At 72.0% G+C, this 54,818-nt stretch carries 58 protein-coding genes and 1 pseudogene (1 of these 59 running past the window's edge); 35 read left to right on the top strand and 24 right to left on the bottom strand.

Going from position 1 to position 54,818, the window contains the following annotated elements; all coding sequences use genetic code 11:
- The 5 genes and pseudogenes from ACF08B_RS32920 to ACF08B_RS32900 form a co-directional block, all read left to right on the top strand.
- Positions 1 to 192 carry the 3' end of a phosphatase PAP2 family protein gene (locus ACF08B_RS32920; RefSeq protein ID WP_392320725.1) on the top strand. 261 nt of this gene lie to the left of the window's left edge, so 192 of the gene's 453 nt are visible here — the last part of the coding sequence; the start codon falls outside the window, past its left edge; the stop codon is at positions 190 to 192.
- A 246-nt stretch (positions 193 to 438) separates the two neighbouring features.
- The gene (locus tag ACF08B_RS32915; protein WP_392320794.1) at positions 439 to 810 is read left to right on the top strand and encodes a phage holin family protein; all 372 of its coding nucleotides are present in this window, start codon (positions 439 to 441) and stop codon (positions 808 to 810) included.
- Positions 807 to 1,286 (top strand): DUF3618 domain-containing protein, encoded by a 480-nt coding sequence (locus ACF08B_RS32910; RefSeq protein ID WP_392320724.1) that lies wholly within the window; start codon positions 807 to 809, stop codon positions 1,284 to 1,286. Before ACF08B_RS32915 ends, ACF08B_RS32910 begins: the two co-directional genes overlap by 4 nt.
- A 233-nt stretch (positions 1,287 to 1,519) precedes the next feature.
- Positions 1,520 to 1,792, top strand: a complete 273-nt coding sequence (locus ACF08B_RS32905) for a hypothetical protein (protein WP_392320723.1) — start codon at positions 1,520 to 1,522, stop codon at positions 1,790 to 1,792.
- A 50-nt stretch (positions 1,793 to 1,842) separates the two neighbouring features.
- Positions 1,843 to 2,157 (top strand): annotated as a pseudogene (locus ACF08B_RS32900) (ornithine decarboxylase); the annotation flags it as partial.
- A 70-nt stretch (positions 2,158 to 2,227) separates the two neighbouring features.
- Here ACF08B_RS32900 and ACF08B_RS32895 read toward each other — a convergent pair.
- Entirely contained in the window at positions 2,228 to 2,977 is a 750-nt protein-coding gene (locus tag ACF08B_RS32895) for an anti-sigma factor domain-containing protein (RefSeq protein ID WP_392320722.1), read from the bottom strand.
- Complete coding sequence (locus ACF08B_RS32890) at positions 2,974 to 3,558, bottom strand: sigma-70 family RNA polymerase sigma factor (RefSeq protein WP_093480109.1); 585 nt, start codon at positions 3,556 to 3,558, stop codon at positions 2,974 to 2,976. The genes ACF08B_RS32895 and ACF08B_RS32890 overlap by 4 nt, the downstream gene beginning before the upstream one ends.
- 264 nt (positions 3,559 to 3,822) lie before the next feature.
- Between ACF08B_RS32890 and ACF08B_RS32885 the strand changes: the two genes are divergently transcribed.
- Positions 3,823 to 3,993 (top strand): DUF5670 family protein, encoded by a 171-nt coding sequence (locus ACF08B_RS32885; RefSeq protein ID WP_073895967.1) that lies wholly within the window; start codon positions 3,823 to 3,825, stop codon positions 3,991 to 3,993.
- Positions 3,994 to 4,339: 346 nt separating this feature from the next.
- Here the strand turns inward: ACF08B_RS32885 and ACF08B_RS32880 are convergent, their stop codons facing one another.
- The 3 genes from ACF08B_RS32880 to ACF08B_RS32870 form a co-directional block, all read right to left on the bottom strand.
- Positions 4,340 to 5,329, bottom strand: a complete 990-nt coding sequence (locus tag ACF08B_RS32880) for a glycosyltransferase (protein ID WP_392320721.1) — start codon at positions 5,327 to 5,329, stop codon at positions 4,340 to 4,342.
- Positions 5,330 to 5,467: 138 nt separating this feature from the next.
- Complete coding sequence (locus tag ACF08B_RS32875) at positions 5,468 to 6,406, bottom strand: M56 family metallopeptidase (protein ID WP_392320720.1); 939 nt, start codon at positions 6,404 to 6,406, stop codon at positions 5,468 to 5,470.
- A gap of 15 nt (positions 6,407 to 6,421) precedes the next feature.
- Entirely contained in the window at positions 6,422 to 6,811 is a 390-nt protein-coding gene (locus ACF08B_RS32870) for a BlaI/MecI/CopY family transcriptional regulator (protein WP_392320719.1), read from the bottom strand.
- A 129-nt stretch (positions 6,812 to 6,940) separates the two neighbouring features.
- Between ACF08B_RS32870 and ACF08B_RS32865 the strand changes: the two genes are divergently transcribed.
- The 7 genes from ACF08B_RS32865 (at position 6,941) to ACF08B_RS32835 (ending at position 13,608) form a co-directional block, all read left to right on the top strand.
- A complete protein-coding gene (locus tag ACF08B_RS32865) occupies positions 6,941 to 7,597 on the top strand; it encodes a DedA family protein (protein ID WP_392320718.1) in 657 nt (218 codons plus the stop codon).
- Positions 7,594 to 8,811 (top strand): glycosyltransferase family 4 protein, encoded by a 1,218-nt coding sequence (locus ACF08B_RS32860; protein WP_392320717.1) that lies wholly within the window; start codon positions 7,594 to 7,596, stop codon positions 8,809 to 8,811. Before ACF08B_RS32865 ends, ACF08B_RS32860 begins: the two co-directional genes overlap by 4 nt.
- A gap of 102 nt (positions 8,812 to 8,913) precedes the next feature.
- Positions 8,914 to 9,750, top strand: coding sequence for an undecaprenyl-diphosphate phosphatase (locus ACF08B_RS32855; protein WP_392320716.1), 837 nt, complete (start codon positions 8,914 to 8,916; stop codon positions 9,748 to 9,750).
- The gene (locus ACF08B_RS32850) at positions 9,747 to 11,216 is read left to right on the top strand and encodes a glycosyltransferase family 39 protein (protein WP_392320715.1); all 1,470 of its coding nucleotides are present in this window, start codon (positions 9,747 to 9,749) and stop codon (positions 11,214 to 11,216) included. Before ACF08B_RS32855 ends, ACF08B_RS32850 begins: the two co-directional genes overlap by 4 nt.
- Position 11,217: 1 nt before the next feature.
- Positions 11,218 to 11,430 (top strand): Chromate resistance protein ChrB, encoded by a 213-nt coding sequence (locus tag ACF08B_RS32845; RefSeq protein ID WP_392320793.1) that lies wholly within the window; start codon positions 11,218 to 11,220, stop codon positions 11,428 to 11,430.
- 44 nt (positions 11,431 to 11,474) lie between these two features.
- Positions 11,475 to 12,629 carry an MFS transporter gene (locus ACF08B_RS32840; RefSeq protein ID WP_392320792.1) on the top strand — a complete coding sequence of 385 codons (1,155 nt, stop codon included), beginning with the start codon at positions 11,475 to 11,477 and terminating at the stop codon, positions 12,627 to 12,629.
- Between the two features lie 118 nt (positions 12,630 to 12,747).
- Complete coding sequence (locus ACF08B_RS32835) at positions 12,748 to 13,608, top strand: oxygenase MpaB family protein (protein WP_392320714.1); 861 nt, start codon at positions 12,748 to 12,750, stop codon at positions 13,606 to 13,608.
- Positions 13,609 to 13,680: 72 nt separating this feature from the next.
- Here the strand turns inward: ACF08B_RS32835 and ACF08B_RS32830 are convergent, their stop codons facing one another.
- On the bottom strand, positions 13,681 to 14,193 hold the full coding sequence (locus ACF08B_RS32830) for a GNAT family N-acetyltransferase (RefSeq protein ID WP_392320713.1): 513 nt from the start codon (positions 14,191 to 14,193) through the stop codon (positions 13,681 to 13,683).
- Between the two features lie 383 nt (positions 14,194 to 14,576).
- Between ACF08B_RS32830 and ACF08B_RS32825 the strand changes: the two genes are divergently transcribed.
- Together ACF08B_RS32825 and ACF08B_RS32820 are read left to right on the top strand one after the other, a co-directional pair.
- Positions 14,577 to 16,049 carry an FG-GAP-like repeat-containing protein gene (locus ACF08B_RS32825; RefSeq protein WP_392320712.1) on the top strand — a complete coding sequence of 491 codons (1,473 nt, stop codon included), beginning with the start codon at positions 14,577 to 14,579 and terminating at the stop codon, positions 16,047 to 16,049.
- A 166-nt stretch (positions 16,050 to 16,215) separates the two neighbouring features.
- Positions 16,216 to 17,583, top strand: coding sequence for an alkaline phosphatase PhoX (locus ACF08B_RS32820; RefSeq protein ID WP_392320711.1), 1,368 nt, complete (start codon positions 16,216 to 16,218; stop codon positions 17,581 to 17,583).
- Positions 17,584 to 17,667: 84 nt separating this feature from the next.
- Here the strand turns inward: ACF08B_RS32820 and ACF08B_RS32815 are convergent, their stop codons facing one another.
- The 3 genes from ACF08B_RS32815 to ACF08B_RS32805 all read right to left on the bottom strand — a co-directional run bounded on the left by ACF08B_RS32815 (position 17,668) and on the right by ACF08B_RS32805 (position 19,536).
- Positions 17,668 to 18,135 carry an SHOCT domain-containing protein gene (locus ACF08B_RS32815; RefSeq protein ID WP_392320710.1) on the bottom strand — a complete coding sequence of 156 codons (468 nt, stop codon included), beginning with the start codon at positions 18,133 to 18,135 and terminating at the stop codon, positions 17,668 to 17,670.
- A 164-nt stretch (positions 18,136 to 18,299) separates the two neighbouring features.
- Entirely contained in the window at positions 18,300 to 18,971 is a 672-nt protein-coding gene (gene phoU, locus ACF08B_RS32810; protein WP_392320709.1) for a phosphate signaling complex protein PhoU, read from the bottom strand.
- A gap of 103 nt (positions 18,972 to 19,074) precedes the next feature.
- Positions 19,075 to 19,536: a MarR family winged helix-turn-helix transcriptional regulator gene (locus ACF08B_RS32805; RefSeq protein WP_392320708.1), complete on the bottom strand. Its 462-nt coding sequence runs from the start codon at positions 19,534 to 19,536 to the stop codon at positions 19,075 to 19,077.
- Between the two features lie 62 nt (positions 19,537 to 19,598).
- Here ACF08B_RS32805 and ACF08B_RS32800 point away from each other — a divergent pair, with 62 nt between their 5' ends.
- The gene (locus tag ACF08B_RS32800) at positions 19,599 to 19,754 is read left to right on the top strand and encodes a hypothetical protein (RefSeq protein ID WP_392320707.1); all 156 of its coding nucleotides are present in this window, start codon (positions 19,599 to 19,601) and stop codon (positions 19,752 to 19,754) included.
- A gap of 25 nt (positions 19,755 to 19,779) precedes the next feature.
- Here the strand turns inward: ACF08B_RS32800 and ACF08B_RS32795 are convergent, their stop codons facing one another.
- On the bottom strand, positions 19,780 to 20,286 hold the full coding sequence (locus tag ACF08B_RS32795) for a TspO/MBR family protein (RefSeq protein ID WP_392320706.1): 507 nt from the start codon (positions 20,284 to 20,286) through the stop codon (positions 19,780 to 19,782).
- A 303-nt stretch (positions 20,287 to 20,589) separates the two neighbouring features.
- Between ACF08B_RS32795 and ACF08B_RS32790 the strand changes: the two genes are divergently transcribed.
- The 3 genes from ACF08B_RS32790 (at position 20,590) to ACF08B_RS32780 (ending at position 22,783) form a co-directional block, all read left to right on the top strand.
- Positions 20,590 to 20,973: a peptidoglycan-binding protein gene (locus tag ACF08B_RS32790; protein WP_392320705.1), complete on the top strand. Its 384-nt coding sequence runs from the start codon at positions 20,590 to 20,592 to the stop codon at positions 20,971 to 20,973.
- A gap of 261 nt (positions 20,974 to 21,234) precedes the next feature.
- Positions 21,235 to 21,948 carry a FadR/GntR family transcriptional regulator gene (locus tag ACF08B_RS32785; protein ID WP_392320704.1) on the top strand — a complete coding sequence of 238 codons (714 nt, stop codon included), beginning with the start codon at positions 21,235 to 21,237 and terminating at the stop codon, positions 21,946 to 21,948.
- 1 nt (position 21,949) lies between these two features.
- Entirely contained in the window at positions 21,950 to 22,783 is an 834-nt protein-coding gene (locus tag ACF08B_RS32780; RefSeq protein WP_392320703.1) for a sterol desaturase family protein, read from the top strand.
- Here the strand turns inward: ACF08B_RS32780 and ACF08B_RS32775 are convergent.
- The 3 genes from ACF08B_RS32775 to ACF08B_RS32765 all read right to left on the bottom strand — a co-directional run bounded on the left by ACF08B_RS32775 (position 22,738) and on the right by ACF08B_RS32765 (position 25,496).
- The gene (locus ACF08B_RS32775) at positions 22,738 to 23,691 is read right to left on the bottom strand and encodes a hypothetical protein (RefSeq protein ID WP_392320702.1); all 954 of its coding nucleotides are present in this window, start codon (positions 23,689 to 23,691) and stop codon (positions 22,738 to 22,740) included. The two genes, ACF08B_RS32780 and ACF08B_RS32775, sit on opposite strands and share 46 nt — an antisense overlap.
- Positions 23,692 to 23,778: 87 nt before the next feature.
- Positions 23,779 to 24,174 (bottom strand): hypothetical protein, encoded by a 396-nt coding sequence (locus ACF08B_RS32770; RefSeq protein WP_392320701.1) that lies wholly within the window; start codon positions 24,172 to 24,174, stop codon positions 23,779 to 23,781.
- A gap of 101 nt (positions 24,175 to 24,275) precedes the next feature.
- Entirely contained in the window at positions 24,276 to 25,496 is a 1,221-nt protein-coding gene (locus ACF08B_RS32765; protein ID WP_392320700.1) for an Ig-like domain-containing protein, read from the bottom strand.
- Between the two features lie 410 nt (positions 25,497 to 25,906).
- Between ACF08B_RS32765 and ACF08B_RS32760 the strand changes: the two genes are divergently transcribed.
- The 5 genes from ACF08B_RS32760 (at position 25,907) to ACF08B_RS32740 (ending at position 31,558) form a co-directional block, all read left to right on the top strand.
- Positions 25,907 to 27,091, top strand: coding sequence for a lipid II:glycine glycyltransferase FemX (locus tag ACF08B_RS32760; protein WP_392320699.1), 1,185 nt, complete (start codon positions 25,907 to 25,909; stop codon positions 27,089 to 27,091).
- Between the two features lie 8 nt (positions 27,092 to 27,099).
- Entirely contained in the window at positions 27,100 to 28,788 is a 1,689-nt protein-coding gene (murJ, locus tag ACF08B_RS32755) for a murein biosynthesis integral membrane protein MurJ (RefSeq protein ID WP_392320698.1), read from the top strand.
- 75 nt (positions 28,789 to 28,863) lie between these two features.
- Entirely contained in the window at positions 28,864 to 29,544 is a 681-nt protein-coding gene (locus ACF08B_RS32750) for a response regulator (RefSeq protein WP_392320697.1), read from the top strand.
- Positions 29,541 to 31,040, top strand: a complete 1,500-nt coding sequence (locus ACF08B_RS32745) for an ATP-binding protein (protein WP_392320696.1) — start codon at positions 29,541 to 29,543, stop codon at positions 31,038 to 31,040. Before ACF08B_RS32750 ends, ACF08B_RS32745 begins: the two co-directional genes overlap by 4 nt.
- Positions 31,037 to 31,558, top strand: coding sequence for a hypothetical protein (locus ACF08B_RS32740; protein ID WP_392320695.1), 522 nt, complete (start codon positions 31,037 to 31,039; stop codon positions 31,556 to 31,558). The genes ACF08B_RS32745 and ACF08B_RS32740 overlap by 4 nt, the downstream gene beginning before the upstream one ends.
- Positions 31,559 to 31,769: 211 nt before the next feature.
- On the opposite strand, the gene ACF08B_RS32735 is transcribed toward ACF08B_RS32740, so the two are convergent.
- The 6 genes from ACF08B_RS32735 to ACF08B_RS32710 all read right to left on the bottom strand — a co-directional run bounded on the left by ACF08B_RS32735 (position 31,770) and on the right by ACF08B_RS32710 (position 37,851).
- Positions 31,770 to 31,979 (bottom strand): DUF6207 family protein, encoded by a 210-nt coding sequence (locus ACF08B_RS32735; protein WP_392320694.1) that lies wholly within the window; start codon positions 31,977 to 31,979, stop codon positions 31,770 to 31,772.
- A 91-nt stretch (positions 31,980 to 32,070) separates the two neighbouring features.
- Positions 32,071 to 33,075, bottom strand: coding sequence for an ABC transporter permease (locus ACF08B_RS32730; protein WP_392320791.1), 1,005 nt, complete (start codon positions 33,073 to 33,075; stop codon positions 32,071 to 32,073).
- A gap of 23 nt (positions 33,076 to 33,098) precedes the next feature.
- Entirely contained in the window at positions 33,099 to 34,061 is a 963-nt protein-coding gene (locus ACF08B_RS32725) for an ABC transporter permease (RefSeq protein WP_392320693.1), read from the bottom strand.
- Positions 34,054 to 35,571 carry a sugar ABC transporter ATP-binding protein gene (locus ACF08B_RS32720; protein ID WP_392320692.1) on the bottom strand — a complete coding sequence of 506 codons (1,518 nt, stop codon included), beginning with the start codon at positions 35,569 to 35,571 and terminating at the stop codon, positions 34,054 to 34,056. The genes ACF08B_RS32725 and ACF08B_RS32720 overlap by 8 nt, the downstream gene beginning before the upstream one ends.
- Before the next feature lies 1 nt (position 35,572).
- Positions 35,573 to 36,670: an ABC transporter substrate-binding protein gene (locus ACF08B_RS32715; protein WP_392320691.1), complete on the bottom strand. Its 1,098-nt coding sequence runs from the start codon at positions 36,668 to 36,670 to the stop codon at positions 35,573 to 35,575.
- Between the two features lie 167 nt (positions 36,671 to 36,837).
- Positions 36,838 to 37,851 (bottom strand): LacI family DNA-binding transcriptional regulator, encoded by a 1,014-nt coding sequence (locus tag ACF08B_RS32710; RefSeq protein ID WP_093480133.1) that lies wholly within the window; start codon positions 37,849 to 37,851, stop codon positions 36,838 to 36,840.
- Between the two features lie 160 nt (positions 37,852 to 38,011).
- Here ACF08B_RS32710 and ACF08B_RS32705 point away from each other — a divergent pair, with 160 nt between their 5' ends.
- The gene (locus tag ACF08B_RS32705; protein ID WP_392320690.1) at positions 38,012 to 40,612 is read left to right on the top strand and encodes a PA14 domain-containing protein; all 2,601 of its coding nucleotides are present in this window, start codon (positions 38,012 to 38,014) and stop codon (positions 40,610 to 40,612) included.
- Positions 40,613 to 40,699: 87 nt separating this feature from the next.
- Here ACF08B_RS32705 and ACF08B_RS32700 read toward each other — a convergent pair whose 3' ends face one another.
- Entirely contained in the window at positions 40,700 to 40,921 is a 222-nt protein-coding gene (locus ACF08B_RS32700) for a hypothetical protein (protein ID WP_392320689.1), read from the bottom strand.
- A 114-nt stretch (positions 40,922 to 41,035) separates the two neighbouring features.
- On the bottom strand, positions 41,036 to 41,161 hold the full coding sequence (locus ACF08B_RS32695; protein WP_392320688.1) for a hypothetical protein: 126 nt from the start codon (positions 41,159 to 41,161) through the stop codon (positions 41,036 to 41,038).
- 85 nt (positions 41,162 to 41,246) lie between these two features.
- Between ACF08B_RS32695 and ACF08B_RS32690 the strand changes: the two genes are divergently transcribed.
- The 5 genes from ACF08B_RS32690 to ACF08B_RS32670 all read left to right on the top strand — a co-directional run bounded on the left by ACF08B_RS32690 (position 41,247) and on the right by ACF08B_RS32670 (position 46,672).
- Entirely contained in the window at positions 41,247 to 42,443 is a 1,197-nt protein-coding gene (locus ACF08B_RS32690) for an exo-beta-N-acetylmuramidase NamZ domain-containing protein (protein WP_392320687.1), read from the top strand.
- An 80-nt stretch (positions 42,444 to 42,523) separates the two neighbouring features.
- The gene (locus ACF08B_RS32685) at positions 42,524 to 43,513 is read left to right on the top strand and encodes a GNAT family N-acetyltransferase (protein ID WP_392320686.1); all 990 of its coding nucleotides are present in this window, start codon (positions 42,524 to 42,526) and stop codon (positions 43,511 to 43,513) included.
- Positions 43,510 to 44,850 (top strand): ABC transporter substrate-binding protein, encoded by a 1,341-nt coding sequence (locus ACF08B_RS32680; protein WP_392320685.1) that lies wholly within the window; start codon positions 43,510 to 43,512, stop codon positions 44,848 to 44,850. The genes ACF08B_RS32685 and ACF08B_RS32680 overlap by 4 nt, the downstream gene beginning before the upstream one ends.
- A complete protein-coding gene (locus ACF08B_RS32675; protein ID WP_392320684.1) occupies positions 44,844 to 45,806 on the top strand; it encodes a carbohydrate ABC transporter permease in 963 nt (320 codons plus the stop codon). Before ACF08B_RS32680 ends, ACF08B_RS32675 begins: the two co-directional genes overlap by 7 nt.
- Positions 45,803 to 46,672, top strand: a complete 870-nt coding sequence (locus tag ACF08B_RS32670; RefSeq protein ID WP_392320683.1) for a carbohydrate ABC transporter permease — start codon at positions 45,803 to 45,805, stop codon at positions 46,670 to 46,672. Before ACF08B_RS32675 ends, ACF08B_RS32670 begins: the two co-directional genes overlap by 4 nt.
- Positions 46,673 to 46,675: 3 nt before the next feature.
- Here the strand turns inward: ACF08B_RS32670 and ACF08B_RS32665 are convergent, their stop codons facing one another.
- Together ACF08B_RS32665 and ACF08B_RS32660 are read right to left on the bottom strand one after the other, a co-directional pair.
- Positions 46,676 to 47,419: a response regulator gene (locus tag ACF08B_RS32665; protein ID WP_392320682.1), complete on the bottom strand. Its 744-nt coding sequence runs from the start codon at positions 47,417 to 47,419 to the stop codon at positions 46,676 to 46,678.
- 130 nt (positions 47,420 to 47,549) lie between these two features.
- Positions 47,550 to 48,206 carry a CBS domain-containing protein gene (locus ACF08B_RS32660; RefSeq protein ID WP_392320681.1) on the bottom strand — a complete coding sequence of 219 codons (657 nt, stop codon included), beginning with the start codon at positions 48,204 to 48,206 and terminating at the stop codon, positions 47,550 to 47,552.
- Positions 48,207 to 48,416: 210 nt separating this feature from the next.
- Here ACF08B_RS32660 and ACF08B_RS32655 point away from each other — a divergent pair, with 210 nt between their 5' ends.
- The 4 genes from ACF08B_RS32655 (at position 48,417) to ACF08B_RS32640 (ending at position 52,119) form a co-directional block, all read left to right on the top strand.
- Positions 48,417 to 49,331, top strand: a complete 915-nt coding sequence (locus ACF08B_RS32655; RefSeq protein WP_392320790.1) for a universal stress protein — start codon at positions 48,417 to 48,419, stop codon at positions 49,329 to 49,331.
- A gap of 23 nt (positions 49,332 to 49,354) precedes the next feature.
- Positions 49,355 to 50,266: a universal stress protein gene (locus ACF08B_RS32650; protein WP_392320680.1), complete on the top strand. Its 912-nt coding sequence runs from the start codon at positions 49,355 to 49,357 to the stop codon at positions 50,264 to 50,266.
- An 86-nt stretch (positions 50,267 to 50,352) separates the two neighbouring features.
- Entirely contained in the window at positions 50,353 to 51,423 is a 1,071-nt protein-coding gene (locus tag ACF08B_RS32645) for a zinc-dependent alcohol dehydrogenase family protein (RefSeq protein WP_392320679.1), read from the top strand.
- Between the two features lie 21 nt (positions 51,424 to 51,444).
- Positions 51,445 to 52,119, top strand: coding sequence for a helix-turn-helix domain-containing protein (locus tag ACF08B_RS32640; RefSeq protein WP_392320678.1), 675 nt, complete (start codon positions 51,445 to 51,447; stop codon positions 52,117 to 52,119).
- Between the two features lie 94 nt (positions 52,120 to 52,213).
- Here the strand turns inward: ACF08B_RS32640 and ACF08B_RS32635 are convergent, their stop codons facing one another.
- Entirely contained in the window at positions 52,214 to 52,672 is a 459-nt protein-coding gene (locus ACF08B_RS32635) for a pyridoxamine 5'-phosphate oxidase family protein (RefSeq protein WP_392320677.1), read from the bottom strand.
- 336 nt (positions 52,673 to 53,008) lie between these two features.
- Here ACF08B_RS32635 and ACF08B_RS32630 point away from each other — a divergent pair, with 336 nt between their 5' ends.
- Entirely contained in the window at positions 53,009 to 54,727 is a 1,719-nt protein-coding gene (locus ACF08B_RS32630) for a GAF domain-containing protein (RefSeq protein WP_392320676.1), read from the top strand.
- Positions 54,728 to 54,818: the final 91 nt, after the last annotated feature.

Genomic DNA, 54,818 nt, shown 5'->3' with positions numbered 1-54,818 from the left:
ACGGCGGCCGTGGCGTCGGCCTGGCCCGCCGCCGGGGCCGTATGCGCGCTGCCGGCCGCCCTGGTCGCGCTCGAACGGGTGCAGAGCGGTGCGCACTATCCGACCGACGTCGCCGGCGGTGCCGTCATCGGCCTGGCCGGCGCCTGGCTCACGCATCGAGCTCCGCGTCCGATCGCGCGCCACCCGGCCTAGGGCGGCCCCCCCAGCGCGAACGTTCCGGCACGCCGGTCGAGTCCCGCATCGGGCTTCCGTCCCGTCCGGGACGTCGAGCGACGATTGACTCGCCCGTTCGGGGTACTCGCGCGCTCGTCGGACGGCCGGGCGAGGGCCCCAGCCCGGCCTGCGGAAACACAGAGGAACGGAGGTGACGCCGTGTCGACCACGCAGCCGCACGACACCGCATCCGAAGGCAGTGTGGACCGCTCAGGTCAGGAGCCGGTGGGCGAGTTGGTGCAGCGGGCGTCGCAGCAGCTGACGGAGCTGGTGCGGGGTGAGCTGAGGCTGGCGCAGGCGGAGATGAAGGAGAAGGGCAAGCGTTACGGCAAGGGGGGTGGCCTGTTCGGCGGCGCCGGCGTCGTCGGCTTCCTGATGCTGGAAGCGCTGGTCGCCACCGCCATCGCCGGGCTGGCGGTGCCGTTGCCGGTGTGGGCGGCGGCACTGATCGTCACCGCGGTGCTGGGTGTGATCGCCGCGGTGATGGCCATGAGCGGAAAGAAGCAGGTCGACCAGGCCGCGCCGCCCGCGCCCGAGCAGACCGTCGAGAACGTGAAGGCCGATGTGGCCACGATCAAGGAGAGTGCGCACCGATGACCCAGCCGCCCCACGACGAGCCCTCGGCCTCCAGCCCCGAGGAACTGCGCGAGCAGGTCGAGCAGACCCGGACCGAACTCGGGCAGACGGTCGAAGCGCTCGCTGCCAAGGCCGACGTCAAGGCGCGCACGCAGGAGAAGGCCGCCGAAGTGAAGGAACAGGTCGCCACGAAGGCGGGCGAGTTGAAGGTGCAGGCCGCGCTCAAGGCCGGTGAACTGAAGGCCAAGGCCGCCGACTTGACGCAGCAGGCGCAGGACAGGCTGCCCGACCCGGTGAAGGACAAGGCCTCCCGCGCGGCGGAGCAGGCCCGGACGAAGGCGGCCCGGGCCGGTCAGCTGTGGGAGGAGAAGGCACCCGAACCGGTACGGCAGAAGACGGCCCGGGGCGCACGCGCGGCGCGGGACAACCGCAACGTGCTGCTCGCGGCCGCCGGCGTGGCCGCCGTGGTGTGGCTGGCCTGCCGCCGGAAGGGATGAGCCGGCCGCGGGCGACCCGTATCGCCTGCGGCCCGGTCGGCCGGCCCCGGCGTTCCCCGCCAAGGCCGGCGCGCACAGGAATGGAGGAGGGCCGGCAGGGATACCCGCACCTGACGGGTACGGACACCCGGCCCTCCCACCTGGCCGGTACGGATCCCCGGCCCTCATGTCCCGCCGGTACCGACACCCGGCCCTGCCCCTGCGATCAGCACCCGACGAAAGACGCCCACCTCATGTCCGATCAGCAAGCCTCCGCCGCTCTGACGGCCGCAGCGGTCGTCGCCGTCGTCCTGGTCGCCCGCGCCGCGGTCCTCCACCAGGGCGGCCGTGGCCCCACCGCCCGTGCCGTCCGGCGGCTGCGCCACCGCCTCACCTCCGGCACGGTGCACGCCGCGCCGTCCGCGGCGGGAGTCCCGGACGACGCCTTCTCCCCGGTGCTGGAGGCGGAACAGCACGTGTACGGCTACTGGCAGCAGGTCCGGACGCGTCCGGAGCCGCCCGAGTGACTCCGACGACCCGGGGAACCCGCGCGGCCATGGCTGTCGACCACACCCGAGCACCCGACCTCGCCCCGGGCGCCCGGGTGGACGTGCCCGCGCCGGCCGAGCTGCGGACGCAGCAGGTCCGGTTGCCCCGCGACGCGTTCTTCGGGCCGGCGGAGCACGTGCCGACGGCCGAGGCCGCGGGGCGCGTGGCAGCGGAGATGATCACGCCCTACCCCCCGGGGATTCCCGCCGTACTGCCCGGTGAACGCCTCACGGAACCGGTGCTGCGCTATCTGCTCACCGGGCGGCAGGCGGGCATGAACCCGCCCGACGCCAGTGCCCCGGACCTCAAGACGATCAGGGTGGTCGCACCGGCGGCCGACTGACAGGGTCGGACGAGTCCGCGGGCGCCGCGGAGCGGGGAGGCGGCCGGGGGACCGGCTGCCTCCCCGGTGGTCAGGCCGGCATCCGCAGCAGAGCGAGGGGTGCGGAGGTCGGCTGCTCGGACCCCCCGGCCGGCTCGACGGTGATGCCGACGCCCGAGGCCCGGCCGACCGCTCCCTCCATGAGGACGGCCTGACTGGTGCGGCCGGGGTTCATCAGCCCGGCCGAGCGCATCTTCTGGCCGTCGGCGAACCACAGTTGGTACACCTTGCCGTGCGGCGGGGCCGGCATGCGCGAGGCGACGAACACGGCCTCGTCGCGTCCGGCGGACACCACCAGCGTTCCCGCGCCTCCCGCCACCTTCGCCGAGCGGCTGCGGGCATCGGGAGCCGCCAGCACACGGGCCAGCTCGTCGGCGTGCCGCTGCGCCCGGACCACCTGCCGGTGCGCGTCCTGGGCGCGTTCGTACTGCCATACGGCGGTGCCACCGAACGCGACCGCGGCGGCGACGCTCGCGGCCAGCGCCCACCGGGCCGGCCCGCGCCACCGCGGCACCAGGCGGCGGACCTGCTCGGCCCGGGCGACGTCGGGGTGCACCTGGCGCACGGTGGTGACGCGGCCGAGAACCTGATCCCGCATGGCGCGGTGGACCGGTGTGGTGGCCGCCAGGGCCAGGCGTGCCGCTGTCGCGGTGAACTCGGCGATCTCCTGCTCGCAGGCCTCGCAGCCGGTGAGATGGTGCTCGAAGGCGGCGCGCTCGTCGTCGGGCAGCGCGTGCAGGGCGTACGCGCCGGTGAGACTGTGCAGATCGGTGACGCTCATGCGGTCACCCCCAGGCAGTCGCGGAGCCGGATGAGACCGTCCCGCAGGCGGGTCTTGACCGTGCCCAGCGGCAGCGCCAGCGCCTCGGCGACCTGCCGGTAGGTGAGCCCCTGGTAGTAGGCCAGGGTGACGGACTGGCGCTGCAGCTCGGTCAGGGTGCGCAGGCAGCGGCGTACCTGCTCCTGCTCCAGGCGGCTCTCGACCTGCTCGGTCACCTCGTCGTAAGCCGGTGTCCGCTCCAGCAGGGCGGCCTTGGTGTCGCGTGCGGCGGCGGCCTCGACCGAGCGGACCCGGTCCACCGCCCGCTGGTGCGCCACGGTCAGGATCCAGTTGATGGCCGACCCGCGCTCGGCTCGGTAGCGGGGAGCGGTGCGCCACACCTCGACCAGGACGTCCTGTGCGACCTCTTCCGACTGTGCCTGGTCGCGCAGGACCGCGCGGACGACTCCGAGGACGGAGCCGGCCACCGCGTCGTAGAGCGCGGCGAACGCCTCGTGGTCGCCCAGGGCCACCTCCCGCAGCAGTTGTTGCAGATCAGGCCCGGGAGAGGGCTTCCTGCCGATGAACACGGCTTCCTTCACAACGTTCCTCTCACGGGTGCGACAGGCCAGAACATGCCCGCGTAATCCGGTACCAGGCGCGGCCCGGATTGGTCCGTCGGGAATCGTCCTCCTGGCGCCGCGCCGGAGGAGGTCACATGGGTGCGGAGGTGTGGCACGCGGGATGCGGGAGAGAGGGGAACAGCGCGACCCACCCCCATGCCCCGCGTCCCGTGAAAATAACTCATATTTTGTGTGCTTGTAGGGGTGAAGTAAGGGCATTCGGTGGCCAGGAGGTTGATAACAATGGTTCCCCTGCTTCTGGTTCTTCTTCTGGCTCTGATCCTCTTCGGCGCGGGCTTCGCACTGAAGGCGCTGTGGTGGATCGCGGTGATCGTGCTGGTGCTGTGGCTGCTGGGCTTCGTGGTCCGGCCGGCCGGCAGTGGCGGCCGCAAGGGTCGCTGGTACCGCTGGTAGAGGCGGGCGCTCGGCACCGCAGCGCGCCGCGAGGGAAGTAGGAGTGAGGCCCGGCCGGACACGGCCGGGCCTCACTCGCGCGGAGATCCGGCACGGCGGAGACGGCTGGATGAAATCGGGCCTATGGGACGCACCGCGGGGTAGGCGAGCAGAGCGGCGGCCCCGTGGAATCAGCAGTGGAACCTGCGCCTCCAAGTTCTACGGGGCCGCTGCGCCGTCGGTTCCGGCGCACGGGCGGCACTCTCCCCCTCGCCGAGCACCTCGCGCTCGGGAGCGAGATCGTGCCATGAGTGGCGGGAACACGACACACGAGATGGGGGTCGCCCGCGGACCGCCGCCGCCACGATCAGCCGAAGACGGCCTTCTCCCACAGGGGGGCGACACGACTGCTCGAGTGGAGGGAGGCGTGCTCTCTGGCCGCCGCACCCATGCGGTCGCGGAGATCGGCGTCGTTCGCGAGGGCGTCCAGGCAGGTGTCCCACTCGTGAGCGCGGCGCACGAGGTATCCGGTGACTCCCTCACGGACATGGCGTGCGTAGGGGCCGACGGCGGAGGCGACCACCGGGATACCGAGGGCGGCGTACTCGAGGGTCCGCAGAGCGGACTTGCTGTGATTGAAGACGTGTTTCCGCAGCGGCGCGATGCCGATGTGGTAGTCGACCGCGCGGAGATAGGGCTCGACCCCTTTGATCCACGGGGTGAATCTGGTGCGTCCCTCGGGGGTGAGTCCGAGGTCGTAGTCGGCGCCCATGCAGTGCATCTCGGTGTGGGGATGCCGGAAGAAGAAGCCGCGGATCGGCTCGGCGTGATCCTCCCAGTCCATCGCGTGGGTACCGTCCCCGCCCCAGCCGACGGTGACGATCCCGTCCGTGCGCCGGGCCGGCCGGTGATCGAGCAGCCAGTCCGGTACCGCGTTGGGAATGACGTGAACGCGAGGGTTGATCGTCCTCACGCGGTCGGCGAGCGGCTCCGTGGTGACCGTGACCGCATGCGCGACCTCGATGTTCCGCCGCAGGTTCTCGCGGATGTCCTCGCGTTGCATGAGGCCGTGGAAGAAGGGCGAGGAACGATCGATGTTCCACAGATCGTCGTCGATCTCGAAGATCAGTCTGCGCCCCGCCGCCGCCATCTCCTGCCACAGCCGGCTGGCTCGGGGTTCGAGGATCCGCTGCCCGACGACGATCATGTCCGGGTTGTCGCGAAGCCAGTCGGCCGGAAGCGCCGTACCGCCGGCGGCGGCATGTCCGAGACCAGCGAGGCTCCTCATGGGGAGCTGCACCCGGTAGTACCCGCCGGCGCTGCCGTTCTCCCAGCCGAAGACTTCGCAGGAGGTCATAGGAACTGCTCCACGTGTCTGCTGGTGGGCGGCGGGCGCGGCCGAGGGCGCTGCCATCTATAGCAGCCCGCGTGAGCCCCGCGAAGAACCCGCCGGGTCACCCCCTGTCCTGTGTCGCGAAGCCCGTCGTCCAGCGGGCTACGACGCGCCCACGGCCTCCAGCAGGGCGTGCAGATCGTGGGCCGCCTCGGCGGTGGACAGGGTCGCGGCCGCCAGGATCACCACGGTCGCGGCGGCGAGCCAGGGGTGTCGGCCGAGGGGTGGAGCGAGCAGGGCGGCGACCCGGCGGGGCACGGGCCCGGCGCCGGCCAGCGGGCCGCGGCGGCCGAGGATGCCCATGGCGGCTCCGGGGGCGCGGGCCACCGTGTCGTGTGCGGCCAGCGCGGCCTTGCCCACGGTGCGGGCGACGCGGACGCGGTCGCCGGTGACCGTGCCCGCGTGTTCGTCGGCCCAGCGCTCGATGGTGTACGTGACGGCGGTGGCCAGCGGACGCAGCAGCGGGTTGGCGGCGGCGCCCAACTGGGCGAGCGCCACGAAGAGATAGTGGTGCGCGGCCAGGTGGGCGCGTTCGTGAGCGAGCAGAATGCCGCGCTCGGACGTGTTGAGGGTGTGGAGCATGCCGGTGGAGACGACGACACGCCCGGGCAGGCCGGGCAGCGCGTAGGCGTCCGGGGTCTCGTCCTCGACGATGACCAGGCCGTCGTCGGGCGCGGGCATGCATGCCGCCCGCAGCGCGGCGGTGGCCAGCGAGCGCGCGCGACGCCAGAGCATGCGTGCCGCGGTGACCGAGGCGCCGCCGAGCAGCAGGCCGGCGACCAGGGCGACGGACAGCTCGGTGGGGTCGTCGTGCTGCGCCGTGTGCACCGACCAGTGACCGAGTCCCGCGAGCGCCGGGATGCGGATGAGCCCCGTGATGGCGAGCAGTCCCAGCGAGATGGTGCTGGCCGTGGCGAGCACCAGGGCGGAAACGGTGAGCAGCCAGGTGGCCAGGCGGGGTTCGCACCGCTCGGAGAGTATCCGCGCGCCGAGCGGGGCGAGCAGCGGGAGCAGCAGCGGGAGGTAGACGGCGATGCGCATCCGGGTGGGCTCTTCCTACCGGTCGTCGTCCTGGTCGGGGCCGAGCAGCTGGCGGAGCAGGTCGGCGTCCGTGGCGGACAGGCTGTCGGCGAAGCGGGCGAGGACGGCCTCGCGGTCGGGTCGCTCCTCCAGGACGGTGCGCATGCGGCGGGCGGCGAAGCCGGGGTCGTCGGTGACGGGGGCGTACGCGTAGGCGCGGCCGCGCCGGGTGCGGTCGAGCAGCTGCTTGGCGTGCATCCGGGTGAGGATCGTCACCACGCTGCTGTAGGTCAGCTCACCGCCGAGACGCTCGGTCACCTCGCCGGGCGTCAGCGCGCCGTCGGCGCGCAGAAGCAGGTCGAGGACCTCCGCCTCTCGTTCGCCGTTGGCCCGTTTGGGGACTCGCTCGTGGGCATTCGGGGTCATGGGTTTGTCGATCCCTCCCTCATCTTCTACAGTCGTGTAGAACTTCTACGGCGGTGTAAAAGATGCCGCCTTCCGAGTGTGCCACGCGCTCAGGTCCGAAGGACAGCGCGGGCAGGAAAGGACCGCCGGGTGCCCCAGGCCCTGAACGTGCTCGACGCCACCTCGCTCCTCACGACCGTCGGGGCCGCGGGTGTCTTCCTGGTGCTGTTCGCCGAGACCGGGCTGCTCATCGGGTTCTTCCTGCCCGGCGACTCACTGCTGTTCACCGCGGGCCTGCTGTGCACCACCCGGTCCTCGGGCGTCCACCTGTCGCTGCCCGGCGTGCTCACCGCCGCCGTGGCCGGGGCACTGCTCGGCGCCCAGACCGGATACCTCATCGGCCGCCGCGCCGGACGGGCCCTGTTGGGCCGCAGCCGCAACCGGCATCTGCTGGACGGCGTGGCCAAGGCCGAGGCGCTGCTCACCCGGTACGGCCACGGCAAGGCGATCGTGCTGGCCCGGTTCATCCCGGTGGTACGGACCGTGCTCAACCCGCTGGCCGGCGTCGCGCAGGTGCCCGCGCGCACCTTCGCCCTCTGGCAGATCACCGGGGGACTGGTGTGGACGGTGGGCCTGGTGCTCGCCGGCTACGCCCTGGGGAACAGCGTCCCGAACGTCGATCACTACCTGCTGCCGCTGGTCGGCGCGCTGGTCGCCGTGTCCCTCCTGCCGCTGGCCCTGGAGATGCTCCGCTCCAGGCGCCGCGCCCACACGACCACGGAGCCGAACGGGGAGGAAGCGGCGTGAAGATCACGTTTTTGATCCACAACGTCTACGGGATAGGCGGCACCGTCCGCACCACGCTCAACCTGGCCGCCGCACTCGCGGGCCGGCACGACGTCACGATCGTCTCCATGCTGCGCCACCGCGCCCGCCCCCGCTTCGCCGTCGACCCCAGGGTGACGGTGGTGCCCCTGGTCGACACCCGCGAGCACGGCGCCGACGCGGCCGATCCGCTGCTGCACCAGCCGGCCGAGGTCTTCCCCGCTGCCGAGAAGCGCTACAAGCAGTACAGCCGCCTCACCGACCGGCGCGCCGAGGAGTACCTGCGGGCCTGCGAGGCGGACGTACTGATCGGAACCCGGCCCGGTGTCAACGTCTACCTGGCCCGCTTCGGCTCGCCGCGCGCCCTGCGCATCGCGCAGGAACACCTCACCCACGACTCCCACAGCAAGAGGCTGCGCGCCCACCTCGCGCGGCACTACCGCGACCTGGACGCGGTGGTCACCACCACGGAGGCCGACGCCGCCGTCTACCGGTCCCGGATGCCGCTGCCCGGCGTGCGGACCCTCGCCATCCCCAACTGCGTGCCCGACCCCGGCCTCCCGCCCGCCGAGGGCAGCGCCAAGGTGATCGCCGCGGCCGGACGGCTGGTGCCGGCCAAGCGGTTCGACCTGCTCGTCGAGGCCTTCGGCGAGGTCGCCGGGAAGTTCCCGGACTGGTCCCTGCGCATCTACGGCGCGGGCACCGACAAGGACCGGTTGCGGCGGCTGATCGACGAACAGGGACTGGACGGCCAGGCGGCCCTGATGGGAGTGGTCTCACCCATCGAGGACGAGTTCGCCCGGGCATCGATCGTGGCCTCCGCCTCCGACGCCGAGTCCTTCGGGATGACGCTGGTCGAGGCGATGCGGTGCGGTGTGCCGGTGGTCGCCACCGACTGCCCGCTCGGTCCCGCCGAGATCATCGAAGACGGCGTCGACGGCCGTCTGGTGCCCATGGGCGACAAGCAGGCGCTCGCGGCCGAGCTGTGCCACCTCATAGCCGACGAGTCCGGCCGCCGGCGCATGGGCGAGGCCGCCCGCACCGCCGCGCACCGCTTCGACCCGGCTCGTATCGCGGCCGTCTACGAGGAGCTGTTCGCCGAGCTCACCGCCACGTGCCGGTCCCGCGGCCGGCAGCGCAACAAGGCCCGCTGGCGCGCCCGGGCCGGCCGTGTCCTCCGCCGACTGCGCGGCTGATCACACCCCTGACGAGGGCGTCTGAACCGCGCACCGCTGGGTACGAGCCCCGTTCCGTGCCCTCCCGAGCAGCACATGTCCGCCCACCGCAGAAATGGTTCCATGAGCGCGATCAGCATCGGCCAGGCAGCCGTCCTGGGAATCGTCGAGGGAGTGACCGAGTTCCTCCCGGTCTCCTCCACCGGCCATCTGAAGATCACCGAGGGGCTGATGGGCATCCCGGTGGACGACGCGGCCGTGGTCGGGTTCACCGCGGTGATCCAGGTCGGCGCCATCGCCGCGGTGCTGGTGTACTTCTTCAAGGACATCGTGCGGATCGTCTCCGCCTGGGGCCGCGGCATCGTCGACCCCGAGCAGCGCCGGCGCCACGACTACAAGTTCGCCTGGTGGGTCGTCTACGCCACCCTGCCCGTCGTGGCCGTCGGGCTGGTGGCCAAGCCGCTCATCGACGGCCCGCTCGCCTCGCTGTGGGTGGTGGCCGGCTCGCTGATCGCCGGATCCGGTCTGATGTGGGTGGCGGACCGGCTGGGCCGGCACAAGCGCGGTGAGGACGACACCGGCCTCAAGGACGCGATGCTGGTCGGCTCCTCGCAGATCCTCGCGCTGCTCTTCCCCGGTTTCTCCCGCTCCGGGGCGACCATGTCCACCGGGCTCATCCTGGACCTCGACCGGGTGGCGGCCACCCGGCTGTCGTTCTTCCTCGGCATCCCGGCGCTGACCGGTGCCGGCCTGTACGAGCTCAAGGACGCGCTCGGCGCCGGAATGAGCCCACTGCCGGTCGCCGTGGGCACCGCCGTGTCCTTCGTCGTCGCCTACGCCTCCATCGCCTGGCTCCTGAAATTCGTCGCCCGGCACACCTTCAGCGCCTTCGTCGTCTACCGGATCGCCGTCGGCGCGCTGCTGCTCGGCCTGCTGGGAAGCGGGGTGCTCACCGCATGACCATCCTGGACACGCTCACCCGGCCGCGCCCCGCCGCCGGGGCCCGCCCGCCGCGCCCGGTCCCGTGGCTCGCGCTCGTCGCCGCCGCCTACGCCCTGGCCCAACTCGTCCTCGTGGTCCCGCACCTGGGGCTCGGCTGGGACGAGACCGTGTACCTCTCCCAGGTCGACCCACGCAACCCGGCCGCCTACTTCAGCGCCCCACGCTCGCGCGGCATCAGCTTCCTGGCGGCCCCTGTGCTGACCGTCACCGGCTCCACCACCGCGCTCCGGATCGTCCTGGCACTGCTGTCCGCGGCCGCCCTGTACGGCGCCTACCGCCTCTGGCAGCCGCTGACCGGCCCCAGGCGGACCGCGCTCGCCGCGCTGCTGTTCGCCGGTCTGTGGACCACCGTGCTGTACGGGCCGCAGGACATGCCCAACCTGTGGGTGGCCCTGTCCGCTGTGGCGGCGGTCGGCTGCCTCCTGCGCGCCGTACGCTCCTGGGCGCGCCGACGGTACCTGCTCGGCCTGGGCGCCATGGTCGCGACCGCCACCTGCTTCCGCTTCTCCGACGGCGTCTGGCTCGCCCTGCCCCTGCTCGCGGCCTGCGCGATCGTCCCCGCCCGGCGGCGCGCGGCACCCGCGCTCGCCGTGGCCGCCGGCCTCGCCGCGGGCAGCGCCCAGTGGGTCACGGAGGCATACGTACGCTGGGGCGGGATCGGCGCCCGGCTGCACGCCTCCAGCGCCACCGAGGGCGGCATGGGCACCCACTGGGCGGGCGGCCTGGCCTGGCGCAGCCTCAACGGCCCGTTGCTGTGCCGCCCGTGCACCGTGCCGCTCGGGCACCCCGAACTCACCCTGTGGTGGCTGGCCCTGCCCGCCCTCGCCCTCATCGCCTGCGCCGTGGCCTGGCGCACCGGGCGGCACCTCGCCGTGACCCTGCTGCCCGTCGCCTGCGCCGCCGCGCTGAGCATTCCGTACCTGCTGCTCATCGACTACTCCGCACCGCGCTTCCTGCTGCCGGCCTACGCCCTGCTCTCCCTGCCGCTCGCCACCCTGGCCGCACACGCGCTGCGCGCCGTCCGCCCGCCCCGCGCGCGCGGCCCGGTCGCGGCGGCGGCGGCCGTCCTGCTCGCCCTGCACCTGTCCGCGCAAGTCGAGGTCCTCGACCGCAACGCGGCCGACGCCCGCGCCACCGCCGACCAGTACCGCACCGCCGCGCACGACCTGCGTCGCCTCGGGCTCACCCCGCCGTGCGTGGTCAGCGGCAAACTCGCGCCGCCCGTCGGCTACTACGCGGGCTGCGCCTCGGCGAACGTCGGCGGCAACAACCGCAACACCAGCGCGCACGCCCTGCTGCACCGGGCCGCCCGCGTACCCGCCGCCGCCCTCACCAGGGCCCACTCCGGACCACCCCACTACGCCCGCCACTGGAAGAAGCACCGGCTTCCCGGCACCAAGCTGACGGCATACACACCTCGATGACCTGAAAGATGTCACCCTGGCCTCACTGGAGGAAGAGGAGCAGTCCATGGAGCGGCTGCGGCGCCGGCACCGCGACCTGACCGCACGCGACGTGTTCCGCGCACCCGAGGCGGCCGACGCCGGTGAACGGCTCAAGCAGTGCGCCGCCGCCTGCGAGGACTACGCGGAACGCGATCTCGCGGCCCTGCACCAGGTCCCGGAGCGCGAGCAGTGAGCGCCTCGGCCGGTGCGCGGGCCGCCGGTGCGCCGGCCCCGCAGATGTGGCCGCTGTACGCCGCCGGGTTCACCACGGCGTTCGGCGCGCACGGCATCGCCGCAAGCCTCGGCAGTGACGCCACCGACGCGGTCACCTCCCTGCTGGTGCTCGGCGGACTCCTCGCCCTGTACGACGGCGCCGAGGTCGTCCTCAAGCCGGTCTTCGGCACCCTCGCCGACCGCGTCGGGGCCCGCCCCGTCATGGTCGGCGGACTGATCGCCTTCGCCGTAGCCTCCGCGCTGTACGCCGTCGCCGACAGCCCCGGCTGGCTGTGGGCGGCCCGCCTCGGCCAGGGCGCCGCCGCCTCCGCGTTCTCGCCGTCCGCCTCCGCCCTGGTCGCCCGGCTCAACCCGGCCGCCAAGCACGGCCGGGCCTTCGGCAGCTACGGCTTCTACAAGTCGATCGGCTACACCCTCGGCCCCCTGCTCGGCGGCGTCCTGGTGTGGGCCGGCGGCCTGCGGCTGCTGTTCGCGATCCTGGCGGTGCTCGGCGCCGCGGTCGCCGTGTGGGCCGCGCTCGCCGTCCCCGTCGTACCCCCGCTGCCCAAGGCCCGGCAGACCGTGTTCGATCTGGCCCGCCGTCTGGCCGACACCTCCTTCCTCGCCCCCACCGCGGCCCTCGCCGCGGCGACCGCCGCCCTGTCGGTGGGGGTGGGGTTCCTGCCGGTCTCCGGTCGGGTCGCCGGTCTCGGCACCGTCGCCACCGGCGCCGCCGTCTCCGTGCTCGCCGCCTGCGCGGCACTGGTGCAGCCCCGCGCCGGGCGGGCGCTGGACGACGGACGACTCACCACCCGCACCGGCCTGGCCGCCGGACTGCTGACCACCTCCGTCGGCCTGGTCTGCGCCATGCTGCCCGGCCTGACCGGCGTGCTCCTGGCAGCCGCCCTGATCGGCGCCGGCACCGGGCTGATCACCCCGCTCGGCTTCGCCTCCCTGGCCACCGCCACCCCGGCCGCGCGGATCGGCCAGACCATGGGCGCGGCGGAACTCGGCCGCGAACTCGGTGACGCGGGCGGCCCGCTGCTGGTGGCCGCCGTAGCCGCGTCCACCACGCTCACCCACGGCTACGCGGTCCTAGCGGTCCTCCTGGCATCGGGCGCGGCACTCCAGCTGGCCCACCGCCGGACCACGGCGACGCCGTACAAGACGGAGACGTAGGGGGTATGGGCGTCAGGGGTACGGGTACGGGCGCCGCCCGGCCGCATACCCGGCCGGCTCGCCCGCTCCCCAGGACGCGCCCCGGCGCAGGACACTGTCAGCAGGACGGGAGGCCACCATGCTGACGGACATGCGTGAACACCTGGGCAGAGCCCTGTTCCACCGGGTCGCGGGCCCCGACGGGCCGGTGAACCGGGCCCGGATCCACGGCACCCCCGGAGCGCGCTGGTTCGGCCCCGACCGTCCGATCCGCACGGTCCACGGTGACGCGTCGATGTTCATCGGCGGGATCAGCGCCCTGCTGCTCCAGTCCCTGCACCCCCTCGCCATGGCCGCCGTCGCCGCCCACTCCGGCTACCGGGGCGACCCGTGGGGCCGACTGCAGCGCACCAGCACCTTCCTCGCCGTGACGACCTACGGCACCGCCGAGGACGCCCAGGGAGCGGTGGACCACGTCCGCGCCATCCACGATCGGATCCGCGGGCGGACGGGCGACGGATCGCCGTACCACGCGGCCGACGCCCACCTGCTCGGCTGGGTGCACGCCGCCCAGACGGAGAGTTTCCTGCGCGCCCACCAGCACTACGGGGCCCGCCCGCTCGACACCGCCGCCTGCGACGCCTACGTCGCCGACACCGCGCGGATCGCCGAGTCGCTCGGCGTGACCGACCCGCCCCGCGACCTCCGAGGCCTGAGGCACAGCCTCGCCGCCTACCGGCCCGAACTGCACGCCACCGGGGAGGCCCGAGCCGCGGCACGCTTCCTGCTGCTCCAGCCGCCGCTCCCCCTCATGGCCCGGCCGTTCTACGCCGGCCTGGCCGCCAACGCCGTCGCACTGCTCCCGTCCTGGGCCCGGAGCATGCTGCTGCTGCCCCGCATCCCCGTCCTCGAGGACCTCGCGGTACGCCCCGCCGGCCAGGCACTGACCAGAACCATCCGCTGGGCCATGACCCCGCCGCCGCAGCGCCACACCGACTGACCGGCGAACCCAGCCGCGGCCGCTGCCGCTGCCGCGCGGGTGTCCTCACGGACCCGCGCGGCAGCGGTGGGGTCAGATGCCGAACGGAGCGGCGTAGCGGACGGTTCCGCCGGGGAGCGGATGGCCGGCGTCGAGGCCGAGGGCCATCAGAGCCTCGTCGGGGACCTCGATGGTCAGGCCGATGCCGTGGGCGGAAGCGCGGGTGAAGCCGAACCGGGGGTAGTAGGCGGGATGCCCGAGCACGACCACATGGCGTTCGCCCGCCGACCTCGCCGCGGCCAGGGCGGCGCGGACGGCCGCCGCACCCGCGCCGGTGCGCTGATGCTCGGGCCGGACGGCGCACGGAGCCAGACACAGGGCGGGTACGTCGTCGATGTGGCAGCGGGTCAGCAGGGCGTGGCCCACCGGGCGGCCGGCCGCGTCCACGGCGACGAGTGAGAGACCTTCGATCCAGGCGGTCGGGTCGGCGCGCAGGGCGTCGACGAGATCGGCCTCCGCCGGGGTGGGGAAGGCGGCGAGGTTGATGTCGCGGACGGCGGCGATGTCGGCGCCGGTCTCGGCGCGCGTGGTCCAGGTGTTGCCCATGACGATCGGAGATCCGTTTCAGGAGATGTTCGTGTGGTTTCCCCGCGAGCTCACGCTCTCGGCGAGGGCGGACAGGATCAGGCCACGGCCCGGGACGCGAGGGAGACCCGGGCACGCACGGTGGCCTTCGACACGGTCATCAACCTCACCTCCCTGATCCTCGACTCCCGACCGAACACGAACCCCGCAACCATACCGGAAGCGGGCGGGCGAGAAGGCGCGGGCAGGACCGGATCGCCCACGCGGGAGACCTTCCCGAGGCGGCGATCGCCCCCTCGTTCATCCGCCGTTCACCGCACAACCATCCGTTCGTCCCGGGTGTCTCACCGTCGAAGCTCACCCGCGTACGCGCGCTTCGACATCTCGTGCTCCCAGGAGGAACCGTGGGCATCCGCAGGCCGGCCCTCGCCACCGCCGCAGTCGCCGCGCTGATCGGCGCGTTCACCGTGCCGCTCGCCGCCGGCACCGCATCCGCGGGGGAGGCGGCCGCCCCGGTGCGCGAGGACTTCAACGGCGACGGCTTCCAGGACCTGGCCGTCGCCGCGCCCGCCGCCACGGTGGGCGGCCACACCTGGGCCGGCTACATAGCGATCAGCTACGGCTCGGCGAACGGCCTCGGCCCGGCCCGTACCACGGTCATCACCCAGGACACCCCCGGTGTGCCCGGCACCTCCGCGGACAACAGCGGCTTCGGCTACGAGTTGTTCCCCCGCGACCTGGACGGCGACGGCATCACCGACCTCGCCGTCGCCACGCACGAGTACCAGCCGGCCGACAACATCGGCGGTTCGGTGATCATTCTCTGGGGCCGGACCACAGGGTTGTCCGGCACCGGCGCCGTCCGTGTTCCCGCACCCGCCAACGCGTTCGTCGGCGAGGACATCACCGCCGGCGACTTCGACGGCGACGGCCACCCGGACCTCTTCCTGAGCGACGCCGAGGACTACGACGTCCGGGCGGTGCTCTACGGTCCGTTCGACCGGGGCGGAGCACCGGCCCGTGAGCAACGGCTGACCGTGTTCAGCACGGACAACACGATCTGCTCCACCGCCGCGGGCGACTTCAACGGCGACGGCGTCGACGACCTCGCGACCTTCTACGTCTACGAGGACCACGCCGAGGGCGGCAAGCTGTGGCTCGGCACGGAACACGGCCTGTCCACCGTCCCACAACGGCTGAACTCCGCGAACGCCGCCGCCGTCGGCGACTTCGACAAGGACGGCTACGCCGATCTCGCCACCCGGGTCTACCCGAACGGCGAGACGTACCTGGAGGAGGACTCCGGGACGATCAGGATCTCCTACGGTTCGCCGACCGGGCCCAGCACGACCCGCACGAGGACCATCACCCAGGAGACCCCGGGCGTGCCCGGCGCGAGCGAGAAGGGCGACCAGTTCGGGGCGCGACTGAGCGCGGGCGACGCGAACGGCGACGGATACGCGGACCTCGCCGTGGGCGTCCCGGGCGAGGCGATCGGCACGGTGACGAAGGCCGGCTCGGTGGTGCTGCTCAAGGGCGGAAGGAGCGGGCTGACCGGCACGGGTGCGCAGGCGTTCCACCAGAACACCCCGGGTGTGCCGGGGGCGGTGGAGAAGGGCGACCTGTTCGGCGGTTCGGTACGGCTGCTGGACGTCACGGGCGACAGGAAGGCCGACCTGGCCGCGGGCGCGCCGGGCGAGAACCTGGGTACCGTCGTGAACGGCGGTGCTGTGTGGCTGCTGCGCGGCACGGCTTCCGGCCTCACGGCCGCCAAGGCCCTCGCTGAGAACCCGGTGGACCTCAGGGCGCCGTCCGCGAAAGCGGAGTTCGGCGAGAACCTGGGCGGGGACAACGGGCCGGTCCAGTTGATTCCGTAGGGCCGGTCGCGCACCGAGCGACAGCGCGCGGCGGGCCGCTCGGGCGATTGCCCGGTGCCCGCCCCGGTCCGTGACACACGCTACGCGCGTGGTTCCCGTGGTCCGTGGCAGATGGTAGACACGCAAGGTCACAGTTCCTGTCCGCCAGCAGGAAGGTTGCTGCCGCATGTCCGCAACACGACGTCAGGTCCTTGCCAGAACAGGGGCCTTGGGGGCGGGGATCGCCTTCACCGGCGCCCTGTCCGAGCTGTTCGCGGGTACCGCCGCCGCGCACGGCCTCGGCCACACCGGCTACGGCCCGCTCGTCCCCGATCCGAACGGCCTGCTCGATCTGCCGAAAGGATTCCGCTACCACGTGCTCTCCCGCGAGGGCGACCAACTCCGCTCGGGAGAGGGCCGCGTCCCCTCCCATCACGACGGCATGGCCGCGTTCGCCGGCGGCGGGGGCCGTACCCACCTCGTCCGCAACCATGAGAACCGCGTCACCGCGGCGATCGCGGTCCCCACGGTCGAAGGTCTCACCTACGACCCGGCCGGCAAGGGCGGCTGTACGGCTCTGACACTCGACGCGGATCGGCGCGTGCTGTCCGAACGGGTCGCCATCGCCGGGACGGCCGTCAACTGCGCCGGTGGACGCACCCCTTGGAACACCTGGCTCACCTGCGAGGAGACCGAGGACCGGGCGGGCACCAACGGCTACACCAAGGACCACGGCTTCATCTTCGAGGTCCATCCCACCGATCCGCTCCGCACCGGCGCCGTACCGCTCACGGCGATGGGCCGCTTCCAGCACGAGGCCATCGCCATCGACCCCCACAAGGGCGTGGTCTACGAGACGGAGGACGCTTTCGAGAAGCCCTTCGGCCTCTTCTACCGCTTCCTCCCCGACAGGCCGCTGGGCGGAGTCGGATCGCTCCGCGCGGGCGGCCGGCTCCAGGCGATGCGGGTGCCCGGCGTTCCGGACCTGTCGACGGTCCAGGAGACCGGCGCGCGCTTCGACGGCATCGAGTGGGTGGACGTCCCCGATCCGCTGGCCGCCTCCACCCCCACCCGGTTGCAGGACTACGGCCCCGGGGGCATCACCCACGCGCAGAAGCTGGAGGGCTGCTACTGGGGCCGCAGTTGCGTCTACTTCGTGTCGTCCTTCGCCCGCAGCGCGGACGGCTCCACCGCCGACCACTACGGGCAGATCTGGCGCTACGACCCGGCGCGCCGCCGACTGACCCTGGTCGTCGTGTTCGGCCCGGACACCGATGTGCAGCTGCCGGGGGAGTCCCCGGACAACATCTGCCTCGCCCCGGGGGGTGGCCTGATGGTCTGCGAGGACGGCAACGGTGCCCAGCACGTCTTCGGCGTGACCCGCAAGGGCGAGGTGTACGCGATGGCCCGGGGCCGCCAGAACATCGGGACCGCGGACAAGCCCGAGTGGGGCGAGTTCGCCGGCGTCACCTTCGCCCCGGACGGGCGGACGATGTACGTCAACTGCTACACGCCCGGCACCACGTTCGCGGTCACCGGTCCGTGGCGGAGGTAGACGCCGGACAGCCCTCGTGACGTCTCCTCGCGGCGGGGCGAGTGCAACTCGCCCCGCCGCGAAGGAGAGGAGACGAGGCCGGGATCACGTGCTGAGCAACCGCTGCTTCCGCTGCTCGAACTCGGCGTCGGTGAGGACGCCTTGATCGCGCAGCGCCGCCAGCTTGGCGATCTCGTCCGCCGGGGACGGCGGTGCGGCCGGCGCGAAGACGGGCATGGGCGGCGCCGACTTGACGGTGGCACCGGCCTCGGGGCGTACGGCCCAGCGGGCGGCGAACACCACGGCTCCGACACCGATGAGCACCATGCCGAAGGTCTTGTCCTCCTCGGCGATCCGCTTGTCCTGCTCGGCCTCGAACCTGGCGTCCCGCGCGGACTGGTCGGCCTCGTAGCCGAGGGTGTCGGCCCAGTCGGCGGATGACGCGTCGATGGCTTCCTGGTCGGCCGTGACGCTGTCGCTGCCGGCCGGGAGGTAGATGACCAGTCCGATCGCGGCGATGATCAGCCCCAGCAGGGTGAGTGCGAGGCGTGCTCGTCTTCTTGCTCTGCTCATCGTCTCCCCACACGAATGTCGTTGCAGCATGCATCATGCCGCGTCCACCTCGCCGTGTGAACGTCTCGTGGCCGTTCCGTGCTCAGGATGAGTGGAGCGCCCGTGGTCGGCCGTGCGGGCGAGGAAGTGCCCGGTCGCTCAACCCCTGTCTGTGCGACGGGCGTTCACGTGGGGTCGGTGTCGGGGACGTACTCGTCGGCGTGCTCGCCGGTGACCAGGTACACCACGCGACGTGCGAACGAGACGGCGTGGTCGGCGAAGCGTTCGTAGTAGCGGCCGACCAGCGTGACGTCGACGGCCGTCTCCACGCCGTGCTGCCACCGGTCGTCCAGCAGGTGCTGGAAGATCATGCGGTGCAGCTCGTCCATGCGGTCGTCCTCCTGCTCCAACCGGAGGGCGGCCTCCACGTCCAGGGTGAGGAGCGCTTCGGCGGCCTGAGCCATGAGGCGCTGGGCGAGCTGTCCCATCTCCAGGACGGTGCGGTGCAGGTCTCCCGGCACGGCACGGTCGGGGTAGCGCCGCCGGGCGAGCTTCGCCACGTGCGCGGCGAGGTCGCCGCAGCGTTCGAGGTCCGCGCTCATGCGCAGGGAGGTGACGACGGTCCGCAGGTCCGTCGCGACCGGTTGCTGCCGGGCGAGTACGGCGATGGCCCGGTCTTCGAGGTCCCGCTGCAGGTCGTCGACCTCGGTGTCGCCGGAGATGACGCTCTCGGCGAGGGTGAGGTCGGCGTCCAGGAGGGCGGTGGTGGCGCGGCCGATCGCCGAGCCGACCAGGCGGCTCATCTCCATGAGGCCGGCGGCGAGCGAGGCCAGCTCCTCGTGGTAGGCCCCTCGCATCGAATTCCTCCTCCTGAGGTGGGTCTCGTCCCTTCTGTCAGGCTCCCACAGCCTTCCGCCGGGCTCTCGTCGCCGGGTCGGCGAAGATCGGCACTCCCGTGGTCTACGGCAGTCCGGCGTGCTGCGCCATCACGCGCAGGGCTTCGTCCAGCGCCTGCCGCTGCTCCCGGGTCAGGCCGGCCACGAGGTCTTCGTCCAGGGCGCGTGCCACGGACGTGCACCGGTCCAGCAGGCCGTGACCCTCCTCGGTGAGTGTCAGGACCTGCCGTCGGCGGTCCTGTGGATCGCGGACCCGCCGCACCGCGCCGACGTCCTCCAGGTGGTCGGCCAGGGACACCACCAGGCTCGGCGCGATGCCCATGCGCGCGGCGAGTTCCTGCTGGGACGCCGCCGCGCCGAGGCCGAGCGCGGCCATCAGGCCGACGTGCTTCGGCTTGAGGCCCAGTTCCTCGATCTTCCGGGTGAACCGGTCGGTGGCCACCGTGCCGAGGGTTCCGAGTCTGAACACCACGGTCGAGGTCAGGTCCGAAGTGCTGTCGGCCGCCGATCCGTTGACGTCGCTCATGTCGAGAATGATACCGTCCTCATATCGTTCACAATCAGAATGATTTACGGGGTGATGTAACTGTGAGTCCGGCAACCGCCCAGACCGTCCTGGCGGTCGCGAATGCCCTCGGGTCCCTCGTGTCGGCCGGCTTCGGCGTCGCCGGAATCATGACCGCCGGTGCCGGCCTGCTCGGCGCCCTGCACCTCGCGTCGGCGTGGTGGTTCCACGCCCACTGAGCCTCAGGCATGGACTCCGCCACCGTCAGTTCTGACGGACGATGGACGCGTTCAAGGCCGTGGCGAAGGCGCACCATGCGGCGTAGGGGAGCAGGGCGGCGGCCGCTGTCCGGTCGGTTCGTGCCACGCGGCGCATGAGTTCCACGTTGCTGACGTCGAGCAGCACGGTGCCGAGCAAGCCGGCCCTGGTGCTGCGCAGGCCGAAGAACAGCCGGCTCCACCCCGCGTTCAGAGTGAGGTTGACCGCCAGGCTCGCGGCCAGCAGCCCGCGTTCCCGCCGATGGGAGGCGGTGTACAGCGCGCGGCCGCCCGCGTAGGCGATCGTCACGTACAACGGTGTCCAGACGGCGCCGAAGGCCCAGGGCGGCGGTTCCCACAGGGGCTTGCGCAGGGACCGGTACCAGTCGCCGTCGGCGTCGACGGCTCGCGCGCTCGTGGCGGCAGCGGCGGCGACGGCCGCACCGGTGGCGGCGAAGCACGGCCAGGATCCCGTCCACCGCCGGTTGCCGCCGTGCCGCCCGATCAGCCTCATGCTGCTAGTGCTTCCCCGAAGGCGACGCCCGTACCGGTCGCGCTCGCGCTTCTCACCGTATGCACGGCCGCTACGCCGTTCGGGTAGAGGGCGATGCCGGGCGACACCACAGGAAGGCGCCCCGCCCCCTGTCGACGGGTGCGGCTCACGGCGACGCCGGGCGGCCACGGTGACCCTTCGACGTGCCGGCGCGGGGCGCCCTCCGGATCGCGTCGACCGAATGTCCCACCAGGGCTCTATAGTGATCGCGACCAAAGATGATCTTGGTTGTGAAGGTCATCGTCCAACGAGGGAGATCACACAATGAAGCACCGTATGAAGTCGGTACTGCGGGGTGCCACCGTGGCTGTGAGCGCCGCGGTACTCATCGGCGTGGGAACGTCGTCCGCGAGCGCCAGGGTCGGCGCACCCACCATCCGCTACGGGAACTCCGGGTTCAACGTGCAGTGCGTGCAGTACGCGCTGAACCACTGGAACTCGGCGCAGGGCAGGAACAATCACCTCATCAGCGCGGACGGCATATTCGGCGACAACACGCTCGCCGAGGTCAGGAGATACCAGCAGGCCTACGGCCTGGACTCCGACGGTGTCGTCGGCCCGGTGACCGGTGGCCGCATGTACTGGGCGTGGATCGCCGGTGACCTCGACGGCCCGGCCTGCTACCAGGCGATGCCCACCCAGTCGTAGTCTCACCGGCCTTGCCGGTGCGCCCGGCGCCGCGGACTCGGTCGCGGCGCCGGCACCCGCGGCGACGATGGCGGCCCAGGCGCGGCGCCCCTCGCCCGGATGCGCACCGGATCGAACAGCGTCCACTCGGGGCTGGTCGGTACCCGCACCTGGAGATTGGGCGCGGAGGCGACCGGGGTACAGAAGGCGCCATCGGCGACCGTGGAGGCAATCTGGTCCAACCAGTTGACCAGTGGCCCACCTCTGTCCACCCTGTGCGTCATGACCGAGCGACACATCCGGCGCGAGGCGGTTTCGGACCAGCTCTTCGCCGTACTGCGCGACAGGATCCTCGGCGGTGGCCTGCCTCCCGGGTGCCCCCTCACCGCCGAACGTGACCTGGCGGCCGAGTTCGGCGTGAACCGGCACGCGGTGCGCGAGGCCGTCAAACGGCTTCAGCAGGCCCGGCTGGTCGAGGTCAGCCACGGCGGTCGCACGCTCGTCCTGGACTGGCGGCGCAGTGCCGGCCTCGACCTCGCCGTCGGGATCGCCGCGTCCGACGGCGGACCCTCGGTCGCGGACCTGACACGCGACGCTCTGGAGATGCGGGCGTGCATCGGCGCGGACGCCGCCCGGCTGTGCGCGATCCGGTGTTCGGAGTCGGCCGCCGGGGAGATCGTCGACGCGGCGTGGCGGTACGCGCGCAGCGGGCCCGATCTGGAGGAACTCGGCCTGGCGGACGTCGCCTGGTGGCGGCTGATCGTGGAGGGGGCCGCGAACATCGCCTACCTCCTGGCCTTCAACAGCCTGGTGGACGGCACGCTCCCGGTCGCCGACGTACCGGACGACCTGCGGACCGCCGAACTGCTCGACGTGGAGACGCACGTGCGGCTCGCCGAACTCATCGCGGCACGCGAGTCCGAGGCGGCCGAGAGACTGGCGCGCGAGCTGCTGTCCCGCAGTGTGCCTTCGACGCCCCGGAAGGCGGTGCGCTGACATGATCCCCACCGTGGTCTACGCGATACCGGCGTTCGTGCTGCTGGTGGTCGTGGAGGCACTCTCCTACCGTTTCCTGCCGGACGACGACGAGCGCGGGTACGAGCTGCGGGACACCGTCACCAGCATGTCCATGGGCGCCGGGAGCCAGGTCATCGCGGTGCCGTGGAAGGTCGTGACGCTCGTGCTGTACGCGGCCCTGTTCACCGTCGCCCCCTGGCACCTCTCCGCGTCCTCGGCATGGACCTGGCTGCTGTTGTTCTTCGCCGACGATCTGGCGTACTACGCCTTCCACCGCGCCCACCACCGGGTGCGGGTGCTGTGGGCGAGCCATGTGGTGCACCACTCCAGCGTCCGTTTCAACCTCTCCACCGCCCTGCGCCAGAGCTGGACTCCGATGACGGGCCTGCCGTTCTGGCTGCCCCTGGCGCTGCTCGGCATCCCACCCTGGATGATCCTGCTCCAGCAGGCCTTCAGCCTGGCCTATCAGTTCTTCCTGCACACCGAGCGGGTGGACAGGCTGTGGCGGCCGGTGGAGTGGTTCTTCAACACGCCCTCCCACCACCGTGTCCACCACGGCTCCAACAACGCGTACCTGGACCGCAACTACGGCGGCATCCTCATCCTCTGGGACCGGCTCTTCCGCACCTTCGAACCGGAGGGCGAGCGCGTGGTGTACGGCCTCACGAAGAACATCGACACCTACAACCCGGTGCGGGTCGCCTTCCACGAGTTCGCCTCGGCGTGGAGCGACGTCCGCACGGCCCGCCGCTGGCGCGACCGCGCCGGCTATCTGTTCGGCCCGCCCGGGTGGGTGCCGGACGCGAAGGGGTGAGAAGGCACCGTCGCAACACCGGCTACCGGCCGGGCCCGCGGCGGCGGTGCCTGGAGGCGGGGGACCGGGAAGCGGATGCCGTAGCGCGTCTCCAACTCGCGGAGCTTCGAGAGGAGTCGCACGCGAACGGTGGCGATGTCGGACGTGTGCGTCGCCCGAAACCGCCGGCCGAGCACCTTGCGCAAGGGTTCCCGCACCTCCTCGACGGGCTTCATGCATGTCACGTAGACGGTGGACAGCCGTCGGGTGCCGGCCGGGTCGGCTGCCTGGAGCCGCTGGTCGGCCAGTGCGAAGAAGGCCCGTTCGTCGTCGGCGTCCACGTTGTTCTCGGCCAGACAGGCGGAGAACGAGCGGTAGGCGCGGCTCACCTTCGGATCGCTCCGGAGGCGCGCCACCCGGGCGAACCACTCGGACTGCAGGGGCATGTATATGTCCCGCAGTTCGCGGGTGACGGCTCGGGCCTCGGCGCCGCAGCGTTCGAGGGTCCGTGGGGCCGGAGGAGAGACGGAGGCGGCCGGTCCGGTCGGTGTCGCGCCGGGCACGAGGACGGCGCCGCCGAAGCCGTGGGCCCGCAGGTAGTCCAGGTCGGGCAGGTCCGCGAAACGGGTGAACATGGGCGGTCGCCCGTCGGGTGGCTGCTCACCTCGTAGTCCCGCGCAGCGCGAGAACGCCCGGGCGGCGGCCAGCTTCCCGAAGGCGTCCAGCCCCTGTGTCGCGCGGGACTGCCGGCCTGTGGTCGGCAGCACCATGGTGACGAGGTCCGCCGGAACACCGTAGGTCACCGTCGCCGGGCGCTGCCGTGCGCTGGGCGGAGCCGCCGACGGTTCTGTGTCACCTGAGCAGCCGGTTGTCAGGCCGGCGAGGACGAGACTCACAAGAAGGGCGAGGTGGCGGACGGGACGAGGCATGCTCGAACAGCTTCCCGAGGAGGAGGTAGGTGGTCGGCGGTACGGCGTGGACGCCGGCCCCGTCGGGGCGCGGCGTCCACTACGGGTTCAGTGCGTGATGGTGACGGTGTCCCCTCCGTCGTTGTAGCTGCCGACACCGAAGGCCCGGCCGCTCGTGAGGTTCGAGACGAGGACGATCGAGCCGAGCGGCTTCGACCCGTTGAAGACACCCCAATAGCCGGTCGAACCCTCGGTCCAGTTGCCGGCGGCGTTCTTGTAGAACCCGGCGTACGACTCGAAGTTGGAACCCGAGGAGTCGTGCGCGTACGTCAGGTTGAGGTCGCGGCAGCCGCTGGCGGCCTTGTAGGCCACCTGACCGGCGCCCTGATAACCGGTGGTCAGAGTCGTCGACACGCAACCCGCGGCCGACGCGGCCGGGGCCATGGAGATGAGCGAGGCGCCGGCGAGCGCGGCAACGGCGAGCCCGGTCAGGTACTTGTGCATGGAGATCTCCCAGGAGTCGTCTGTCGGAGGGGCAACCCGGCCTGCGCGGCCGGGAGAAGGGGGGTGGGTGCGTGCGTCGGGCGCCGCGAGCGCCGGCATCGCTAGAGGGCGCTCCTCGCGCGCCACTCGTCCCAGCCGGCGTTCCAGTCGCCGAGGCCGTTGTTCAGGGCCACTCGACCCTTGGTGTCGGCGCCCTCGACCTCGAAGGGATCGCCGACGGAGGTGTGCCGGTAGAGCCATCGCGCGTCGGAGTCGCTCATGCCGATGCAGCCGTGACTTCTGTTGGCCCGGCCGAAGTACGCGGCGTTCCAGGGCGCCGCGTGTGCGTAGGTGCCCGACCAGGTGAGCCGCATGGCGTAGTCGACCTTCTGGTCGTAGGCGTCGCCGAGCCCCACGGTCTCGGAGTTCATGCGGATCGAGCCCTCCTTGGCCATGACGACCTCGGTGCCACGCCAAGAGCCCGTGTCGGGGCCGGGGGTGCCTCCGGAGACGGGGAAGGTCCGCACCGGCCTGCCGTCGCGCTCCACGGTGAGCCGCTTGCGGTCCAGGTCGACCTTGACCACCTGCCGTGCGCCGACGGTGAAGCCGAGGCGGTAGTCGCGGACGAACCAGCCGCCGTCCCCTCCCGAGTCCGTGCCGTTCAGTCGGGCGTCCAGGGTGACCTCGGTGCCGGGCCGCCAGTACTCCTTGGGGCGCCAGTCGACCCGGTCCTTGCCGGACCAGTCCTTCATCCACCCCCACGAGCCCTCGGTGTCGTCGGAGGTGGTGACCGTCAACTGCTCCTCCACCGCCGCCTTGTCGCGCACCGGGCGGTCGAAGACGAGGGATATCGGCTGGGCGACGCCCACCGTGGTGGCGTCGCCCGGACGCCAGTCCACCTTGTTGACCCGCTCGGCGGCCTCGGTGGTGAAGGAGGTGCGCGCGCGACGCGAAGTGCCGTCCTCGCTGCGGGTGATGGACACGATCGTGTACGAGGTCCCCGGTACGGCGTTGCGGTCGGACACCCAGGCCCGGTCGTGGGCCGACATCCTGCCGGAGAGCCGCCTGCCCCGTGCGTCCTTGACCGTCACCGACGTCAGCGTGCCTCCGTGCGCCGCCACCCGGACCGGCTCGCCGGCCTTCGCCCGGGCGCCGTGCGGCGACACGGTGACCGTCGCCGTGCCACCGCGCACATGTCCGGCGCCGCCCTTCGCGTCCGTGGACGCCGCGGAAGGACCGCCCGCGGAGCAGGCGGGAAGGGTGGCGCTCGCGAGCACGGCGGCCACCGCGATGGTGGCGCCCCGGACCCCTGCGGGGCCCCTGCGCGAGGCGCCGACGGTCAAGGGTCCGACACGTATCGGGATCAACGAATACCTCCGGGAGAGACGGCGGAACGCCGGGACGCAGGTGACTCTAGGACGAGAAATCCGCAGGACAACGGCTTGTCGACCATGTGACGGCAGGTGCACAGGAACGGTCGTCGTCCCGTCACGAACGCGGCGCCGGACGGTCATGGGAGGCGTTTCGACGGCGGTGCGTCTCAGCCGCGGGCAGCCGGAACGACGTGCGGCGGAACAGCGGGAGCAGGCCGGGGGAGCCAGTCGCGGCGACCCGGAGTGACAGCCGCGGCACCGCAACGGTCATGGTCCGGTCACACGGGCCGCGTGGCCCGGTCACGGGCGCCTGTGAACCTTCGACGCGTTCCCTTCCCCGGGAGCCCGGCTCCCCATGACGACGCAACCAAGGAGGCGCAGTGTCAGCGCTGCTCGCGACGGCAAGCCGTGACCGGCAGGACACATGGCTCGCACCCGTGTCCGCCGATGTGTACCGGGCCTTTCTCGCATCGCGTGCCGGCTCCCGACTGGCCCCCTCCTTTCTCCAGTGGCCGTCCTGGGCCGGGGTGAAGGAGGGCTGGCACGCCCAGCTGCTCGGCTGGGGACCGCGGACCGGCGGCGAGGCGGGCGAGCTGAGCGGAGTGGCGCTGGTGCTGCTGCGCCCGTTCCCCGGCACCCGCAAGTACTTCGCCTACCTGCCCGAGGGGCCGGTCGCCGACTGGGCGGGCGCGGATCTCGACGGCTGGCTCACGCCGCTGCTTCGCCATCTGCGGGCGTCGGGTGCGTTCGCCGTACGGATCGGGCCCTCGCCCGACTATCGCCGCTGGGACGCGGCCGGGATCAAGGCCGGCGCCGGACCCGGACGGCGGGTCACCGACGTGCTGGCCTGCGAGGTCGATCCCCTCGGCGCGGTCGTCGCCGAAAGACTGAGAGCCCGGGGCTGGCGGCGGTGTGGTGGCGACGAGGACGACTCGGACGCACAGCCCCGCTTCGTCTTCCGCGTGCCGCTGGCCGGGCGCGGAGTCGACGACCTCTGGTCCGGACTCAGCCAGGAGTGGCGGCGCAACATACGCCGGGCGCGGAAGGCGGGAGTGGAGGTGACGGTCGGCGGACCCGCCGATCTTCCCGCCTTCCACCGGCTGCTGAGGATCACGGAGGAACGGGACGGCTTCCGCCTCGGCCGTTCCCTCGCGTACTACGAGCGCCAGTACGCCGCGCTGAACGCCGAGGATCCGGACCGCATGCGGCTGTATCTCGCCCGGCATCAGGGCGAGATACTGGCCGCCCACACCATGATCCGGGCGGGCCGCCGGGTCTGGTACCAGACGGGAGCGTCCGCGGACCACCGGCGCGAAGTCCGCCCGTCCAACGCCCTGCAGTGGCGCATGATGCGCGACGCCCACGCGCTGGGCGCGGAGGTCTACGACATGCGCGGTGTGTCTTCCGTGCTCGATCCCGGCGACCGGCGCTTCGGGCTGCTCCGCTGGAAACTCGGCACCAGGGGACAGGTGGTGGAGACGCTGGGCGAGTGGGAGACACCCCTGGACGGCGCGGCCAACCAGGCGCTGTACCGGGCCTTCCAGATGTACCTGGCCCGCCGATGAGCACCTCCATGACACCGGACAACCCGAGCGGGGCCGAGTGCGAGGGCACCACCGCCGGCGGGGTGCGCACGGGGCACCGCCGGCCCGAATCGGTGCTGCGCAGCAGTGCGTTCATGGCCGCCGGGTCCCTCGTCTCCCGCGCCACCGGATTCGTACGCTCCGCGGTGGTCGCCTCCGCGCTCGGCGTCGGACTGACCGCCGACGGCTACGCGGTCGGCAACACCGTCCCCAACATCCTCTACACCCTGCTCCTCGGCGGGGCGCTCAACGCCGTCTTCGTGCCGGAACTGGTGAAGGCGGCCGAGCAGCACCAGGACGGCGGAACGGCGTACACGGAACGACTGCTGACCGCCTGCACGGCCGCCCTGTCGCTGATCACGGTCGGCGCCATGCTCGCCGCGCCCGCCGTCGTGGCCGCGTACACCGGCTACAGCGGCGCGCAGGCGGCGACGACGGTCGTCTTCGCCCGTTGCTGCCTGCCGCAGATCTTCTTCCTCGGAATGTTCACCCTGCTGGGACAGGTGCTGAACGCCAGAGGCCGCTTCGGCGCCATGATGTGGGCGCCGGTCCTCAACAACCTGGTGGTCATCGCCGTTTTCGGCGCCTACCTGACCACATGCGGCACGGGGAGCACGCTCACCACCGGCCAGACGCAACTGCTCGGCTGGGGCACCACGGCCGGCATCGTCGCACAGACCCTGGCGCTGCTGCCGTCCCTGCGCGCCGCGCGCCTGCACTGGCGGCCCAGGTTCGACTGGCGCGGCAGCGGGCTGTCCCGCCCACTGCGCTCAGCCGGCTGGCTGGTCCTGCTCGTCCTCACGAACCAGCTCGCCTACTGGGTGGTGACCAGGCTCGCCACGACGGCGGGGGAGCGGGCGGCGGCCCAAGGCACCGAGGGCGGCGCCGGATTCAGTGCGTACTCCAACGCGTACCTGCTCTGGGCGGTGCCGCACGGCATCGTGACCGTCTCTCTCGTCACCGCGCTGATGCCACGGATGAGCCGGGCGGCGGCCGACGGCGACACGGCTGGACTGCGGCGGGACGTCTCGCGCGCGCTGCGCAACAGCTTCGCGGCCGTCGTACCCGCCGCGTGCGTGCTCGGCGCCGTCGCCGGACCGGTCATGGCGGTCGTGTTCCGGTACGGCAGGACCGGCGCGGACGACATCGCGGTCATGGCGGGGACACTGGCCGCGTTCGCACCGGGGCTGGTCGCCTTCTCCGGGCAGTACGTGCTGTCCCGCACCTTCTACGCCCTCTCCGACACCCGCACCCCCTTCCTGCTGAACCTGGTCATCGCCGGGCTCAACGCGGCCCTGTCCGCCGCCGCGTTCCTGCTGCTGCCCCCGCGCTGGGCGGTCACCGGCATGGCCGGCGCCTACTCGGTCGCGCTCTTCGCGGGGTGGGCGGTCACCGCCCGCGTGCTGGCGCGCAGGCTCCCGGCCACCTCCGGCGGTGGCCTGTCGCGCTCACCCGGCGGGACCGCGCCGGCCCGCCTGCTGTCCGCGGCGATACCGGCCGCCCTGCTCGGTCATCTCGCCGCCACCCGCGCCTCGTCGCTCGGCCCGCTGACGGCGGCCACCGCCGGGACCGCGGCCATCGCGGCGACCTTCGCCGCACTCGCCCGCCCGCTGGGGCTGACCGAAGTGGAGGCCGCGCTCGGCGCTGTGGGCCGCGCACTGCGCCGCCGAGGCCGCTGAGACCGTCACCTGACCGTTCCGAGCGGCCAACTGACCAGGTCACCGACCCAATTGATCGAATGGAATACTCAGCCCATGCCACGTGTCCTGCTCATCGAAGACGATCCCTCCGTGCGCGAGGGGATCGAGCTCGGCCTGCGCCGCCGCGGGCACGAGATACGCACCACGCCCAGCGGTGAGGCAGGGCTGGCGGCCATCGGTGAGTTCCGCCCCGATCTGCTCCTGCTCGACCTCATGCTGCCCGGCATGAACGGCGTCCAGGTCTGCCGTCGGGTACGGGAGTCCGGCCCCCTGCCGATCATCATGCTCACCGCCCGCGGTGACGACTTCGACGTGGTGGTCGGGCTGGAGGCCGGGGCCGACGACTACATCGTCAAACCCGCGCGCACCGAGGTCATCGAGGCCCGCATCCGGGCCGTGCTACGCCGCATCGAGGAGCCCGCCGGACGCGCCGCCGTGGAGTTCCACGGAGACCTCGCCGTCGACCGCGCCGGACTGAACGTCGCCAAGGCCGGAGAGCGCCTGGCGCTCGCGCCCTCCGAGCTGAAACTGCTGCTCTACCTGACAGCGGCGCCCGAACAGGTCTTCAGCCGTCAGCAACTGCTCGAACAGGTCTGGGAGCACAGCTTCCACGGGGACGCCCGACTGGTCGACGCGTGCGTACGACGGCTGCGCAACAAGATCGAGGACACCCCCGGCGAGCCCCGCTACATCCAGACCCTGCGCGGCTTCGGCTACCGGTTCGGACCCCTGTGAGCCGCTTCAGGGCACGTATCGGGCTCCGTACACGGCTGATCCTCGCCTTTCTGCTCGTCGCCGCCGTGAGCGCCGGGACCACCGCCGTCCTGACCTACCGCGAGGCACGTACCGCGATCCTCGACCAGGCCCAGAACACCGCCGTGTCCTCGTTCCGCGACCAGGTGCAGGAGCTGGCCACGCCCCTGCCCGTCGAGCCCGGACCGCTGCAGGAGCAGCTGCGGCGCATCGCCCGGGAGGGCAGACCGCACCCCTGGGTCGTGTTCGCGGAGTACGGATCCCTCCGGGTGTCCTCCGGTACCAGCCCCGTATCGACGGTCGTCACCCCCGCCCTGCGCAGTGCCGTGCTCACACACCCTCACGGCAGCTTCCAGCGCGTCGACCGGAACGGCACCCCGTGGCTGACCATCGCCGTCCCGACCGTGTTCCGGGCAGGGCGGATCGTCCGGCCCACCGGGCTGGTGCTGTACGCCGTGATGCCGCTGACCAGTGAGGAGGCCAACGTCCGGGCCATGGTCACCGCGGCTCGCGACGGTGCCCTGCCGGCCCTGGCGATGGCACTCGTGCCCGCACTGCTGGCCGCGCGCAGTGTGCTGCGCCCCGTCCGCGACCTGCGCAAGGCCGCGGAGCAGATGGGCAGTGGCCGGCTGGACGCCCGGATCCGGACCAAGGGGAGCGACGAACTCGCCGATCTGGCACGGACCTTCAACCACTCCGCCGTACAACTGGAGCGGTCCGTCGATGAACTGCGGGAGGCCGAGGCACGCGCCCGCCGCTTCGCCTCCGACGTCTCCCACGAACTGCGCACCCCGCTCGCCGGGATGCTCGCCGTCACCGAGGTGCTGGACGAGGACGCGGACCGGCTCGCGCCCGACACCGCGGCAGCCGTCCGCCTGATCAGCGCGGAGACGGGCAAACTGGCGGTGCTCGTGGAGGACCTGATGGAGATCTCACGGTTCGACGCGCGCGCCGCGGAACTCCACACCGACGAGGTCGATGTCGCCCAGGCCATCCGCAAGACACTGTCGAGCCGTCACTGGAACGATGAGAAGCAGGTGACGACCGACCTCCCCGACGGCGTCAGGGCCCGGCTCGATCCCCGCCGCTTCGATGTCGTCATCGCGAACCTGGTGGGCAACGCACTGCGGCACGGCAGCGCGCCCGTCCTGGTACGGCTCCGAGTGCGGCGGACCGCCGCCGACGCGACCCCGCCGCACCGGTCGGCGACGGACGGCACGGAGACCCCCGCACGGCTCGTCGTAGAGGTCAGCGACCACGGCCCCGGCATCGCCGCGGACGCGCTGCCGCACGTCTTCGAACGCTTCTACAAGGCGGACGCGGCCCGCACCCGTTCGCGGGGAAGCGGCCTCGGCCTGGCCATCACCCTGGAGAACGTGCGTCTGCACGGCGGCCGGGTCCACGCCGGCAACCGCCCCGACGGCGGAGCCGTCTTCACCGTGGAGATACCCCTGACGCGCCTGGAGGCCACGGCGTGAAGCGTCCGGTCCTCCGCGCGGCCCGCGCCACGGCGGTCTGTGCCACGGCGGCCGCCGTACTGACCGGCTGCGGCGTCCAGCGGACCGGTGTCGTAGAAGCCGGCGGCCCCGCCACCGTCGCCGTGTCGTCGAGCCCGGGGCAACGCATGCTGCTGCTCTACTTCGTCTCGCCCCGGGGCCGCGTGACACCGGTGACCAGAATGCTGGCGGGCGGCGACGACGCCGATCCGAGCCCTCAGCCGGTGTCGGGGGCCAAGGCGCTGGCCGCGCTGTTCGACGGGCCGCGCGGCAACGAGACCGCGGCCGGCCTCCACACCGAGCTGCCACGGTTCCGCGGCGACCTTCAGGTGAAGGCGGACACGGACACCGTCACCATCCACCTGCCCATCGCGACGGCGAGGCTCACGACCACAGCCCTCCGGCAGATCGTGTGCACCGCGGCGTACGCGGAGGGCGGCGGTTCCGCGACGGTGACCATCTGGGGGGAGGACGGCGGACTCCCGCCGGCCCGCTGCTGAGCGCCCTCCGCCTTACGAACCGGTGACCTGGTGGGGGGATCGGTGTGCGTACAGCCGTGCGATACGGGACCCTGGGTCCTCGGCGCCGGCCACGCAGGGCGTCGTCGCGGTACAGGGAAGCGGCTGCCGCGAAGGGGCGCCCCGGGCCGACCCCGGGGCGCCCCGCCGCATGCCGCGCCACCCACACCCCCGGGGCCCGTCGGCCCGGCCGTCACGACGTGAGCGGCTGGCGCATGTCCAGATAGCAGCGCAGCCGGACGCCCACCTGCCCGGGCCCCCGGCTCGCACGTTCGACGGCGGTGATGGCCCACATCGAGGCCAGAGCCGCGTGGAAGGCGAACGCGGTCCGGTCGTCGGCGGCCGCGATGTCGACCACCACCAGGCCGGACTCCGCCACGTGCACCTCGTGAATCACATCCATGACCGGAACGACGCCTTCCGGAGTGCGGAGGGTTCGGCCGGGGCTCACCTTTCACCCGGTTGGACACCTCGGGCACACCACTGCGCCCGGCTCACAGGACCCGCTGCCGGCGTCCGAGCCACGTCTGGGCGACGACCACGGCCGCCAGGAAGGCCCCGCTGACCACCTGTTGGTAGGCGGAGTCCAGCGAACCGATCTGGTTGATGACGTTCTGGATCACCTTCAGCAGGGCCACGCCCACCAGCGAGCCGCTGATGAAACCGAAGCCACCGGTGAGCAGCGTGCCTCCGATGACCACGGCCGAGATGGCCTCCAGCTCCATGCCGGAGCCGAGGATGGTCACGCCCGACACGAGCCACGCGGCGTTCAGCGCACCGGCGAGACCCGCGCACAGCCCCGACAGGGTGTACACCGCGACCTTCGTCCGGGCCACGGGCGCGCCCATCAGGGCTGCCGCGTCCTCGTTGCCGCCCACCGCGTACACGTACTGGCCGAAGCGGCTGCGCCGGAGCACCACGGATCCCGCCACGAACAACGCCACGGTGATCCACACCGGCACGCCGACACCGAGCAGGGAACCCTGGCCGAGCTTGGCGAAGAACGAGTCCGTCTCCACGAGATAGGTGCGTGAGCCCTCGTCGGTCAGCGCGAGCAGCACACCGCGCGCCCCGAGCATGGCGGCCAGGGTGACGATGAACGGGGCCAGCCCGGAGCGCGCGATCAGCAGCCCGTTCACCAGTCCGACGAGCCCGCAGACCGCGAGCGGCAGCAGCAGCGCCACCACGGTGCCGTACTGCGACCCCCACGCGGCGAGGACACCCCCCAGGGCGAACAGGGAGCCGACGGACAGATCGATCCCGCCGGTGACGATGACGAAGGTCATGCCGAGGGCGACGACGGCCAGGAAGGCCGACGACAGCGCCATGTTCGCCAGGTTGTCGCCGGTCAGGAAGGTGTCGAAGCCGAGCGAAGCGGCGACCATGGCGATCACCAGCGTGACCAGCGCGCCGTGCTGCTGGGCGAGCGCGCTCAGGCGCTCGGATCGGGTCGCACCGGGCGGCGCGTCCTGGGTGACGGCGGCGGTCGTGGTTCCCATGGCTGCTTCCCCGGTGTCGGTGGTCATCGCTTCCTCCGTTCGCGCGCCGCGTAGACGGCACCGACGATCACCACGGCCTGCGCGATCTGTGTCCACGACGGCGGCAGGTCGTGCTTGATGAGCGTGGTGGTGAGCAGCTGGATCAGCAGGGCGCCCGCGACCGTGCCGCCGATCCGGACCCGGCCGCCGCTGAGCGGGGTGCCGCCGACGACCACCGCGGTGATGGCGGACAGTTCCATCAGCGTGCCCAGGGAGGTGGGGTCGCTCGCGGTGAGCCGGGCCGTGGCCAGGACACCCGCGACCGCCGCCAGGGCGCCCGAGCAGACGTAGACGATGACGAGGACCCGTCGCACCGGCAGCCCCGCGAGGCGCGCCGCCGGCCGGCTGTCGCCGATGGCGAGCAGCTGACGGCCGAACGTGGAGCGCCTGACGGCGAACGCCACCAGCAGCGCGAGCACGACCGCGATCAGGACCAGGTACGGGACGCCCAGCACGTCACCGGAGCCGAGAGAGGCCATGCCGGGATCGTGGACGTCCTTGAGCTGGGGGAGCAGGACCAGGGCGAGACCACGGGCCCCGACCATCAGGGCGAGCGTGGCTACGATGGGCTGCACTCCCATGAAAGCGATCAGCGCCCCGTTGGCCGCCCCGACCAGCAGGCCCCCGACCACGGCGATCAGCGTGGCGATCCACGGCCCGTAGCCCAGGTAGAGCGACAACAGCGAGGTGGACAGGGCCATGACGGAACCGACGGACAGGTCCACTCCCTCGGTGCCGATCGCGAGGGCCATGCCCAGGGCGACGATCAGCACGGGGGCGACCTGTACGGCCTGGGTGCGGAAGTTCTCGGCGGAGGCGAAGTGCGGTGTGAAGGCGAAGTTGAACAGCAGCAGCACCACGACTCCGCCGTAGACCCCGTAGTTCTGCAGCAGGCGCAGCGCCCGGTCGCGGTCCACCGAGCCGCGGGCGAGGCTCAGATCAGTCACGGGCTGCTCCTTCGGGTACGTCGGCGATCGCGCGCAGCAGTTCGTCCTCGGTGACGGCGTCACCGGTGAGTTCCCGCACCACCGCACCGTCCCGGAGGACGACCACGCGGTCACTGCCCTCGATCAGCTCCTCGGTGTCCGAGGAGATCAGCAGGACGGCCAGGCCCTCGTCGGCGAGTTCGTCGACGAGGGCCTGCACCTCCGCCTTGGCTCCCACGTCGATCCCGCGCGTGGGCTCGTCCAGCAGCAGCACCTTGGGGTGCAGGGCGAGCCAGCGGGCCAGGAGCACCTTCTGCTGGTTGCCGCCGGAGAGTTCGCCGACCTTCTGGTGCGGGCTGGAGGCCTTGATGCGCAGCCGCTTCATGAACGTCTCCACGACGCGGTCGATACGGGCGTCGTCCACCAGCCCGAAGCGCGACAGGCCCGGCAGGGCGGCGAGCGCGATGTTCTCCCGGACCGACAGGCCCGGCACGATGCCCTCGGTCTTGCGGTCCTCGGGCAGCAGACTGATCCCGGCCCGGATCGCCGCCGGGGTGGACCCGGCGCGCACCGGCGCGCCCGCCACCACGACCCGGCCGCCGTCGACGGGCAGGGCGCCCGCGATGGCCTTGGCGGTCTCGCTGCGCCCGGAGCCGAGCAGCCCGCCGAGGCCGACCACCTCACCGGGGCGCAGCGACAGCGAGACGTCTCGCAGCCGATGACGAGCCGTCAACCCCCGTGCCGTCAAAACCGGTTCGGCCGCCGTTTCGTGGGACCCGCTGAACTTCGTCAGGCCCTCGCGGCGTACCTCGCCGATCTCCCGCCCGAGCATCAGCCCCACCAGATGCAGCCGGTCGAGGTCGGCGAGGCGGCCGGTGTGCGCGACCCGGCCGTCGCGCAGGACGGTGACCGCGTCGCAGATCTCGTACAGCTCGTCCATGCGGTGGCTGACAAAGACGACCGCGATGCCGCGCTCGCGCAGGGTGCGGATCACCTCGAACAGCGTCCGCACCTCGCGGGGCTCCAGCGACGAGGTGGGCTCGTCCATGATCACGACTCGGGCGTCGATGGCCACGGCCCGGGCGAGGGCGACCATCTGCTGGGCACCGACGCCGAGCTCACGCAGGGGACGGCGTACGTCGACCCGGATGCCGAGGCCGCGCAGGGTCTCGTCGGCCTCGCGGTGCATACGGCCGAAGTCGATCAGGCGCAGCCGGTTGCGCGGCTCGCGGCCGAGCAGGAGGTTACGGGCCACGCTCATCAGCGGGACGAGGTTGACCTCCTGGTAGATGGTGGAGATGCCCGCCTGCTGGGCCCGCAGGGGAGTGGTGAAACGGACCGGGGCGCCGTCGTAGGTGACCTCACCGGCATCGGGCAGGTGGACGCCGGTGAGGACCTTGATCAGGGTGGACTTGCCGGCGCCGTTCTCGCCGACGAGGGCGTGCACCTCCCCGGCGCGGGCGGTGAAGTCCACGTCGGACAGCGCCCGCACGCCGGGGAAGGTCTTGCACAGTCCGGTGACCGCGAGCATCTCAGTAGGCCTTGCCCAGGTCGGACTTGGCGTTGCTCTCGGTGTAGGAGCTGTCCTGGATGACGATGTCCTGAGACACCTTCCGGCCCTGGGTGAAGGTGTCCAGGGTCTGGAACGCCAGCGGCCCGAAGCGCGGGTTGGACTCGACGACGCCGTCGATCCAGCCGTCCACGATGCCCTGCACGGCGTTGCGGGTGCCGTCGATCGTCACGATCTTGACCTCGCCGGGCTTCTTGCCGGCCCCCTTGAGGGCGTTGACGGCGCCGAGTCCCATCTCGTCGTTCTCGGCGTAGACCCCCTTGATCCCCGGCTTGGACTGGATCAGGTTCTCGGTGACGGACTGCCCCTTCTCGCGGGCGAAGTCACCGGTCTGCCGGAAGACGATCTTGAGCCCGGGCGCCTTCTCCTTGATGCGGTCCTCGAAGCCCTTGGTGCGTTCGGTGGTGACGTTGTTGCCCGCCGCGCCGAGCAGGATGGCGATCTCGCCCTTGCCGCCGGTCGCTTCGATCATCTGGTCGGCGGCCCGCTTGCCCTGCTCGACGAAGTCGGAGCCGATGAAGCTCACATAGTCCTTGCAGGCGGTGGCGTTGATCTTCCGGTCGATGGTCACGATGGGAATGTGCTTGGCCGAGGCGGCGCGCAGCACCGGCTCCCACCCGTCGGAGTTGAGCGGGGCGATGACCAGCAGGTCGGCACCCTTGGCGATGAGGTCCTGGACGTCGCTGATCTGCTTCGAGAACTGCGACTGGGCGTTGGCGGTGAGGAGTTCGACGCCCCGCTTCTTCGCCTCCGCCTTGATCGAGGCGGTCTCCGCGATGCGGAACGGGTTGGCCTCCTTCTCGGACTGGGAGAAGCCCACGGTGGCGGACTTCAGGTCGGTCTTCTCGCCGCCGTACGCGTCGATGGCGCAGGTCGGTCCGGATCCGCCGCTGGGCGAGGCGACGACCTGGCCGGAATCGGTGTTCTGGGAGGCGCTCTTGTCACCGCCGGAGTCGTCCTCGGACTTGGCGCATCCGGCCACGAGGGCCAGGCTCGTGACGAGGCCGGCGGTGAGGAGGTTCCGCGCGTGAACGCGGCGCTGTGCTGCGATGGGCTTCATGAAAGTCCCCAAACGGCGTGGCCCCGGCGCACTGGGAGCGCTCTCGGGGTCGGACGGCTCTTGCGGTCAACTCGATGTGCACGTCGTTCGGGGAGGTTTTTACATCGTTGGAAGAGTGGTGTAAACCCCTCCCGCTCGAACTCCGGGCCACAGCGCCGGCGCCACCGTCAACGCCGGCCCAGGGTGCTCTCCCGCTCCACCAGCCGGAATTCCGCGCTCAGTTCACGTCCGCCGGTCTCGCCGCGGCCCGACAGGCTGCGCAGCAGCGACGCCACGGCCATCCGTGCGATGGCCTGCTTGTCCGGCGAGATCGTGGTCAGCGACACGGCACCGAACCGGCCCTCCGCGATGTCGTCGAACCCGACCACGGCGACGTCCCAGGGCACCCGCAACCCCCGCTCGTGCAGCACCCGCATCGCCCCGATCGCGATCAGGTCGTTGAGCGCGAACACCCCGTCGGGCCGTACCCCCGAGTCGAGCAGCTGGGCCATGGCACGGGCGCCGTCGTCCCGGTCCCAGCCGCCGACCGGGACCACCAGGTCGTCCGGCGCGGGCACCCCCGCGGCGGCCAACTCCTGCCGCCAGCCGAGGAGTCGCAGGTCGGCGGGCCGGTTGGCGGCATCGGTCCGCGCGCCCAGGTAGGCGATCCGGGTACGGCCCCGGCCCAGCAGGTGCCGGACGGCGACCCTCGCCGCGGTCACGTTGTCGATGACGATGTGGTCGTGCGGTGTGTCGTACTCGCGCTCGCCGAGCAGCACGAGCGGCACGTCGTCGGACCGCCCCTGCAGGTCCTCGGCCTCCAGCTCCAGCGGGCTCAGGATCAGTCCGTCGATCACCCGGGCCCGAAACCCCTGGCTGACCAGGACTTCCTGCTCGCGTCTGCCACGTGTGTGATCGAGCAGCACCGTGAACTCGTGCTCCGCCGCCGCGTCGATGACCGCGCTCGCCAGCTCCGCGAAGTACGGGTTGCCGAGCTCCGGGACGGCGAGCGCGATGATGCCGGTGCGGCCCTTGCGCAGGTGCCGCGCGGTCAGGTTGGGCCGGTAGCCGAGTTCGTCGATGGCCTCCTGGACCCGGGCCCGCATCCCCGGTGTGACGTGCGGATAGTTGTTCACGACATTCGACACGGTCTTGATCGAGACACCGGCCCGTTCGGCCACGTCTTTCAGACTCACCCGCAAGGGAACTCCTCGACGTCGACGGAGGCTCCGGGGGGCGGAGCCTTGTCATGACCCTGGACAGCGGCCGGGAGCCGTGCTCTCATGCCAACTGCCGTTGCTTCCAACGTTGTACAGACTGAAGCAGTGAGCCGCCACCCTTCCCCTCAGTCAAGGGAGAACCGTGCGCATCAGACCACTCCGACACCGATTGTCCCTTCTGCTCGCCGCGGCCCTGGGCTTCGCCGGGCTGGCCGCGGTACCCGACGCCACGGCCGCGGACAGCACCGAGGTCCATGGCCTCAAGGGCGAGTACTACACCCAGTCCGCCCCCGGAGCCTTCGACTTCGCCCAGCTCAAGGCCACCGGATTCGACCCGCAGCTCGACTTCGGCTCCCTGGAGTCACGCCTGAACTCGGCCACCGGCCAGTCGGACGACGTCAGCGTCCGCTGGACCGGCCGGATCGTCCCGGAGAAGACCGGCGCCACCACCTTCTCGATCACCGGCGACAACGGCTTCCGCCTCTGGGTCGACGGCAAGCTCACCATCGACCACTGGGTCGACGACTGGGACCGCGAACAGACCGGCGCCCCCGTCGAACTGACCGCCGGCAAGGCCTACGACATCAAGGTCGAGTACTTCGAGCACTACGGTGGCTCCAACCTCCACCTGCGCTGGACGCCGCCCGGCGGTACCAAGGCCGCCGTACCGCAGTCGGCGTTCCTGCTGCCCGAGGGCTACGCCTACGACGGCGCCATCGCCACCACCGTCCTGCGGGACGGCCGAACCCTGCGCCTCGACTTCGCGCAGCCCCTCGCGACGCCCGCAAAGGGGCTCACCGACCACCTCGACGCCGTGATCGGCGGCGCGAAGTGGCCCCTGGGCGCCGTCCGGCTCGCCCCGGACGATCCCAAGTCGCTGCTGGTCTCGCTGAAGGAGCCGGTCGTCGGCAACAAGACCGGCACCGCGCCCGGTCTGGCGGACGTCCGCTACGACGGCGAGGGGAGCCTCGCGTCCCAGGACGGCAACGTTGTCAACGCCTTCTGGAGCAGCGGTGCCAACCACTCCACCCACGAGCTGCGCACCAAGTGGGCCGACGAGGTCACCCCGGCCAACGCCCACCGCGAGTACCCGAGGCCCCAGCTCACCCGCGACGCCTGGCAGAACCTCAACGGCAGCTGGCAGTTCGCCGCCGCCAAGGCCGGTGAGCAACCGCCCGTGGGCCGCACCCTCGGTGAGCGGATCCTCGTCCCCTATCCGGTGGAGTCCCAGCTCTCGGGCCTGGAACGGCACGAGGACCGGATGTGGTACCGGCGCACCTTCACGGTCCCGGCCGGCTGGAAGATCGGTGACGGCAAGCGGCTGCAGCTGAACTTCGGTGCCGTCGACTGGCGGGCCGAGGTGTACGTCAACGGCACCAAGGTCGCCGAACACCAGGGTGGCTACGACAAGTTCAGCGCCGACATCACCGACGCCCTCAAGCCGGGCCGCACCCAGGAGCTGATCGTCGGCGTCTACGACCCGACCGACGCGGCGAACGGTGAGAACCCGCCGATCGGCAAGCAGCGCCTCGACCCCAGCGGCATCTGGTACACCCCGACCTCCGGCATCTGGCAGACGGTGTGGCTGGAGCCCGTGGACTCCGACCACGTGGACCAGCTGAAACTCACCCCGAACGTCGACGACGGCACCCTCACGGTCGAACCGCGGGGCACCCGCGACGGCCTGCCGGTCACCGCGACGGCGTACGCCGGAAAGCGCAAGGTGGCCACGGCGACCGGACGCACCGGTGAACCCCTCAGCCTGAAGATCCCGCACGCCCGGCTCTGGTCGCCGGACGACCCGTACCTCTACGACCTGAAGGTGAGTGTCGGCCACGACCGTGTGGGCAGCTACTTCGGGATGCGCTCCATCTCCGTGCAGAAGGTGAACGGCGTCCCGCGCACCGTCCTCAACGGCGAGCCGGTCTTCATGATGGCCACTCTCGACCAGGGATTCTGGCCGGACGGCCTGTACACCGCACCGAGTGACGAGGCCCTCGCCCACGACCTGAAGATGCACAAGAAGATGGGCTTCAACTCCGTCCGCAAGCACATCAAGGTCGAACCCGACCGCTGGTTCTACTGGGCCGACCGGCTCGGCCTGATGGTGTGGCAGGACATGCCGGCGATGACGGCGGGCGTGAACCCCTCCACCCCGGCACGCGCCGAGTACGAGCGCGAGATGAAGCAGATGATCGACGAGCACATCAGCAGCCCGTCCGTCGTCATTTGGGTCGTGTTCAACGAGGGCTGGGGTCAGTACGACATCGGCCGCGTCGCCTCCCAGGCCAAGTCCTGGGACCCCACCCGCCTGGTCAACAACATGTCGGGCCTCAACCTCGGAGCCGACGGCGGGGCCGGTGACATCATGGACGAGCACGGCTATCCGAGCCCCGCACTGCCACCCCGTCCCGACGGGCAGCGAGCCCTGGTCAGCGGCGAGTACGGCGGCCTGGGCCTCGGCATACCGGGCCACGCCTGGTCGGTCCAGCAGTCCTACGTGGACGTCGACCCGACGACGTACACCGACGACTACCTGAAGAAGCTGACCGAGGTCCACGCGCTCGCCTGCCGTGGCGGCAACGGCGCGGTGTACACGCAGATCTCGGACGTCGAGGGCGAGCTCAACGGCCTGCTGACGTACGACCGCAAGGTGGTCAAACCCGATGTGTCCCGGTTGAAGGCGGCACAGACCGCCCTGATCGACGACGCGTCACGACCGGTGCCGGCGGGCTGCGCCTGACACCGGGACGGAACCGCACACGTCATCGGTAGTGGTCGGTCCGCCCACGGCTTCGGTCGTGGGCGGACCGCTGCGCGGCACCGGACGTCAGCCGACCTGCCGGCAGCCGACGGTGGGGTAGATCCGCTGGATCAGGGTGGTGGCCTGGGGTGTCGTCGTGATGGTGAACACCGGGCCGCCGTTGCAGGACCACTTGGTCGTCACCAGTTCGGCCGCCTGGGCGGAGGGCGCCAGCGCGAAGGTGGCGAACACGAGGGCACCGGCGATCGCCGCGAGGCGGACACGAGTGGTGGAGGGGCGCAGCTTCATGACACTCCTTGGTCTCGGCGGACTGCGGACTTCTGACCGCTCTCCCCTCGATTGTTCGGAAACTTTCCGACGGCGGTTGACCGGAATACCCCGATTGGCTCCCCCTTCGCTCTTTCAGGTGCGGTGGTCACCGTCCTGGGCGAAGCCGGGCGTGCCGGCAGCCGGCAGGCGGGCGGCGTCGCCGACCCCCTGCTCGGCGCGCCTCGCGGCCGCCGGGCGGCCCTGTGCGACGCGCGACATTCCGCGGCCACCTTCCCCCTGAACGGGGACGAACCGGTGCAGAATTCCGAGCTGGCGACCATGCCGGCCGGGACGGGGGCAAAGGATGACCACGGAGCACCGCGTCACCGTGACGACCGGGATCGCACGACTGCACGCGTCACCGGGCCTCGCCGGGCCCGGCCGGCTCGGACTCGTCACCAACCACACCGGCGTCCTCCCCGACCTGCGCCCCGCCGCGCCCGCGCTGCTCGAAGCCGGCGCTCGGCTGGCCGCGCTGTTCGGCCCCGAACACGGACTGCACGGAACCGGTCAGGCCGGCGAGAGCGAGGCCGTCCGGACGGACCCCACGACCGGCCTGCCCGTCCACGACACCTACGGCTGCGACGCCGAGCGCCTCGACAAACTGCTCATCGACAGCGGTGTCGACGCACTGGTGTACGACCTCCAGGACGTCGGCGCCAGGTTCTACACCTACGTGTGGACCATGTTCGACCTGATGGTCTCGGCGGCCCGCACCGGCGTACGGTTCGTGGTCGCCGACCGGCCCAATCCGCTCGGCGGGCTGGTCAGCGAGGGCCCGTTGCTGGACCCGGCGTATGCCGGTTTCGTCGGGCGGGCCCCGGTGCCCGTCCGGCACGGGCTCACCTGCGGCGAACTCGCGCGGTACCTGAACACCTCCGCCGTCCTCGACGCGGCGGGCAGCGCCGCCGACTTGACGGTGATCGAAGCGGTCGGCTGGCGGCGAGCGATGGACGCGGAGGCCACCGGCCTGCCGTGGGTCGCGCCCTCGCCGAACATGCCGACCACCGCCACCGCCACCGTCTATCCCGGGACCTGCCTCTTCGAGGGCACGAACCTCTCCGAGGGGCGGGGCACCACCCAGCCCTTCGAGACCGTCGGAGCCCCGTACATCGACGCGCGGTTCGCGCCCGCGCTCGCCGAACTCGCCCTGCCCGGAGTGCACTTCCGCGACCTGCGGTTCGTACCGACCTTCCACAAGCACGCCGGACGGCCGCTGCGCGGCGTCCAGCTCCATGTCACCGACCGCGAGACCTTCGCCCCGGTACGCACCGCCGTCGCGATGCTCGCCACGCTGCGGGACCTGTACCCGGACGACTTCGCCTGGCACACGCCCGACGGCGGCGCGGAGGGGACCGGTCACCGGCACTTCATCGACCTGCTGTGGGGATCCGACCGGTTGCGGCGCGCCGTCGACGCGGGTGACGACCCGCTGAAGCTGTGCGATCCGCCCGCGCCGCCCGCCCGGTGGGCCGGCGGCGACGCACTGCTCTACGCATGAGCGCCGCCGGGTCCTGCGCCCCGCGCGCCCGCCCTGCCCCGCCACCCCCGCCGCCCGTGCACGGAAGGACCACGCCGTCGATGACCGAGCAGATCGACCGAACCACGCACCGCCGGGCCGAGGTCCGCGGCTTCCGCGCGGGTGACGGGCCCCGGTTGGTGCAGACGTGGTGCCGCAGTGCCCCCGCCGACCCCCTCACCCCGGACCGCTTCCGTTCGTCGGTGCTGCTGGACGCCAACTTCGATCCCGAGGGGCTGCGGGTCGCCGTCCACGAGGACCGCCTGGTCGGCGCCGCCTACGCCGTGCGCCGCCGGACACCGATGACCGGCACCGACCTGGAACCCGAGCAGGGCTGGATCCCCTTCTTCTTCGTCGACCCCGCCGCCCGCGGGCAAGGACTCGGCCGCCGGCTGCTGACCGACGCGCTCGACTGGCTGCACGGGCACGGCCGTACCCGGGTGGACTTCTCGTCGTACACCCCGAACTACATCCTGCCCGGCCTGGACGCCGAGACGTATCCGGAGGCCGCCGGACTCCTGGAGTCGGTCGGCTTCCGCACCCTGTACGAGGCGGCGGCCATGGACCGCGGCCTGGTCGGCTACCGCCTGCCGGAGGATGTCGCGCTCCGCCTGGACGAACTGCGGACACTGGGCCACCGGTTCGGCACCCCGTCCGACGACGACCTGGTGGAACTGGTCGCGCTCGCCGGGAACCACTTCAACCCCGACTGGGCCCGCGCGATCCGCGAGTGCCTGGCCGCGGGAACGCCGCTCGACCGGATCGTCTGCGTCCGGGACCCGGCGGGCCGCCTCGTCGGCTGGGCGATGCACGGCGCGTACGAGTCGGCCGACGAGCGGTTCGGCCCCTTCGGTGTGCTGCAGGAGACGCGCGGTACCGGGCTGGGCAAGGTCCTGCTCCACCTGGTCCTGGAGCGGATGCGGGCACGTGGCGCGCACTCCGCGTGGTTCCTGTGGACCGGGGAGCAGTCCCCGGCGGGCCATCTGTACCGCAAGAGCGGCTTCGCCACCACCCGGGTCTTCCGCGTCATGCGCCGGGAGGCCGCACGATGAGACCACCACGCCGCGGCAGCGGCCCGAGCCGCCGGCACTTCGCGCTCGCGCTGCCCTCGGCGCTGCTCACCGCCGGATGCGCCGCACCGCACCAGGGCACCGGACGTCCCGGTGACCCGATCGTCCTCACCCTCCTCTCCCACTACACGAGCGGAGAGCTCAAGGAGGCCCTGCAGAGCCCGGTCGACGAGTGGAACGCCTCGCACGACCGGGTCAAGGTGCAGACCAAAGCGGTCGAGTTCACCGACCTCCTGACCACGTTCATGGTCCGGCAGGCCGCCGGGCAGGGCGCGGACATCCTCCACCCGTACTGCCTGTGGAACGGCCAGCTCGTCCAGGCACGCGTCCTGCGAACCGCCCCGCCCGAGCACGCAGAGGAGATCCGACGCGGATACGGCGAGGCCGCCGTCCGCTCAGCGTCGATCGAGGGCAGGATCTACGGCTATCCCACCGAGGTGCAGACGTACGCCCTCTACTACAACAGACGACTGCTCCGCGAGGCCGGGATCACCCGTCCTCCGCGCACCTGGCGGGAGTTGGAGGAGACGGCCCACCGCACCGCCGCGCGCGACCGCTACGGCAACACGCTGGTCCAGGGGTTCGGGCTGTCGACCTACGACGACTCCACCACCGTCGGCCAGACACTCGCCCTGCTCAACGCCGCCGGCGGAACCTTCGTCTCCGCGGACGGCAGGAGCACCGCCATCGACTCGCCCGCCGGCCGGGCCGTGTTCGACCTGGAGCACCGCCTCATCGCCGAAGGGGCGAGCGCCCCCGGCATCAACGTCTACAAGGCTTTCGCGTCCGGACAGGTGGCCATGGTGATCAGCGCCGGCTGGTGGACCGCGAACCTCAAGTCACTGATGGGCAACGCCTATCGGGACGTCGGGGTCGCACCCGTGCCCGTCCCCCGCATCGGCGACACGAACGCCACGCTCTCCACCGGCTTCATGCTGGGCGTCAACGCCGCCGCCCGACACCCCCGGGAAGCCTGGGACTTCCTGCGCTGGCTCAACACCGACAGGACGCGCGCCGGCCACACCGCACAGCACACGACAGCTACCAGGATGAGCTCCCTGCAGGTCTCGGTCGGTTCCCTGACCGGCCGCGCCGACGACATGCACGCCCTCCTCGGCCAGGGCGGTGACCCGAACCTGCGCCCGTTCCTCGACGCGCTGGCGTACTCGGTGCCCGAGCCGAACGGGCCGGGCGCCCAGCAGGCCAAGTCGCTGCTGCGCAAGAACATCGAGGCGCTGTGGACCGGCCAGCAGTCGGTCGACGAGGCCCTGCGCACCACCCGCCGACAGGTCGACCAGGAGGTGTCGCGCTCGTGGTGAACACCCTGACGCCGGAGACGACCGGGCGGCCGGCGCACACCGCGCCCGTCACCGAGCCGGCCGTCGACCGCCGCGGCCGGAGCCGACGCCGCCAGGCCACGGTCGCGTACCTCTTCCTGGCACCGACGCTGCTGTTCTTCGCCGTCTTCCTCATTCTGCCGCTCGGCTTCGCGCTGCTGCTGTCGATGTCCCGCTGGGCGGGGTTCGACCTCGGCGACATCGATCCGGTGGGCCCGGACAACTTCACCGGCCTCTTCTCCGCCGGCTCGACGTTCCTGACGCCGATCCTCACCAACACCCTGCTGTTCGCCCTGGGCACCGTGACCCTCGCCCTCGCCGGCTCCCTGCTCGTCGCCACCTGCATCGACAAGCTCCGCTTCCAGGGACTGTGGCGCACCCTGTACTTCCTCCCGATCGTCACCACCGTCGTCGCCGTCGGCAACGTGTGGAAGTACATGTACGAGCCGGGCGGTCTGGTCAACGGCGTCCTCAACGCCCTCGGTCTCGGCTCGGTGGCCTTCCTCCAGGACCCGGACACCGCCCTGCCCTCGGTCGTGGTCGTCCAGGCGTGGGCCTCGGTGGGCTCGGCGATCCTCATCCTCACCGCGGGACTGAAGTCCGTCCCCGAGTCGTACTACGAGGCAGCCGCGCTCGACGGGGCCGGGCCCGTCACCGTCCTGTGGAAGATCACACTGCCGCTGCTGCGCCCCTCCCTGCTGTTCGTGTGCGTCACCCAGTTCCTCACCGGCCTGCAGTCGTTCGCGCTGATCATCGTGATGACCAAGGGCGGCCCGGGGGACGCCACCAACGTGGCCGCGCTGGAGATGTACCGGCAGGCCTTCTCGTACGGCGACTGGGGCACCGCGAGCGCCGCCGCCTTCGTGCTGTTCGTGGTGGTCCTCGCGGTCACCCTGGTGCAGCTGTGGATCTTCCGGCGCAAGGGAGAGGACGCATGATCCGCCGCCGATTCCCCTGGTTCTCCTACCTGTTGGTCGTGACCGGCGCCGTGCTCACGGTGGTGCCGTTCCTCGACATGGTGATGACGTCCTTCAAGGGGCCCGGTGAGTCCGGCACGCTGCCGTACCATTTCCTGCCCGAGGCGTTCGACCTGTCCAACTACCGCGCGGCGGTCGACCAGCTCGACCTGCCCGTGCTCTTCCGCAACAGCGTCGTCGCGACCGCCGTGATCACCGGGTCGGTCCTGCTCACCTCGTCCCTCGCCGGCTACGCGCTGGCCAAACTCCACTTCCCCGGGCGGGACTTCGTCTTCCGGCTCGTGCTGTCGACGATGATGTTCCCGCCGTTCCTCTTCTTCATCCCGCACTTCCTGATCCTGGTGCACTGGCCGCTGGCGGGCGGCAACGACCTCTTCGGCCGCGGCGGCGCCGGCCTCACCGTCAGCATCGTGGCGCTCGCCGTGCCGTTCCTCGTCAACGGCTTCGGCATCTTCCTGATGCGGCAGTTCATGGTCTCCATCCCCGACGAGGTGCTGGAGGCGGCACGCATCGACGGCGCCGGGGAGTTCACCGTGTGGTGGCGGATCGTCGTGCCGCAGACCAAACCGGTCATGGTGACACTCGGACTGCTGACCTTCGTGGACGGCTGGAACGAGTACATCTGGGCGCTGCTGGTGTCGACGGCCAACCCGGACGTGATGACACTCCCCGTCGGTATCCAGCTCCTCCAGGACTACGTCGACCCGACCCGCACGATGCCCATCGTCATGGCGGGCCTCGTCGTGAGCATCCTGCCGGTCCTGGTGCTCTTCCTGCTGCTGCAGAAGTACTACATCCGCGGCGTCATGCTCAGCGGCCTCAAATAGCGGTCACCGGGACGTGCGGTCCCGCGCCTGATGGGCGTCACGAGCGCGCCGCACGTCGTGCGGGTCGGCTCCGTGCGTGTCCAGCTGGGAGGCGAGAACCGCCGCCTGGACGCGGCGCTGCACACCGAGTTTCGCCAGCAGCCGCGAGATGTGGTTCTTGACGGTCTTCTCCGACAGGAACAGCCGCTTGCCGATCTCGCGGTTGGTCAGACCGTCACCGATCAGCGTGAGGATGTCCCGCTCCCGCGGAGAGAGGCCGGCCAGCTCCGGAGGCAGCGACGGGGCCGCGGCCGGGTCCGTGCGCAGGGAGCGCATCAGACGGGCGGTCGTCGCCGGATCTAGCATCGACTGGCCCGACGCCACCGTGCGCACCGCCGACACCAGGTCCGAGCCCTTGATCTGCTTCAGGACGTATCCGGCCGCGCCGGCCATGATCGCGTCCAGCAGCGCCTCCTCGTCGTCGAACGAGGTCAGCATCAGACACGCAAGCCCGGGCATCCGGTCGCGCAGCTCCCGGCAGACCGAGATGCCGTCGCCGTCCGGCAGCCGCACGTCGAGGACGGCCACGTCGGGGCGCAGGGCGGGGCCCCGGGCGAGCGCGTGCTCGGCGGTGTCCGCGTCGCCCACCACGGAGATGTCCGGTTCGGCGTCGAGAAGGTCCGACAGGCCGCGCCGCACCACCTCGTGGTCGTCGAGCAGGAACACACGGATCGGGTGCTGCTCGCTGAAGACGCGCGTCTCGGTCATGGCGATCCCACGTTTCGCGGACGACGACAGCCTGCCGACTGCCCCTTGCGGACCGATCATCGCCGGTCGGCGCCGGTCGCACCAGGGCCGACCGGCCCCAGTCGCACCGCGGCCCGGCGACGCCCCGCCGCTAGTGCGTCACCCTGTCGTGGGCCAGGTCGAACTCCACGTCCACGACCCCTTCGACGGCCCTGATCAGACGGGCCGCCACGGGAACGAGGGCGGTGTCGCGGATCCTGCCGGTCAGCGTCACTACACCGTCGTGCACCTCCACCCGCACGGCCGACGCCGGCGGCGGGAAGAGGTACACCGCGACCTCGCGCCGTACCTCCTCGGCGATGTCCTCGTCGTCGCGCAGGAACACCTTGAGCAGGTCGGCGCGGCTGACGACACCCGCCAGCATGTCGTCGTCGTCCACCACCGGCAGCCTCTTGACGCCCGCGCGCGCCATCATCCGCGCGGCCTCGGCGAGGGTGGCGTCGGCGTGCACCGTGACGGCGGGCGAGGACATGAGGTCCCCGGCGGTGAGGGCATCGGCCTTCGCCACGTCCACGGGTTGGCGCAGCTCCAGATAGGCCCGGTCGGGGCCGTCCCGCAACTCCTCCTTCGGGAGCAGGTCGGCCTCGGACACCACGCCGACCACCCGGCCCTCACCCTCGATCACGGGCAGGGCGCTGACCCGCCAGTCCTGCATCAGATGCACGACCTCCTTGAACGGGGCCCGGCGGCCGACGGCGGCGACCGTCAAGGTCATCACGTCACTGACGATGTGCGGGAAGCCGTGCATGGTCACTCCACAAGCGCCTCGACGATGTCCGGCTCCTTCCAGGGTGGGCCGAGAAGCCGGAAGGTGCCATGGGCCGCCCGGCCCCCGCCCGCCCGCCGGCTTCCGCGCCACGGCGGGCCGATCGGCCCCCGATGGGGCCGTGTGGCCCCTGACCCCGCCGCCCGCCCCGGCGCCACGCTGGTGGGGGACGCGGACCCCGAGGAGGAGACCATGGCGCCGACCGTCACCGTGGGCCTCGACGACTCGCCCGAGAGCCGGGCCGCGGCCGAGTGGGCGGCCCGCGAGGCGCTCCTGCGCCGTCTGCCCCTCGAGATCGTCCTCGTCCAGGAGCCGTCGTCCAGGAGGGTGGCCCGGACACCGCTGCTGGACCTGGAGAAGTACCGGCGGTGGGCCGAGCGGACGGCACACGAGTCCGCCGAGGGCATTCGGCTCCGCCACCCCGGCCTCGACGTGACCGCCGAGGTGCTCACCGGGACCGTGGCCGACGTCCTGTGCGAGGCCGCGGGCCACGCCGAGTTGCTGGTGCTGGGTTCGCGAGGCCTCGGCCGGCTCGGCGGCCATCTCGTCGGATCGGTCGCCCTCGCCGTCGTCGCCCGTGCCGAGCGCCCGGTGGTGCTGGTGCGCGCGGGGGAGCAGGCCGCCGACGAACACCTGCCGGACCCGGCGGGCGTGCCCTCCGCGGCGGCGCCCTACCGGCCCGTGGTCCTCGGCCTCGACCTCGACCGCCCGGACGGCACACTCACGGAGTTCGCCTTCGACGCCGCCGCACGCCGCCGAGCACCCCTGCGGGCGGTCCACGCCTGGCCCGAGCCGCCGACCTCCTTCCACGACCTCGACGACGTCCCCGGTGACGTCGACGTCCACGACTCGCTCGAACGCGGACAGGCGGCCCTGCTGACCAGGACGCTCCAGCCATGGCGGCAGAAGTTCACCGACGTCGAGGTGATCGAGGCGAGCCGGTGCGGCAGCGCCGCACAGGTCCTCGTCGCCGCCTCCCACGACGCCTCGCTGGTGGTCGTCGGCCGGCGCGTGCGCACGGGTCTGTTCGGCGCCCACATCGGCCATGTCACCCAGGCCGCCCTCCACCACGTCGCCGCGCCCGTCGCGGTCGTCCCGCACGGTTGACCGTCCCCGAGGAGTGAGAAGCCATGAGCGCAGCAACCGCACATGCCTTCGGCGAACCCCTGGACCTCCCGATGGTCGTCGGCGTCGACGGCTCCGAGCCGAGCCTGCGCGCCGTGGACTGGGCCGCCGACGAGGCGGCCCTGCGCGGCGCATCGCTCCGCCTGGTGCACGCCTCCCTGTGGGAGCGGTACGAGGGCACCACTCCCACCGCCGACACCGAGGAGCCGTCCGAGGAGCTGATGGCCGAGGACGTCGTCGAGGGCGCGGAACGGCGCGCCCACCGCCGGCAGCCCGCCGTCAAGGTCTTCACCGACGTGCTGCCCGAAGAGCCGGAGTACGCCCTGACACGGGAGAGCCGCAGCGCCCTCCTGCTGGTCCTCGGCTGCCGTGGCCGCAGCGGCATGGCCGAGGCGCTTCTCGGCTCGGTCAGCGTCGCGGTGGCCGGCCACGCCCACTGCCCGGTCATCGTGCTGCGCGCGAACCACTCCGGCGAGGCCCGCCCGCAAGCCCACGGCCGGATCGTCCTGGGGGTGGGCGACAGCCCCGCGGGCTCGGCCGCCGTGCGCTTCGCGGTCGAGGAGTCCCTGCTGCGCGGGGTCCCGCTGGAGGCCGTACGGGCGTGGCGCCCACGGCACCCGTTCGAGCAGCACGCACAGCCGCCGACCACCGGCGGTCCGGCCCATCCGCGGGAGCGACAGGCCAGGGACCTGGTCGAGGAGGCCCTTCACGACTCTCCGGCCGGCCTCCAGGCACGATGCCGTACGGTCGAGGGCCGCGCCCAGGACGTCCTGCCGGCCGCCGCGCACGGAGCCGACCTGCTCGTCGTCGGCGCCCGGCGCCGCCCGGGCCACTTCGGGCTCCAGCTCGGCCGGGTCGCCCATGGGGCACTCCACCACGCGGACTGCCCCGTCGCCGTCGTACCCGAGCCGGCCTGAGACGGCGACCGGACCCGGCGCCGCGACGGTCCCGCACCCGCCCCGCCGGCCCACGGACAGCACACCGAAACAGGGTGAGGAGCAGCATGAAAGGCTTCGTCTTCCACGGTCCCGGACAGGCGTCCTGGCAGGACGTCCCGGATCCGGCCGTCAAGGAACCCACCGACGCGATCGTGCAGGTCGACGCCGTGACCATCTGCGGAACGGACCTCCACATCCTCAAGGGCGACGTCCCCGAGGTCCGCCCCGGCACGGTGCTCGGCCACGAAGCCGTCGGGGAGATCGTCGAGGTCGGCGGCGACGTGCGGACCGTACGCCCCGGGGACCGGGTGCTGGTCTCCTGCATCACCTCGTGCGGACGGTGCAGGTTCTGCCGGGACGGCTCCTACGGCCAGTGCCGGGGCGGCGGGGGCTGGATCCTCGGCCACCTCGTCGACGGCACCCAGGCCGAGTACGTCCGGGTGCCGCACGCCGACCTCTCCGTACACCCCCTGCCCGCCTCCGTTCCCGGTCAGGACGCCGTCCTGCTCGCCGACATCTTCCCGACGTCCTACGAAGTGGGTGTCCTCAACGGGCAGGTGCGTCCAGGGGACACCGTCACCATCGTCGGGGCGGGCCCCATCGGACTCGCGGCGATCGCCACGGCACGTCTGTTCGCGCCCGAGCGGATCATCTCCGTCGACCTGGCCCCGGCCCGGCTGGAGGCCGCCCATCGCCTCGGCGCCGACGCCGTGGCGGACGCGAACGAGGACCCCGGCCAGCTGGTCGCCGACCTGACCGACGGTCTCGGCGCCGACGTGGTGATCGAGGCGGTCGGTGTGCCGGAGAGCTTCGAACTGTGCACCCGTATGGTCCGGCCCGGCGGGCACGTCGCCAACGTCGGTGTCCACGGCGGACCGGCCACGCTCCACCTCGAAGACCTGTGGATCAGGAACGTGACCATCACGACCGGCCTGGTGGACACCTACTCCACCCCCACCCTGCTCCGGATGGCCGCCGCGGGGCGGCTGCCGACCCGGCAACTCGTCACCCACACCTTCCCGCTGGACCACATGGAGGAGGCCTACGAGGTCTTCGCCAGGGCCGCCGACACCGGCGCGCTGAAAGTCGTGCTCGGTCCGGAGCAGCACGCGGAAGTGGCCGTCCCCGCGGCCTGATCGAGAAGGAGCGTGACGGCCATGACCGAACGGACGAGCGCACACACGACGACCGAGGCACCCCTCGGTGATCTGGGCCGCCGCCTGGCCACCCGGCGCGCCCGCCTCGGCCTGACGCGCGGGCAGACGGCCGCACGGGCCGGCATGGACGCCGGCTACCTCCGCTACCTGGAGGAGCACCCCGGCGCCGCCCCCGGCACCGGGGTGCTGCACCGGCTGGCCGAGGCCCTGGAGACCACCGTCACCGAGCTGACCGGCGGCGCCCTCGACACACCGCCCGGCTCCGGACGCGCCGCCCGCGAACCCCGCCTCACCGAGCTGAGCGCCACCGAGTGCCAGGCGCTGCTCGGCTCGCACGGAGTGGGGAGGCTCGCGGTCCCCACCGGCTCGGGTCCGGAGATCCTGCCGGTCAACTACAGCGTCGTGGACGGTGCAATCGTCTTCCGGACCGCGGCCGGCTCCCCGGCCGCGCCGGCCGACGGCCGCCGGGTGGCCTTCGAGGTCGACCGCATCGACGACGCCTTCAGCCAGGGCTGGAGCGTCCTGGTACGCGGAGTCGCGCGCACCGTGACGGACCCCGAGCGACGACGCCACTACGCCGAGCGGGCACACAGCAGGCCGTGGGTGGGCGGTGTGCGCGAGGTGTGGATCCGGATCGAGCCCGACGTCGTCTCGGGACGCCGGATCACCGTATGAGCGCAGCGGTACGAGGACGCGGCCGCCCGGCACGCGTACGGCCGCACCGCCGTGGACGCGCGCGGTACCCGCAGGGCGTCAGCCGACCGCCGTGTCAGCCGACCGTCGGCGCCGTCTCAGCGGCCCCCGCCAGGCGGACCCCCGCGACCAGCTCGGGGCGGATGCGCACCGCCTGGTCCATGCCCTCGGAGGGGACCCAGGGCTGCAACAGCGTCTGGAGGCGGGCCAGTTCGGACGGATCGGTCACCAGGCGCGCGTAACCGGTGACGACCACGCTCCAGCCGAGATGGGTGTCTGGATCGATGACATCGGCCTCGTACGCCACGACCACTCCCGCGCCGTCGGCCTCCTGAGCGTGCGCCGTCAGTGCCGCGCCCTCATGGGTGCGGATGACGATGTCCCCGCGGTCCAGGACGTGGTTGACGGGGCGGACGGTGGGCAGGGCCTGCCGGGTGAAGACGATCCTCCCCAGGGACACGCTGCCCAGCAACCGCAGCGCCTCGGCGGAGTCGAGGTCGATACGCCGGCGCACCGGGTCGTGGTGAGGAGTCATGGCCTGCTTCTCCAGGAGGGGGCAACTGTCCCGCCGGCGTGGCCCGTTGCTTCGCGGGTGCCGGGGCGCGGTCGCGGAGACCGGGGCATTCTGCGGGCGGAGCGACACCGCGGGGGACCGGCGCCGCTCCTGTCCTCACTGTCGTCCACGGCGCACCCGCCCTCCAGTGCCGGTCGGACCTGATGGGGGGCCGTACGTCCCCCCGACTGGGCGGCCGAACCGGACCGGCGGGCCCCACTCGGGGCGGCCGCGCTGCCGGGTACCGCCGGCGAAGGCTACTGTGGCAGTGACCCCGACAGTCCACCCTTCGCGCGCGAGGGGACACGGAGGCACGTGGTGGCACACCCGGAGGAGTCCCGCGTTCGGCTGCCGCAGCTCAAGCTCGACGAGTTGCTGGAGGAACTGCAGGCCCGGATCAACGCGGCCAGGGGCACGCAGAAGAGGGTGCACAGCCTGCTGGAGGCGGTGCTCTCCGTCGGCCGGGAACTGGACCTCGAACAGGCACTGCACTCCATCGTGGAGGCGGCCGCCGTGCTCGTCGACGCCGAGTACGGCGCCCTGGGCGTCATCGGCCCCGACGGACGATCCCTGTCGGCCTTCCACACCGTGGGCGTGAGCGAGGCGCGGATCGCCGAGATCGGCCCCTTCCCGGAGGGGCACGGCATCCTCGGCGAGGTCATCCGGCACCCGGCGCCGCTCCGGCTGGAGAAGATCGCGCAGCACCCGGCCTCCTACGGCTTCCCGGCCCACCATCCGCCCATGAATACCTTCCTGGGCGTGCCGATCCGGGTCCGTGACCAGGTCTACGGCAACCTCTACCTGACCGAGAAGCGCGGCGGGGCGCAGTTCGACGAGGAGGACGAGTCGGTGCTGTCCACGCTGGCCGTGGCGGCCGGCGTGGCCATCGACAACGCCCGACTGTACGAGGACTCGCGGCTGCGCGAGCGCCGGCTGCTGGCGAACGCCGAGATCAGTCACAGTCTGATGTCCGGCAGCGGTCGGGCCGAGGCCCTCAAGCTGATCGCCGAACGCGCCCGCGAGCTCATGGGCTCGGCACTGGCGGCGGTGGCGATACCGCTGGGCGCGGGTGCGTCCCTCAGTGTGGAGATCGCCGTCGGCATGGACGCGGACGCGCATCGCGGGCTGGTGCTGCCCCCGTCCGGAACGCTGATGGGTCTCGCGTTCGCCGCCGCCGCGCCGGTCGCGTCCGAGGACGTGCAGCGCGACGAGCGGGTCTCCCCGGAGCCGCCGCGCTTCGAGGGGCTGGGCCCTGCCGTCGCCGTCCCCATCGGCACCGGGGAGGGCGGTGCCCGGGGCGTGGTGCTGGTGGCCCGGGAATCCGGCCGGCCGGTGTTCTCCGGCAAGGAGACCGAGATGTTGCAAGGGTTCGCGGCGCAGGCCGCCATCGCGATGGAGCTGGCCGACCGCCGGGAGGACGCCGAGCAGATCGCGGTGCTCCAGGACCGGGACCGTATCGCCCGGGACCTGCACGACCTGGCCATCCAGCGATTGTTCGCCACGGGCATGACCCTGCAGAGCGCGGGGCGCTTCATCGAGCACCCGGAGGCCTCCGAGCGGGTGCTGAGGGCCGTGGACGACCTGGACGAGACCATCAAGATCATCAGGTCGGCCATCTTCGGGCTGCGCTCCCGCACGGGGGGACCCGACGACGGGCTGCGGGCCCGGGTCATGCGCGTGGTGGGGGAGGAGACACCCGTGCTCGGCTTCCCGCCCAGCGTGCGCATGGAGGGCCTGCTGGACACCGATGTCCCGCGCGAGATCGCCGACCACGTCGTGGCCGTCCTGTCCGAGGCACTGACCAACATCGCCCGTCACGCGCACGCCGACCGGGCCCAGGTCGTGCTGACGGCCGGCGGCCGGGAGGTGTCGTTGACGGTGTCGGACAACGGCGTGGGCATCCCGCCCGGCGGCCGGCGCAGCGGGCTGCGCAACATGGCCGAGCGGGCGGAACAGCTGGGCGGGCACTTCGACACGTCCCGCCCGGACGAGGGCGGGGCCATTCTGCGCTGGCGGGTACCGCTACCCGACGCCTAGTACTCCAGCCGTAGTTCGGTATCTGGGCTGGTCAGCGGCCTGGTGGCGTGGAGTGTAGCGGGGCGCCAGGTGGGCGGGACGGACTTCCCCA

This window comes from Streptomyces sp. NPDC015139, assembly GCF_043079785.1.
Classification (GTDB): domain Bacteria; phylum Actinomycetota; class Actinomycetes; order Streptomycetales; family Streptomycetaceae; genus Streptomyces; species Streptomyces albidocamelliae.
This window is presented reverse-complemented; position numbering and strand designations above follow the sequence as displayed.

Bases quoted from the DNA above. Each gene is read 5' to 3' on its own strand.
- ACF08B_RS32910 (WP_392320724.1), top strand. From the start codon at position 807: ATGACCCAGCCGCCCCACGACGAGCCCTCGGCCTCCAGCCCCGAGGAA.
- ACF08B_RS32905 (WP_392320723.1), top strand. From the start codon at position 1,520: ATGTCCGATCAGCAAGCCTCCGCCGCTCTGACGGCCGCAGCGGTCGTC.
- ACF08B_RS32895 (WP_392320722.1), bottom strand. From the start codon at position 2,977: ATGAGCGTCACCGATCTGCACAGTCTCACCGGCGCGTACGCCCTGCAC.
- ACF08B_RS32885 (WP_073895967.1), top strand. From the start codon at position 3,823: ATGGTTCCCCTGCTTCTGGTTCTTCTTCTGGCTCTGATCCTCTTCGGC.
- ACF08B_RS32880 (WP_392320721.1), bottom strand. From the start codon at position 5,329: ATGACCTCCTGCGAAGTCTTCGGCTGGGAGAACGGCAGCGCCGGCGGG.
- ACF08B_RS32875 (WP_392320720.1), bottom strand. From the start codon at position 6,406: ATGCGCATCGCCGTCTACCTCCCGCTGCTGCTCCCGCTGCTCGCCCCG.
- ACF08B_RS32870 (WP_392320719.1), bottom strand. From the start codon at position 6,811: ATGACCCCGAATGCCCACGAGCGAGTCCCCAAACGGGCCAACGGCGAA.
- ACF08B_RS32855 (WP_392320716.1), top strand. From the start codon at position 8,914: ATGAGCGCGATCAGCATCGGCCAGGCAGCCGTCCTGGGAATCGTCGAG.
- ACF08B_RS32850 (WP_392320715.1), top strand. From the start codon at position 9,747: ATGACCATCCTGGACACGCTCACCCGGCCGCGCCCCGCCGCCGGGGCC.
- ACF08B_RS32840 (WP_392320792.1), top strand. From the start codon at position 11,475: ATGTGGCCGCTGTACGCCGCCGGGTTCACCACGGCGTTCGGCGCGCAC.
- ACF08B_RS32835 (WP_392320714.1), top strand. From the start codon at position 12,748: ATGCTGACGGACATGCGTGAACACCTGGGCAGAGCCCTGTTCCACCGG.
- ACF08B_RS32830 (WP_392320713.1), bottom strand. From the start codon at position 14,193: ATGGGCAACACCTGGACCACGCGCGCCGAGACCGGCGCCGACATCGCC.
- ACF08B_RS32820 (WP_392320711.1), top strand. From the start codon at position 16,216: ATGTCCGCAACACGACGTCAGGTCCTTGCCAGAACAGGGGCCTTGGGG.
- ACF08B_RS32815 (WP_392320710.1), bottom strand. From the start codon at position 18,135: ATGAGCAGAGCAAGAAGACGAGCACGCCTCGCACTCACCCTGCTGGGG.
- phoU (WP_392320709.1), bottom strand. From the start codon at position 18,971: ATGCGAGGGGCCTACCACGAGGAGCTGGCCTCGCTCGCCGCCGGCCTC.
- ACF08B_RS32805 (WP_392320708.1), bottom strand. From the start codon at position 19,536: ATGAGCGACGTCAACGGATCGGCGGCCGACAGCACTTCGGACCTGACC.
- ACF08B_RS32795 (WP_392320706.1), bottom strand. From the start codon at position 20,286: ATGAGGCTGATCGGGCGGCACGGCGGCAACCGGCGGTGGACGGGATCC.
- ACF08B_RS32790 (WP_392320705.1), top strand. From the start codon at position 20,590: ATGAAGCACCGTATGAAGTCGGTACTGCGGGGTGCCACCGTGGCTGTG.
- ACF08B_RS32785 (WP_392320704.1), top strand. From the start codon at position 21,235: ATGACCGAGCGACACATCCGGCGCGAGGCGGTTTCGGACCAGCTCTTC.
- ACF08B_RS32780 (WP_392320703.1), top strand. From the start codon at position 21,950: ATGATCCCCACCGTGGTCTACGCGATACCGGCGTTCGTGCTGCTGGTG.
- ACF08B_RS32775 (WP_392320702.1), bottom strand. From the start codon at position 23,691: ATGCCTCGTCCCGTCCGCCACCTCGCCCTTCTTGTGAGTCTCGTCCTC.
- ACF08B_RS32770 (WP_392320701.1), bottom strand. From the start codon at position 24,174: ATGCACAAGTACCTGACCGGGCTCGCCGTTGCCGCGCTCGCCGGCGCC.
- murJ (WP_392320698.1), top strand. From the start codon at position 27,100: ATGACACCGGACAACCCGAGCGGGGCCGAGTGCGAGGGCACCACCGCC.
- ACF08B_RS32750 (WP_392320697.1), top strand. From the start codon at position 28,864: ATGCCACGTGTCCTGCTCATCGAAGACGATCCCTCCGTGCGCGAGGGG.
- ACF08B_RS32735 (WP_392320694.1), bottom strand. From the start codon at position 31,979: ATGGATGTGATTCACGAGGTGCACGTGGCGGAGTCCGGCCTGGTGGTG.
- ACF08B_RS32730 (WP_392320791.1), bottom strand. From the start codon at position 33,075: ATGGGAACCACGACCGCCGCCGTCACCCAGGACGCGCCGCCCGGTGCG.
- ACF08B_RS32720 (WP_392320692.1), bottom strand. From the start codon at position 35,571: ATGCTCGCGGTCACCGGACTGTGCAAGACCTTCCCCGGCGTGCGGGCG.
- ACF08B_RS32715 (WP_392320691.1), bottom strand. From the start codon at position 36,670: ATGAAGCCCATCGCAGCACAGCGCCGCGTTCACGCGCGGAACCTCCTC.
- ACF08B_RS32700 (WP_392320689.1), bottom strand. From the start codon at position 40,921: ATGAAGCTGCGCCCCTCCACCACTCGTGTCCGCCTCGCGGCGATCGCC.
- ACF08B_RS32695 (WP_392320688.1), bottom strand. From the start codon at position 41,161: ATGTCGCGCGTCGCACAGGGCCGCCCGGCGGCCGCGAGGCGCGCCGAG.
- ACF08B_RS32690 (WP_392320687.1), top strand. From the start codon at position 41,247: ATGACCACGGAGCACCGCGTCACCGTGACGACCGGGATCGCACGACTG.
- ACF08B_RS32685 (WP_392320686.1), top strand. From the start codon at position 42,524: ATGACCGAGCAGATCGACCGAACCACGCACCGCCGGGCCGAGGTCCGC.
- ACF08B_RS32680 (WP_392320685.1), top strand. From the start codon at position 43,510: ATGAGACCACCACGCCGCGGCAGCGGCCCGAGCCGCCGGCACTTCGCG.
- ACF08B_RS32670 (WP_392320683.1), top strand. From the start codon at position 45,803: ATGATCCGCCGCCGATTCCCCTGGTTCTCCTACCTGTTGGTCGTGACC.
- ACF08B_RS32665 (WP_392320682.1), bottom strand. From the start codon at position 47,419: ATGACCGAGACGCGCGTCTTCAGCGAGCAGCACCCGATCCGTGTGTTC.
- ACF08B_RS32660 (WP_392320681.1), bottom strand. From the start codon at position 48,206: ATGCACGGCTTCCCGCACATCGTCAGTGACGTGATGACCTTGACGGTC.
- ACF08B_RS32655 (WP_392320790.1), top strand. From the start codon at position 48,417: ATGGCGCCGACCGTCACCGTGGGCCTCGACGACTCGCCCGAGAGCCGG.
- ACF08B_RS32650 (WP_392320680.1), top strand. From the start codon at position 49,355: ATGAGCGCAGCAACCGCACATGCCTTCGGCGAACCCCTGGACCTCCCG.
- ACF08B_RS32645 (WP_392320679.1), top strand. From the start codon at position 50,353: ATGAAAGGCTTCGTCTTCCACGGTCCCGGACAGGCGTCCTGGCAGGAC.
- ACF08B_RS32640 (WP_392320678.1), top strand. From the start codon at position 51,445: ATGACCGAACGGACGAGCGCACACACGACGACCGAGGCACCCCTCGGT.
- ACF08B_RS32635 (WP_392320677.1), bottom strand. From the start codon at position 52,672: ATGACTCCTCACCACGACCCGGTGCGCCGGCGTATCGACCTCGACTCC.